Source organism: Henriciella marina (assembly GCF_027213945.1).
GTDB classification, from domain to species: domain Bacteria; phylum Pseudomonadota; class Alphaproteobacteria; order Caulobacterales; family Hyphomonadaceae; genus Henriciella; species Henriciella marina_A.
Genome location: NZ_JAPWGW010000004.1, coordinates 336812 through 393856, shown reverse-complemented (window position 1 = coordinate 393856; position 57045 = coordinate 336812). Strand labels below are relative to the sequence as shown.

Sequence of the window (57045 nt, the reverse complement as noted above, 5' to 3'; positions counted from 1 at the left end):
AGGGCGAGCGGGATGGAAGCGGCAGACGTATTCCCATGCTTCGCAACAGTAGATATGACCTTTTCCTCGTCGAGGCCAAGTCTCTTGGCAACGCCGTTGAGGATACGCTGGTTGGCCTGGTGCGGCACAAACCAGTCAATGTCTTCAATCGTGTAACCAGTGTCAGTGAGAACCGACTCGACCGCGCTGGAAATATTCGCGATGGCGTGGCGGAAAACCTGATTTCCCTGCATGCGCACGTGACCGATTGTGCCGGTTGAGGATACCCCGCCATCTACGTAGAGAAGGTCTTTCTTCGAGCCGTCAGTGCGCACATGGTGAGCGATAACGCCTTCATCTTCAGCGCCCGTACCAGTCTGCAGGACAACGGCCCCTGCCCCGTCACCAAACAGCACGCAGGTCGAACGGTCCGACCAGTCAAGGATGCGGGTAAACGTCTCCGCGCCTATAACGAGCGCCGTCTTGAAAAGGTTCTGACGCAGCATCGAGTCTGCCGTAGCCAGCGCAAACAGAAACCCGGAACAGACGGCCTGAACGTCAAAAGCCGCGCCCTGCCTTATGCCAAGCTTGTCCTGGACCGTTGTAGCCGTTGCCGGAAATGTCTGGTCCGGCGTCGTCGTCGCCAGCACAATGAGGTCGACCTGGCTGGCATCGATACCAGCATTGGCTAGCGCTTCCCTTGCGGCGCCTGTTGCCAGATCTGATGTGAGTTCGCCGTCAGCGGCGATATAGCGTTGCTGGATCCCGGTCCGCTCGCGAATCCACTCATCAGACGTGTCGACCATCTTCGACAGATCGGCATTGGTAAGGATGCGCTTGGGCAGATACGAACCCGATCCGCGAATAAAGCTACGCTGCATGCTCATTTGCTGACCGATTCTGCTGCAATGTCCTGACGTCCCACACGGGTCAGCCCCGTGGCAACTTCCTGCATGTAGTTGCTGCGTGCCAGATTCGCGGCGAGACCGACAGCCGTCGCGAAGCCTTCTGCGTCCGTACCCCCATGACTCTTAACGACCACGCCGTTGAGGCCGAGCAGTACGCCGCCATTCACACTGGATGGATTCATCTTGGTGCTCAGGTCCATGAGGCCCTGTTTCGCAAGTAACGCACCAACTTTTGAGAGCAGACTCGATGTGAGTGCCTGACGCACATAGGTCGACACGAGCCGTGCCGTGCCCTCCGCGGTCTTCAACGCGACGTTACCGGTAAAACCATCTGTGACAACAACATCGACCTCGCCCATGGAAATGTCGTTGCCTTCCACGAAACCTTTGAATTCGATGCCAAGATCGCGCGTTCGGAGAATCTCGCTCGCGAGCTTGACGGCGTCGGGGCCCTTTTCATCTTCAGCCCCAATATTGAGCAGACCGACCGTCGGATTTTCGATGCCGAAAACTGCGCGGGCATACGATTCGCCCATAACAGCGAACTCAACAAGTTGCTCAGCGTCCGCATCGAGGTTTGCGCCGACATCCAGCACGACGGCGCGCCCTTTGAGCGTTGGCCAGACGGCCGTCATTGCGGGTCTATGAACACCTTCCATCTTGCGAAGGGCAAGCATGGACATCGCCATCAGGGCGCCGGTATTGCCGGCAGAGACGCCCGCGGCGGCGCGTCCATCTTTAACGGCTTCAACCGTGCTCCACATGCTGGTGCCCTTCGCCTTGCGCAATGCAGAGGACGGTTTGGCGTTCATGCTGACAATTTCGGGCTGGTCGCAGATATCACAGATGCCGCTCAGACCGCGCGAAGCAAGTCCCGCGTCGAGCTCACTCTGACGACCATGGAGGAGGAATCGAACGTCCTGCGCTCCTGCGCTGAAAAGCTTGAGCCCGTCCAGCACCACTTCTGGTGCCGAATCGCCGCCCATCGCGTCGATTGAAAGGGTGAGGTCACTCATTGGATAAAACAGGTCCAATCTTGAATTGGCCGGACAGTACGCACGTGGCCAGATCAGTGCAACTCACTGAACGCAACTGGCGATGAAATCAAAAAGGCTACCAGTCAAGCAGCCCTGACAGCAGCGAATCGTCAGATCGGGCCTCCAGAGTACGGCGCACATCAATAATGTCGTCAGCCACGTTCGCCGTGCCTGTGCCGCCTGTAAGCTCATTCCTTTCCAGGATGTCGTGGATGCTAGCTTGGGGATCGGAGGTCAGGAAGGCTTCGTTCACCGCGATACCCAGACCTACAAAACGCTCACCGATCGTCCTCACCTTACGAGCGATTGAGGCGTCCCCTACCCCAGTTTCTCGAAGTCCGGCGTCGATATCGTCAAATACTCTGTCGGTTAGCCGGGAAGACAGGACGCGTCCGCGCTGCGAAATAGCCGACAGGCGCGTTGTCACAAGGCTGGTATAAATAGCGAGCGCTCCGGTTCGACCATCCATCGTGTCAGCGAATCCATCGTCTCCGAACACCTGCGGATTGCGTGCCCTTTTCAGGATGGCCGCATAGAGGTTCGAGACGGCCGCCCTGTCCGCCCGCACTGTATTGCCCGGAAGAAGTTTGCGGAGCCAATTCATATCTGCGCTCTATAACTTGCCAATCGCCTGTACCGCCATGTAAGCGATTTGAGAGTGAAAGGAATTGTTCATGGCACATCGGACCATTCTCGCTAGCCTGGCATTGGCTTGCCTTACGGCTGGCTGCATTTCGCCCATGCAGGAATATCACGGCTATGCGCCCGACGAGGTCGCGCCAAATCAGATAACGCCGGGCGTGGACACCCGATCAAGCGTTCTGGCTCAGCTTGGCTCTCCATCGACGCGTTCCATTTTCGACGACAATACCTGGATGTACATTACGACCATTCAGGAACGCTTTGCGTTCTACCGTCCGGACATCTCTACGCGTACCGTGACGGCCATCCGGTTCAGTGATGAAGACGTGGTCGAAGAAGTGCTTGAGTATGACCAGAATGACGGCCGCGTCCTGAACTACGCGTCGCGCGAAACGCCAACCCGTGGCCGCGAGCTCGGGCTTTGGGAACAGATCTTCGGCAATGTGGGGCGCTCCGTGCTGCCACAGACGAACGAAGCGACACCCGGCAATCCAACGGGCCGCCGCAACTAAAACGGGCAGTCATTTGTTCGGGCTCTCCCAGCCTACAAGTCAGACCAGATACGAAAAAGCCCCGGCCGCTCAGGACCGGGGCTTTCTTTTTGGAAGTATTCATTCGGCCTAGTGCGCAAGAACGGCCAGCATCAGAAGCGCGACGATGTTCGTGATCTTGATCATCGGGTTTACGGCCGGGCCCGCAGTATCCTTGTAAGGGTCACCGACGGTATCACCCGTCACGGCAGCCTTGTGAGCTTCAGAGCCCTTACCGCCATGATTTCCGTCTTCAATGTACTTCTTGGCGTTGTCCCAGGCGCCGCCGCCTGACGTCATCGAGATAGCCACGAAAAGACCCGTGACGATCACACCAAGCAACATGGCACCTACGGCCGCAAGTGCCGCCGAAATGCCACCGATTGGCCAGATGACCAGAAGCAGGACGATTGGAGACAGGACTGGCAGCATGGACGGTACGATCATTTCCTTGATGGCTGCGCGGGTCAGGATGTCGACCGCACGGCTATAGTCCGGTTTGACTTCGCCTTTCATGATGCCGGGCATTTCGCGGAACTGGCGGCGAACCTCTTCGACCACAGACTGGGCGGCCCGGCCAACAGCCATCATCGACATGCCGCTGAACAGGAATGGCAGAAGACCCCCGAACAGCAGGCCGACCACCACATACGGGTTGGCAATGGAGAAGTTTACCGAAGTTCCAAGAAGAACGCTGCCCTCTGCGGCATTGGTCGCAAAGTAACTGAGGTCCTCCGAATAGGCGGCGAACAGGACGAGAGCACCGAGACCAGCAGACCCGATCGCATAGCCCTTTGTCACGGCCTTGGTCGTGTTGCCAACGGCATCGAGCGCATCGGTGGTGTCACGCACTTCGCTTGGAAGGTCAGACATTTCAGCAATGCCGCCGGCATTGTCGGTTACCGGGCCGAAGGCGTCGAGCGCGACGATCATCCCGGCCAGTGCCAGCATCGTCGTCGTTGCAATCGCAATGCCGTAAAGGCCAGCGAGGTTGAAGGTCAGGATGATGCCCGCAATGATGACGATCGCGGGAAGTGCGGTCGCCTCGAGCGAGACAGCCAGACCCTGGATCACGTTGGTGCCATGACCGGATTCAGACGACTTCGCCACCGAACGCACCGGACGGTAGGCCGTGCCGGTATAGTATTCGGTGATGACGACGATCAGCGCCGTAACGACTAGGCCGGCGACACCGCAGAAGAAGATGTCGAGACCTGTAACTGTGGCGGCTTCACCGCCTTCGCCGGAAAGTAGACGAAGCGCTGCGCCAGCACCCTCAAGCTCACCAAAGCCATTCGGCAGGCCGTAATTGATCGCAATGGCAAGACCAACAAGCGAGAACACGCCGGTCGCGATCAGGCCCTTATAGAGGGCGCCCATGATGTTGGTGGAGCCCTTCCCGAGCTTCACGAACCAGGTACCCGCAATCGATGCCACGATACAGACCGCGCAGATTGCTAGAGGCAGCAGCATGATCGAACCAAGATAGCCGAGGCCACTGAAGTAGATCGCGCCGAGCACCATCGTGGCGACAATTGTAACAGCAAAGGTTTCGAACAAGTCTGCGGCCATACCGGCACAGTCACCTACATTGTCGCCGACATTGTCAGCAATGGTTGCTGCGTTGCGCGGGTCATCCTCAGGGATCCCGGCTTCCACCTTGCCAACCATATCACCGCCAACGTCAGCGCCCTTGGTAAAGATGCCGCCGCCCAGGCGGGCAAAGATCGAGATGAGAGACGCGCCGAAGCCCAGGGCAACGAGACCATCAATGACGGCACGGTCGCTATCAGCGTAGCCGACGACCCCGGTTAGCAGGCCATAATAACCTACGACCCCCAGCAGGGCGAGGCCGACGACGAGAAGCCCCGTCACCGCGCCAGATTTGAACGCCATGTCGAGGCCGCCCTGCAGGCTCTTGCTAGCGGCCTGAGTGGTGCGGACGTTTGCCTGGACCGACACTTTCATTCCGATGAAGCCGGCGGCGCCTGAAAGGACGGCACCGATAATGAAGCCGACAGGGACTTCCCAACTTCTGAAGGCTATGAAAAGAACGACAATTACCCCGACACCGACCATAGCAATCGTGGTGTACTGGCGCTTTAGATAGGCGTTCGCGCCTTCCTGAATTGCGCCTGCAATTTCCCTCATTCTCTCTGTGCCAGCATCGGCGCTCATAATTGAGCGCGACTGTAGCCAGCCATACAGCACTGCGGCGAAGCCCGCCGCGAGTGCGATCCAGTACCATAGGGTCATTAGTGCCCTTCCTCCCTTTTTGTGGCTGAGCTGTATTCTGTATGAATCAGCCCTGCTCGTTGTGTGGATTCAGGACTGCCAAACCGCGGGGCGATTAGCAAGAAACTTCGATTGGGTCGAATTCGCGTCTGGCTCGCTAGTGGCGGTAGCCAGTACGAGTTGGCAGCGCGACGTCTTCACCGTTGAAGGTCAGTTTGACGCCGTGGCCCTCTCCTACTGTCCCGATGGCGGTGACACTGACACCCAGCGTTGCCGCCGTGGCGAGAAGACGGTGCTCATCCTCTGCGGCGGCGGTGAAGAGCGTCTGGTAGTCATCGCCTGCTGTTGCGAGCATCAGAGCACTCTCAGTGTCGGGAACCTGTTCTGCGAAGGGGACATTGCTCAAGTCCAACTGGATACTGACACCGCTTTCCCCTGCGATATGGCCGCTATCGGAGATAAGACCGTCCGACACATCGATGGAGGCGGTCGCAAATGCGGCGATCAAGCCGGCGATGGCTGCGGGCGGAAGTTCGGGAATGCGATAATGATCCACGTGATCGCCCTCTTTGCCGCTCTGCGCATCACTGAGGCCAAGACCGCCACGGCCGATAACGCCGGTTACGTACACTGTATCCCCAACGATGGCCCCGCTTCTCTGGATGACGCTTTCAGTCAAACATACGCCTGTGAGTGTAAGACTGAGAGTGAGCGGACCAGGTGTTCTAACCGTATCCCCGCCAATCAGCGCAATAGTCCAGGCATCAAGGTCGGTTTTTAGCCCTTCGCAAAGCGACGCGAAGTCGGACTCTGTAAAGCTCTTTGGCATCGCAATGGACAGGAGCGCATCGCGAGGTACACCGCCTTTGCAGAGAATGTCAGAGATATTCACCCGCAGGAGCTTCTGCGCCACCGACGAAAGCGGGTCGGTGTTAAGGAAGTGGACGCCCTCAACCAATGTATCGAGCGTCGCGATGAGGGATGAACCTGCAGGGCGCAGGACGCCCACATCGTTTCTCAGACGGTCTGCGCCCGGCGATTTGGCGAGGGGACGCAGATAGCGATCGATCCAGTCGAACTCGTTCATCCAGGCCCTACTCTCCGGGGCGAATATCCTTGCCAATATTGTCGAGCACAGCGTTCACGAAATTTGCTTCCGTCTTTTCGAAGAAGTCGTGGGCGAGCGACACATACTCATCGATAATAACAGGCCGGGAAAGCTCCGGGTGGGTGATAAATTCTGCGGTTGCCGCGCGCAGGATGGCGCGAGTGGTTGAATCAAGGCGGGAAAGCTTCCAGCCCTTGTTGAGGCGTTTCAAGATGGCTTTGTCGATTTCAGACTGATGCTCAACAGTTGCGCGAAGTACGTCCTTGAAGAGATCCGGGTCCGCCTCTTCAACAGGTTCCTCGTCAGGGCCAAAGCCGAGCCTGTCCTCCATGAATTCACGGATGACCGCGCGAGCGCCCCGCCCAGTTTGCTCCATCTGGTAGAGTGCCTGCACGGCAGCAAGGCGCGCCCCTGCCCTGCGGGCACGGATCACTTCGAAGGGGAGTTTCTGGGCATCGCTCATCCCACGAACTTCTTGCGGAGCTTCAACATTTCGAGACAGGCAACCGCTGCGTCACGGCCCTTGTTCTTGCGTTTTCGATCAGCGCGCGCCAGCGCCTGTTCTTCATTCTCGACGGTGAGGATGCCGTAACCAATTGCGAGACGACGTTCGACAGCAAGCGTCATCAGGCCACGCGCGCTTTCACCGCAAACATAGTCATAATGGCTCGTTTCACCGCGAATTACACAGCCAAGAGCGATAAAGCCGTCATAGCGACCGCTATCAGCAGCCATCGCGATTATGCCGGGCACTTCGAATGCGCCAGGAACCTCGATCGTTTCAAGTGTGACGTCTTCGTCTGCGAGGGCTTCAGCAACGCCTGCTTCAAGCTCCAAAGAAATGTGTTCGTAGTAGCGCGAAGTCGCGATCAGGATGCGGTGGGCCATCAGCTGTTTCCATCGTTGAGGGTTCGCCAGCCTTCGATCTGCATGCCATAGCCCTCAAGGCCAGCCACGCGCGTCGGCTTGGTATCAGAAAGAAAGATCATCTTGCGGACACCAAGTTCACGCAGGATCTGTGCGCCGACGCCATATTCGCGAAGCGGCATATGCCCATCGTCGCCTTCAGACGTCTTGAGGCCAAGACGCTCGGCAATTGAATTGGGGCGCATTGTGTTCACGAAGATGACAACGCCGGGCTCTTCTGCGTTTGCTATTATCTTCATGGCGCGTTCAACGAGGTTGGCGCGCGGTCCCTTCTGACCGAGAATGTCAGAGAGGACGTCGGTGCGGTGAACGCGAACAAGGACTGTTTCATCAGGCGTGATCTTGCCGTGCACGACAGCAATATGCTCGCAATTGTCCAGCGTGTTGCGAAAGACGACAGTCTTGAAGCCATCGCCGTACTCACTGTCGAGTGGAGCCTCAACGCGGCGCTCGAGATAGCGGTCATTCTTGCGGCGCCAGGCGATAAGGTCGGCGATCGTTCCAATCTTCAGGCCGTGGAGCTGTGCGAAGGAAACCAGTTCAGGAAGCCGGGCCATCGTCCCGTCGTCATTCATGATTTCGCAAATAACGCCTGCAGGATAAAGCCCTGCCATGCGCGAAATATCGACAGCCGCTTCGGTATGACCGGCACGTACAAGCGTGCCCCCATCGCGAGCGACGAGCGGAAAGACGTGTCCCGGTGATACGATATCGTGATGGTCTTTCGTGGGATCAATCGCGACCGCCACAGTCTTCGCCCGATCTGCCGCCGAAATGCCCGTTGTCACGCCATCCTTGGCTTCGATTGAGACCGTGAATGCGGTCTGCATACTTTCACGGTTGTCGCGCGCCATCATGTCGAGGTTCAGCGTGCGAGCGCGTTCCTGCGTCATGGAAAGACAGATGAGGCCGCGACCGTACTTCGCCATGAAGTTCACAGCTTCCGGCGTCGCAAAACTCGCTGGGATGACGAGGTCGCCTTCGTTCTCGCGATCCTCGGCATCGACCAGAATGAACATGCGCCCGTTGCGTGCATCCTCAATGATCTCATCGATGGAGGAGATTGCGTAATGGAGATCGCCGCTCATGCTGTGCCCTTGGTCTCCGGTGCGTCGGCACCGATCATCCGGGCGACGTACCGCGCGAGCATGTCGACCTCAAGATTTACTTTGCTGCCCGGCTGCAATGCGCTCAAGGTCGTGACCTGCCAGGTGTGGGGAATGATCGCGACATCAAAGTCGCCATTGTCGTGGGCCTTGGCAACGGTGAGGGATACACCGCTTACAGTGACCGAACCCTTCGTGGCGAAGTAGCGGGCGATTTCTGAAGGCGGGCGGATCCTGACGCGAAAGCTCTCGCCTTCTGCATCAATAGAAACGATTTGCCCGAGACCATCGACATGCCCATAAACGAGGTGGCCGCCAAGTTCGTCGCCAAGCTTGAGCGAAAGTTCCAGATTGACGGCGGAGCCAATTGAAAGCTCGCCCAGAGTGGTGAGTGACAAAGTCTCAGGGACTGCCTCAACTTCGAACCAGCTGCCCTGCCCTTCAGTGCCAAAATCCACGACCGTGAGACACACGCCCTCATGCATGATTGACGCGCCCATGGTGATGCTCTCGGCGGGATAGCGAGAGACGATGCGTAGGCTGCGTAGACCATTGGTATCGTCGACGCTCTTAACTTGGCCGATGTCGGTGACGAGCCCAGTAAACATGGTAATTCCTCTTCCTCATCCGGCATATAGGCGTGCGATGGAGGCGTACCAATCACTTTCCTCGGGTCAATCTGACGCGCGGTCGCAGTGCGTCTAGGCAGGCGTCCAGATTTCGAGGCAGTCAGCGTCAAAGGATTCACGTGACTGCAACTCCCATCGGCTAGCCTGATCCATGTGTTCGTGCCCCAGCGCATTGACTGCCGGTATGCCATCACCACCGATGAGGATAGGTGCTCGAAACCAGGCTAGCACATTGACGAGCCCCGCGGATAGGAAACTGGCCGCAAGCGTGCCGCCCCCCTCCAGGAAGATCCGCTGAAGACCTTCAGCTTCGCAGCGACGCAATAGCTGTTTGAGGTCAAGCCGGCCGTTTACCGTCCCGACAGGCCAGGTCTCAGCGCCTGAAACCGCAAAGCCATCGCTATCGGCATGGTCGTCATGTGCGAGGATAACTCGACCGAGCCCTGCGGAATCAACGAGCCGTGAGTGCGGTGGTGTGCGCAAGCGACTGTCAGCTACGATACGGACGGGCTGTGTCGCAGGCGCGGGAACAGTTCGAGCAGTAAGAAGAGGATCGTCGGCGAGAACGGTGCCGACACCAACGAGCACCGCATCATGGCGCGCTCGCATCTCATGAACGCGCGCACGCGATTTACTGTTCGTGATCCACTGACTGACGCCGTTCGACAGCGCAATACGGCCATCGAGCGAAGTTGCGAGTTTCAGCGTGACTGAGACATTGCTGCTCACTCGTCTGAACCAGATTCATCCAGCGAGGAAGAGTCGATGAATTTCGCAAAATCCGTCGGGTCGCGAAAATCCTTATAGACGCTGGCATAGCGAACATAGCCGACAGGATCGACGGTTTTCAGAGCGTCCATCACCAGCTCGCCTATGTCTTCCGACCGGACCTCGGTCTCGCCGCTGCTCTCTAGCTTGCGGACAATGCCCGAGACGAGCTGCTCTACACTCTCATCGCCGACGGCACGCTTGCGCAGCGCGATGGTAACTGATTTGGCGACCTTCTCGCGGTCGAACAATGCGCGCTTGCCATCTCGTTTCACGACAATGATCTCGCGAAGCTGCACGCGCTCAAATGTTGTGAATCGACCGCCGCAGACTTCGCACGCACGGCGTCGGCGGACTGCCGTATTGTCCTCAGCCGGACGCGAGTCTTTCACGGCAGTGTTTTCAGCGGTGCAGAAAGGGCACTTCACCTTCTGTCTATCCCAGCGTGTGATAGATCGGGAAGCGTGCGGTCAGCGCTTTCACATCTTCGGCGATGCGGGCTTCAGCCGCAGACGGGTCGCCGCTGGCCACAGCATCTACGATTTCGCCGATCCATTCGCCGATCTGACGGAATTCAGCCTCGCCGAAGCCGCGTGTCGTGCCTGCGGGCGAGCCAACGCGGATGCCACTGGTGATGGCCGGTTTCTCAGGGTCAAATGGAACGCCGTTCTTGTTGCAGGTGATGTAGGCACGCCCAAGGGCCGCCTCGGCGTCTTTGCCTGTTACTTTCTTCGGACGAAGATCGATCAGCGCCACGTGCGTATCGGTACCGTCGGAGACGAGGTCCAGACCGGATGCCTTTGCCGCGTCTGACATGGCACGTGCATTCTTTACGACCTGAGAAGCATAACTGCGGAAATCATCGGTTAGCGCTTCACCGAATGCGACCGCCTTGGCAGCGATCACATGCATGAGTGGTCCACCCTGAATGCCCGGGAACACGGCGGAGTTTACTCTTTTCGCAATAGTCTCGTCATTGGTGAGAACCATACCGCCGCGGGGCCCGCGAAGCGTCTTGTGGGTTGTAGTAGTCGCAACATGGCAATGATCGAGCGGATTCGGGTGCGCGCCGCCTGCGACGAGGCCTGCAAAGTGCGCCATATCGACCAGGAACCACGCGCCAACTTCATCAGCGATTTCGCGGAACTTCGCAAAATCGATCTGGCGCGGATAGGCAGAGCCACCCGCAATGATAAGCTTTGGTTGGTGCTCTTTCGCAAGCGCGCGGACCTCATCAAAGTCGATGAGGTGAGTGTCCTCCCGAACGCCGTACTGTACGGCGTTGAACCATTTGCCCGACTGGTTCGGTTTCGCGCCATGAGTAAGGTGACCGCCCGCATCGAGGCTCATACCAAGGATGGTGTCGCCCGGCTTGATCAACGCCTGAAAGACGGCCTGGTTGGCCTGGCTGCCTGAGTTCGGCTGGACGTTCGCATAGGCGCAATTGAAGAGCTTCGTCGCGCGTTCAATCGCAAGGTTTTCTGCAAGATCGACAAACTGGCAACCGCCATAATAGCGTTTGCCTGGATATCCTTCAGCGTACTTGTTCGTGAGCACTGACCCTTGCGCATCGAGGACGGCCTTCGACACAATATTTTCAGAAGCGATCAGCTCGATTTCGTGCTGCTGACGATCAAGCTCCTTCGCAATCGCATCAGCAAGTTCCTTGTCAGTGTCGTTCACACCAGCCGAAAAAAAATGCGTGCGGTCAAAATTTGCCGAAGAAGACGTGTCGGGCATGATCAATTCCTCATCTGAGTTTCGAACTGTCTAAGAGGCAAGAGGCCCCGGAGCAAGACAGCACCGTGTGCGACGAATGCGGCAATGCCCGCGATCATCCCTGCGGAATATCACGGGCAGTTTTACTGTATGCTGGCGCTTTGGCCGAGACTGTGATCAAGCGGCTTCTTCAAGCCCGAGTTGTTTCCAGACGGCGAGAATCGCTGCGACCAGCTCATCCATCATCACTTCGTCATGCACTGGCCCTGGCGTGAAACGAAGGCGCTCTGTGCCGCGTGGTACTGTCGGATAGTTGATTGGCTGAACATAGATGCCGAAGTCGAAAAGCAGCGTGTCAGAAAGCGCCTTGCACTTTTCCGGGTCGCCAACCAGCAGCGGCACAATGTGGGTCACGCTATCCATGACTGGCAGGCCAGCTTGCCGGAACTTTTCCTTCAGGAGCACTGCCTTGGCCTGGTGATCGGCGCGAAGGGCGCGGCCATCATCGGTGCGCAGCTTGCGAACACTGGCGAGTGCTCCAGCTGCCATCACCGGACAGGTCGAGGTCGTGAAGATAAAGCCAGAGGCCATTGAACGGATGGCATCGATGATGGTGTCGTGCGCAGCGATATAGCCGCCCATGACGCCATAAGCCTTGCCGAGCGTGCCTTCGATGATGTCGATGCGATCCATCAACTGCTCGCGCTGCGCCACGCCCGCACCTTCCTCGCCATACATGCCAACAGCATGAACTTCGTCGAGATAGGTCAGTGCATTGAATTCATCTGCAAGGTCACAAAGCTCTTTCAGCGGGCCGACATCGCCGTCCATGGAATAGACGCTTTCGAAGGCAATAAGCTTTGGACGCTCTGGATCGTCATTCTCCATGAGGGCGCGCAGGTGCTCAATGTCATTGTGCCGGAAAATACGGCGATCCGCGCCCGAGCGGCGAATGCCTTCTATCATGGAGGCGTGGTTGAGAGCGTCAGAATAGATGATGAGTCCCGGCAGGATCTTGCCGAGCGTGGACAGGGTCGCGTCATTTGCCACGTAGCCCGAGGTGAACAGAAGCGCGCCGGTCTTGCCGTGGAGGTCAGCCAGTTCACGCTCCAGCTCGACGTGATATCGCGTGGTGCCAGAAATGTTGCGCGTGCCACCAGAGCCAGCGCCGAAGCTGTCGATTGCTTCATGCATGGAGTTCAGGACATCGTCGTCCTGTCCCATGCCGAGATAGTCATTCGAGCACCAGACGGTAATCTCGCGCTCGCCATCTTCAAACTTGGCGGTTGCCTTTGGAAAATTGCCGCGATGACGCTGAAGGTCGACGAAGACGCGGTAACGGCCCTCATCGCGAATATCAGTCAGCGCATCTTCGAACGCCTTGAGATGTTTCATCGGCTTTTCACCTTTCCCGTACTTGGGGCTCGTGAATGGGTTTCCGGCTATATGGCAAAGCCAACAGCCGGTATCCATAGGTGTTTTCCTCTATACCGCTTTTGTCGCAGCAGCGGAAATTCAGGTGTCGTAGCCCGGCGACTGGCGGTCCAGCTTGCGCTTCATGGCCGGCCAGACGAGCTTCTCCGTCAGCGAACCCATGCCAGAACTGTGGCCGGTCATGCCGCCCTGCCCAGCCACCTTGCCCTGCAGGTCATCGTCACATTCGAGCACGCCGTCACGGCCTGCTGAAAGGGCCATGACTTGCATCGAACAGGCACGCTCAAGGAAAAACATGCGGGTAAAGGTCATCGCCGCGGTTTCGCCGCAGGTCAGCGTGCCGTGGTTGCGTAGAAGCATGGAATGTTTATCCGGACCAAGATCTGCGACGAGGCGTTCCCGCTCGTCCAGATCGAGCGCCACGCCTTCATAGTCGTGATAGGCGACGTCGGCACGGACGATCATCGCAGTCTGCGAGATTGGAAGCAGGCCTTCCTTCTGAGAGGAGACCGCGACGCCTTGGTCGGTATGCAGGTGCATCACCACATTCGCATCATAGCGATTCGCGTGAATGGCGGAGTGAATGGTGAAACCTGCCGGATTGATGAAGTATGGCGTGTCCATGACGATATTGCCTTCAAGGTCGACCTTGACCAATGAGCTGGCGGTGATTTCGTCGAAGAGCATGCCGTATGGATTAATTAGGAAGTGATGCTCAGGACCCGGGACGCGGTGTGAGATGTGGGTGAAGATCATATCGTCCCAGCCGTGCAGCGCTGTTAGGCGGTAGAGCATCGCGCAATCCACGCGCGCCTGCCATTCCTCTGCGGAAACGGCGCTCTTCACATCAATTGATTTCATATCGTCCGGCATATTCGTCCTCCAAGTCTTTAAGGGAACATACAGCAATTGCCCCGATTTGCACTATCCCCCTACGCAAGCTTGACCTTCGCTCCAAGCGCAGCGACACCACGCAAATGAGCATCAAGATCTCTTTCACCGCGTCGCAGAGGCCAGAAGCGCAGGAAGCCCTGCAACGTCTGAGCCGTCAGTACGGCCAGTACTCCGAAGAGGAAGCCGAGGTCATCGTGGCGCTCGGTGGCGACGGGTCGATGCTAAACGCGATGCGGCGGCGCTTCGATGACCGCAAACCGGTCTATGGCATGAACCGCGGCACGGTCGGTTTCCTGATGAATGATTATGTCGAGGACAAGCTGGTCGAAAGGCTCAACAGGGCCGAAAAAGCCATGTTGGTACCGCTGCGCATGGTCGCAACTGATGTGCATGGAGAACACTTCGAGCGCCTCGCCATCAATGAGGTATCGCTTTTCCGGGAGACGGCACAGAGCGCCAAATTGCGCATTCGGGTCGATGGCAATGAGCGCATGAGCGAGCTGACCTGTGACGGCATCATGGTCGCGACACCTGCAGGCTCAACCGCCTACAATCTCTCTGCGCACGGCCCTATTCTGCCTATCGGGGCAAACCTGTTGGCGTTGACCCCGGTCAGCGCGTTCCGGCCACGTCGCTGGCGCGGCGCCCTTTTGCGCCACGACGCGCGTGTAGAATTCGAGATCGTCGAACCAAACCGGCGCCCCGTATCCGCTGCGGCGGACAATCAGGAAGTGCGCGACATTGCGAAGGTCATAGTGACTGAAGACCGCAGCAAGCCGCTCACTATGCTGTTCGATCCGGGACACGCCCTGGATGAGCGTATCCTTCGCGAACAGTTTTCCTTCTAGCGTCAGACGCCCTGGAAGCCTTCGACCTCGCGGCGCTGCTTCTCACCTTGGTCGAGGCCGAGCAGGAGCAACACTGAGGATGCGACGAACACCGACGAATACGTACCGATGATCACACCGAAGATGAGGGCGAAGCTCATCCCGCTGAGCACCGTACCACCGAAGAGATAGATGCTGAACAGCGCCAGAAGCGTGGTGCCGGATGTCAGCAAGGTACGCGACAGCGTCTGGTTGACGGCAAGGTCGATCACCTTGTCCGGCTCCATCTTTTTGTACTTACGCGCTTCCTCACGGACGCGGTCGAAGACGATCACGGTGTCGTTCATTGAGTAACCGACGATGGTCAGGAGCGCGGCGATGGTCGACAAATTGAACTCGAACTGGGTTAGCGAGAACATGCCCATCGTGATGATGACATCGTGGAAAAGCGCAGCGACGGCACCAAGCGCATACTTCCATTGGAAGCGCACCGATATGTAGGCCATCATCAACGCAAGCGCCACGGCCAGCGCCATCAAACCGCTGCGCAGAAGTTCACCGGAGACCTTCGGCCCGACTGCAGCACTGCTTCGGACATTTAGTCCGGGGAACGCTTCGTTCAGGGCCGCGCGCACGCGGTCATTCGCCTGCTGCTGTGCGGTATCCTGGTCCATGCCAGGTTCAGCGGGCTGAGTTGCAAAGCGGATGACGATGACTTCGATAGCCTCGACACCTGTGCCACGTGCGGCGTTGACGCCAACCTCGCCCAGGCCAAGACCGCCCATGACTTCGCGGACATCTTCTTCCTGAACACCTTCAGGCTGTTCGATCTCGATGACGGAGCCGCCAGCGAAGTCGATGCCGAAGTTCATACCCTTGGTGAAGATCAGGGCGAAGGATGCCGCGATCAGGATGGCTGAGAATAGCAGCGCCGGCAGCCTGAACGACATGAAGCGGACATTGGTGCTTTTAGGCCAGTACTGGAGAAGCATAGCGGTCCCCTAAATCGAAAGCTTGCGCGGACGCGCGAGGCGCAGCCACATCGAAGTGAACCAGCGGGTCACGACGAATGCTGTGAAGACGGATGTCACGATACCGATCGCCAGCGTCACCGCGAAGCCTTTCACGGGACCGGAGCCGAGGAGATAAAGGATCGATGCGGCGATAAAGGTCGTGATATTGGCGTCAAGAATGGTCGAGAGCGCGCGCTCATAGCCCGCGATGACGGCGGTGGTTGGAGAGCGCCCATTGCGTTGTTCTTCACGGATCCGTTCGAAGACGATGACGTTCGCGTCCACAGCCATCCCGATGGTGAGTACGATACCCGCGATACCCGGCAAAGTCAGCGTGGCGCCCAGGCCAGACAGTGCGCCAAGGATCAGCACAATGTTGGCAAGCAGTGAGCCGACTGCGAAGCTGCCGATCAGGCCGTAAGCGATGATCATGAACACGCCAACCAGAGCGAGGCCGATGAGGCTTGCGTTCGTACCTGCGGCTATGGAGTCAGCGCCAAGGCCCGGGCCGACTGTACGCTCTTCGATGAAGTTCAGCTTTGCTGGCAACTCACCGGCTTCAATGATGTCTGCAAGATCTTGAGCCTCTTCAAGCGTGAACTGGCCGGTGATCTGGACGTTTCCGCCCCAGATCGGCTCATTAATGCGCGGGGCGGACATGACAGTGCCGTCCAGCACAATTGCGAAGATCTGCCCGCGATTGTTTGCGGTAGTCTGACCAAAACGCTCGGCGCCGGTGCCGTTCAGGCGAAAGTCAACGGCCGGCGAATTGTCATCTGGGTTGCGGCCCTGGCTGGCACTTGCAATGTCGCTGCCGGTAACAACAGGCGTCCGGTTGACCAGCATAGGGCGACCAAACTCATCAACGAGCAGTTCAAAACCCGGCGGCGGGCGTGTGGCCTGGGCAGCGTTCACGGCCGACTGGTCCATGTTCGCCATATTAAAGGTCAGACGGCCCGCCTGGCTGAGGATGTTCTTGATGCGGCGCGGGTCGGCCTCACCAGGTGCTTCTATTACGATCCGCGTATCACCTTGTGGGGTGATGGAAACTTCACTGACGCCATCAGGGTCGAGGCGGCGACGAATGATTGTAATCATTGTGCCTTGCGCATCGGCGGCGAGCGCCTGCTGAGCATCTTCGCTGACGCTCACCATGATGCGCTGAGGGCCCGTCCGCTCGATTGACAGAACGCGGTCGCTACCGGTTGCGCCAATCGTTGGATTTATTCGGCGCAGACGGCGAAGCGCCTCGTCCATATCTTCCGGGTTGCGCAGCTGGATTGGAAGTGTCGTACCTTGCTGCTCCGGAACGTCCCGCTGTATGAGCGGGTCGCGGTTAAGCGCCTGGACGATATCAGTCTGCAGCGTTTCGAGGCGGTTCGCCGCGACTTCAGCCGGATCAATCTGGGTCAGCAGATAGACGCCGCCCTGAAGGTCTAGGCCAAGATTGACCTTGCTGGTCGGCAGGAAACCGGGCCACCAGGATTCCTCCGCCGCGTCCATCTGATCCTGGAATGCGGCGATATCCTGCGGCGCATTTGATTGTGGTTCGCGCGGCTCAACACCAAGGAATCCATCGGTGAATGCATTTGGAATAGCCATGACCGCGCCCCAGACGAGCACGATCAGGATCAGAGATACTTTCCAGGCCGGAAAATTCAGCATGGCCCTCTCCCCCTCAGAGCGATCAGGACGATTTGGTGTCGTTCGCGGCCGGTGCCGGATCGTTCTTGCTGCGCACGTCAGCAATCATGGAGCGCACGACCCGAACGCGTACGCCGTCTGCGAGCTCTACGGAAAGCTCTTGCTCGGTGACCTTCACAACCTTGCCGATCAGTCCGCCAGACGTAATGACTGTGTCACCGCGAACGACCGCTTCGATCATCTGACGATGCTTCTTCTGGCGCTGGTTCGCCGGGCGAATAAGCAGGAAGTAAAAGATCAGGATCAGCGGCACGAAGAAGATGAGCTGACCGATGATTCCCCCGGTGGCCCCACCTGCTTCCTGTGCTGATGCCAGTGGTGCGAGGCTCGCTGCTGTCAGGGCAGCCAGGACCAGTCTTGAATTCATCTCTGTTTCTCCGCGGATTTCAGGCTCGTCGCTATATCTGTGGAGGGCTTACATTGCAAACAAGACCAATCAATGCGCGATTGCAGTACGGGTCAAACACTGCCGTGCAACAGACGAGTGCTTCAGTTCCTCCAGCCAATCGAGCATGGACTTGCGACGCCTGTTTTCCGGCTCGCGTGACCTACGAAGTAGAAACGGGCACTCGTCGTCTCCAGCTTGGCTGAATCCGTCAAACCGGAGCCGGACGAACCCACGTAGCCCTGAAAACATTAGCGCCCAGCGGTCGATCAAAATATGTATCTTTATTCGATAAGGATTTTATGATAAACGATGTGCAGTTCAGGCAGGGCAGGCCAATTAGGAACATCAACATGAAGAAGATAAAGATAGCGGCAATCGCAATCCTTTGTACGACGTCGATACCCGCAGCCTTTGCTGCAAGTTGGCAACCGTACGGGCAGCACAGCGCTGAAGCGCCTCGTTCAATCTTCGCACAGGAAAATGATGGCGTTGCGACGCTTCTTTCGTGCGACGCGAAAGGCGACCTTTCCGCAATGATTTCCTACGAGGGAGGCGACCTCACCCGAAAGATGAAGGCCAATGCCCCGTTTCGACGCACGGTAGATGTCGGCATCGTCCGGAACGGGTCCGACAGCGGCGAATCTCCGTGGACAATCATTCCCGCCGTGGACCTGATACACACCAAATCCCATGGTGACGCGGGCAAGATCTATAACGCCACGATCCTGGGCGAGGATGTCACGATGACAATCCAGCGCGAGGGGGAAGTCTCGCTGATACTCCCAGCCGTTGATGACGTATTCCGCGCTTTCGCCGCAACCTGTTCGCCGCCGGCCGGAGAATAGGTTCCGCCACGAAACGAAGGATTGGTCGAAACATGGCTGTCGGCGGCCGAAGAAAAAATCGCTCTGCGATAACTTTGGCCGCCCTGCCCTCCGATCAATTGAGATCTGGAAGCGGTTTCGGCGCTATTCTGCGGCAGCAGGATTGATGGTCACGCTCTCACCACAACCGCAAGCATCGGTCTGATTGGGATTCCGGAACACAAATTTCTCATGGAGCAGCGTAGTCTCATAGTCCACGATCGAGCCAAGCAGAAACAGAACCGCTTTTGAGTCCACGACGATTTTTACGCCCTTATCCTCTACCACCTCATCAAGGTCAGCGGGCGCATCGACATAGTCCATGACGTATTCCATGCCGGCACAGCCGCCATTTTTGACGCCAACCCGAAGATAGCCGGCACCTTTTTCCGCCATGATCTCTTCCACGCGGCACGCAGCCTCATCAGTTAGCTGCACAAGTTGGGGACGTGGTCTTCTGGCCATATCTAATAGGTGTGATCGCTTGGAGTGGGTTTCAACTACAACATGTTCAGCGCGAGACGCGCCTCATCTGACATGCGCGATGGGTCCCAAGGTGGATCGAACGTCAGGCGGACTTCGACATCCTTGACGCCTTCTACTGTGCGAGCAGCATTCTCGACCCAGCCTGGCATATCGCCCGCAACAGGACAGCCGGGCGCGGTGAGTGTCATATCGATGTCGACCTTGCGGTCATCATCAATATCGACCTTGTAGATCAGGCCAAGCTCGTAAATGTCGACCGGGATCTCCGGATCGAAGACGGACTTGAACGCCATGATCAGCTCATCGGTGAGCCGGTCAAGCTCCTCCTGCGGGATCTGCGACCCGCTGGTTTCGTCGCTAGCTCTAGGCGTTTCTGAAAGGCTCATATCGTCTGGCATTACAGGACCTTATAACAGCATTCCGCGCGCTTTGTTTAGCGCCTCGATGAACACGTCTACTTCTTGCTCTGTGTTATAGAGCGCAAAGCTTGCGCGTGCGGTTGCACTAACACCTAGGTGGGTCATCAAAGGCTGAGCGCAATGGTGGCCTGCACGTATGGCGACTCCGTAACGATCCAGAAGCTGCGCGATATCATGAGGGTGAACGCCTTCAACACTGAAGGATATTACCGGGCCCTTGCCTGGCGCGGTGCCGTGAAGACGTATGCCGTTGATCGCAGAAAGCTCAGTCGTTGCCTTCTCCAGAAGCGTGGATTCGTGGGCACGGACGGCGTCCATATCGAAGGCAGACAGCCAGTCGATCGCAGCACCGAAACCTATGGCTTGCAGGATAGGCGGCGTGCCGGCTTCGAATTTGTGCGGTGGGACGTTGTAGGTCACGCGGTCCTGTTCGACGATCTCGATCATCTCCCCGCCGCCCTGGTAGGGGCGCAAGGCTTCAAGAGCCCCAGCGCGGCCGTAGAGCGCACCGATACCGGTCGGCCCATAGATCTTGTGTCCAGTAAGGACGTAGAAGTCACAGCCGATGTCTTGAACATCGATATCGAGGTGAACACCCGACTGGCAGCCATCAATGAGAATATAGGCTCCGACAGCATGGGCAATTTCTGTAGCGCGCTTAGCGTCAACCTTCGTGCCGAGCACGTTAGACATATGTGTCAGGGACACGAGCTTCGTTTTCGGCCCGACCGCCGCTTGTAGCGCGTCCATGTCCAGTGAGCCGTCTTCGAGCACGGGGACCCATTTCAGCACGGCACCATGGCGCTCTCGAAGGAAATGCCAAGGAACGATGTTGGAATGGTGCTCCATCACCGACAGGACGATTTCGTCGCCCGGCTCGATCATGTCGACGATACCGTTCGCGACAAGATTCATCGCTTCGGTGCCACCTTTCGTGAAGATGATGTTCTCATCGCTTTCAGCGCTCAGGAACTGGCGGACCTTGCCGCGGGCCCCCTCATAAGCCTCCGTCGTCTCGTTTGCCAGCGTATGGAGGCCGCGGTGAACATTGGCATAGGCGGTCCGCGCCTGGTTCGACATGCTGTCCAGAACGGCGTCGGGGGTCTGCGCGCTCGCCGCATTGTCGAGATAGACGAGCGGGCGTCCGTTCACTTCGCGACCGAGAATTGGGAATTCCGCCCGAACGGCATTGAGATCGAAAGCCCGTGACATCAGCCGCCCCGCTGGTTGCGAAGAAAGCGGCGAGTTGCCTCTACGAGCTGGGCCCGAACGTCTTCATGCGCTTTTTCAAGTGCTTCTGCGATAAAGGCCTCAGTGAGAAGCGCGCGAGCTTCAGGCTTTGGAATGCCGCGCTGCTGCATGTAGAACAGAGCGTCTTCGTCGAGTTGACCGGATGTGTTGCCGTGTTCGCACTCGACGTCGTCGGCGTAAATTTCAAGCTCGGGCTTGGCGAAGATTTCGGCGCCGTTCTCAAGAAGAAGCGCCTGATGCTGCATCTCTGCGTCCGTGAACTGGCCAATCGTGCGCGGCACCAGAAACTTGCCCTGAAAAACGCCGCGGCCGCCATCTGCAACAGCGCCTTTGGTCAGCTGCGATGTGACGCAGGATTCAGCACCATGAGTCACATGTGTCGTAAAATCAGTATGGTAGCCAGAAGCAGCAAGATAGGCACCGTTGAGGGTCGCTTCAGCGCCCTCTCCCTTATGCTCCAGATGCGTCTCGATACGGCAAAGCTTGCCGCCAAAAGCGAGCGCGCTTTGGGTGAATGCAGCTTTGGTTTCAAGATGTGCCGTGGTGGTGATTGCCGTCACCTCTTGCTGGCTGGCTTCCTGAAGAAGTGTCCGGTTGGCGCTGGCACCTTCTGCAAGGCCGAACTCGGTTAGGAAGGAAGAAAACCCTGACCCGCCGCTATAGTGTTCGAAGATGTCGACATGGCAGGCTTCACGAACCACGAAAACCACGCGGGAAAAGGCTGCGTCATCGCCGCCATGATAGGAAAGAACCAGCGGACGATCGACCTTAGCTGACACCTCAATCATCAACATGTCTTTACCGGAATGTCCGGTCATAGAAGCCGCAAGAGCTCCCACGGGAAGCGCATCCGCTTGCGCGAAATCGTGGCCACCTGATATAAGAAATATATTGAGCCCCGCAGGTAGCTCATCCGGAATGGTCCAGGCCGTGCCGTCGAAACTCAACTTCACCGCATTGGACGGGAGCTCAATCGTCGTGTCGGCGTCAGCCGTTACCGGTGCGAGCTCAGGGACAGCTTGGCGGACGTCAGTCCACTTCCACTGCTCCATGCGCCGGTGCGGCAAGCCAGTCCGTCCGAAAGCCTCAAACGCCGCCTTCTGGGCCACTTCGGGCTTTTGACGCGCAAAACGTTCTGCCAGCTGGCGCTCGGCCTCGCTTGGGTTCTTGAGGGCGGTCGTAGTCAAGCGACCTCCCCGAGGATCCCGTCATAGCCTTCTTTCTCAAGTTGCAGCGCAAGCTCTGGCCCGCCAGACTTTACGATCCGCCCCTTGGCGAGCACATGCACGCGGTCAGGTTTGATATGATCCAGCAGGCGCTGATAGTGCGTGATGACCAGCATGCCGCGATCTTCGCTTCGAAGTGCATTCACACCGTCTGCGACCGTCTTCAGCGCATCGATGTCGAGCCCCGAATCGGTTTCGTCGAGAATGGCAAAGCGTGGCTCCATCATCATCATCTGGAAGATTTCGAGCCGCTTCTTCTCGCCGCCAGAGAAACCGACATTCACTGGTCGCTTCAGCATATCCGCGTCGATATTCAGCTTCTGACCGATTTCGCGAGCCTTCTTAATGAAGTCGGGGGCTGAGATTTCATCCTCGCCGCGCGTCTTGCGCTGGGCGTTGATCGCGGCGCGCACGAACGTCATCACCGGGACGCCTGGGATCTCTACTGGGTACTGGAAGGACAGGAACAGGCCGGCGGCTGCCCGCTCGTCAGGTTCCATGTCCAGAAGGTCGTCGCCGTTGAGCGTCGCGGTGCCGCTCGTCGCTTCGTAGCCATCGCGGCCTGTGAGCACGTAGGACAAGGTGGACTTGCCAGCACCGTTAGGACCCATGATCGCATGAACTTCGCCCGCAGGCACCTCAAGCGACAGGCCATTGAGGATGGTCTTGCGACCATCACCTTCGCCCACATCGGCGGTCAGATTATCAAGCTTCAACATGCTGCCGATGTAGAGATGTCGGACCCATTTTCAAAGCCCGTTTCGCCGCACCCGCAAGCAAATGTCAGCTTATATCGGTCAGACCGTAGAAATCATGTCCGGAAACAGCGGCATCGAGGTCGATCGGATCGAGCAGAAGCGTGCCGATATAGTGGAGGCTCTCTTCCTGACCATTCAGAATTCGCTTCAACGCTGTATTGATCGGCGTCGCAACACCTTGAGGGCCTACGAGCACAAAGCTGTCGAGCCCCGGATCGAAACCATAATGCTCGGTGAAGTAAGGATTGGCGGCCATGAACCGGTCGAAACGTTCCCACCGCCAATCGAGGTGCGAGTTTGCGCGGATAACTTCGCCAAGATAGAGACCGGCAAATGTAACCGTGTTGTCGCCGCGCCCATCTGCAATCAGCGACTCGCCTGCCCTGCCTTCAGCGGCTTGAAGCCGGTTTACGGTGTGCACGTCTTTTAGCCACTCATCGATCGTTTTCAGGCTTTCGATCGAGTAATTTAGCTTCGACCGGTCCAGACGGTTGGGCAGTAGAATGAGGCTATCGGCCTGTGGCGACATGAAGCGGTCGAGACCTGGCCCGATATCAGCAACTGATAGACTGGCCGCATAGCGCCCATCATCACGGCCGATGACTTCACCGCGAGAAAATCCGGAAAAGGAAGCTGAAGCGCCGTAGCCGTCATAGGGAATATAATAAGGGGTGGGCTTGGCCGGTGACGCGCAGGAAGCAAGCGCGAGACATCCCAAAATGAAACAAAGGCGGGCCATGAAGGTCCAATCACGTCAACCTAAAGATACTCTCCGTTCCATAACAGCAATCCGTGTGCCGACCGTTAATAAGCCTAAACCAAAATAGACAAGATATCCTTCAGGCGTCGAAATCGCGCATCAGATCGCCTTGACCGGGCTCAAGCCGATGATGCCATTGTCGATAACGGCAGCACGCTCCATCGCGAAATTTCGCTTCGAGTACACCGTCTATACGAACCGGATCATCAATACCGTCACGCGTGAAAAATGCTGTCCAATGGGCCCACCCGAACTCGCCTGAAGCCTTGATGATCTCGAAGTCGAAACTCGGGTCTTTCTGCCGGGCAAAGGTATGCACCAACCCTTCGGTCAGCGCCGCCCGCCCATGGGTCGGCGCCTCGAAAGGATTCCAATAGAACTCGACATCTTCAGCGAAGAGCTGCGAGAAGTTTCTAACGTCGAGATCAGACCAAGCCTTACCAAACGCCTGAAGCCACTCGAAGAAGAAGGTCTCAGTCAGCACCATAACTGCATGCTAGCCCACAGACCCTTCGAGGCTCACCTTGAGCAGGCTCTGGGCTTCGACAGCAAACTCCATAGGCAGGTGCTGCATTACCTCGCGTACAAAGCCGTTTACAAGCAGCGCCACTGCCTCTTCTTCGCCAAGGCCACGTTGCCGGGCATAGAACAGCTGATCCTCTGAAAGCTTGGTCGTCGTCGCCTCATGCTCAAGTTGTGCATCGGCGCGCCTATTCTCAACGTACGGGACCGTGTGCGCGCCGCAATTGCCGCCAATCAGGAGCGAGTCGCATTGCGTGAAGTTGCGGGCCTTCTCGGCCTTCTTGTTGATCGAGACGAGGCCGCGATACGTGTTATCAGACCGCCCCGCCGAGATACCTTTGGAAATGATCCGAGAGCGTGTGTTCTTGCCCAGGTGGATCATCTTCGTGCCTGTATCTGCCATCTGGCGGCCATTGGTGACAGCGATGGAATAGAACTCTCCCTGGCTGTCGTCGCCGCGCAGGATGCAGGAAGGGTACTTCCACGTCACCGCAGAGCCCGTTTCGACCTGCGTCCAGCTGATCTTTGACCGAGCACCGCGGCAGTCACCGCGTTTCGTCACGAAGTTGAAAATCCCGCCCTTGCCGTTCTCATCGCCCGGCCACCAGTTCTGGACCGTAGAGTATTTGATCTCTGCATCTTCGAGCGCGACCAGCTCAACAACGGCCGCATGAAGCTGATTCTCATCGCGCATCGGCGCGGTGCAACCTTCCAGGTACGAGACGTAGGACCCCTTGTCGGCCACGATCAGGGTGCGCTCGAACTGGCCCGTATTTTCCGCATTCATACGGAAATAGGTGCTGAGCTCCATGGGGCAGCGAACACCCTCAGGAACGTAGACAAAGGTACCATCAGAGAAGACCGCGCTGTTCAGCGTCGCGAAGAAATTGTCGGACTGCGGCACAACGGAGCCAAGATATTTACGAACAAGATCAGGGTGTTCGCGCAAGGCTTCTGAAATTGACATGAAGATCACGCCGGCTTTCTCGAGCTCTTTCCGGAACGTCGTCGCGACGGAAACACTGTCAAAAACAGCATCCACAGCTACCCGTGGCTTCTGATCGCCTCCGCGCGCTTCAGCGGCCGTTTCCGCAGCGCCTTCTACGCCGAGCAAAACCTCAGCTTCGCGTAGCGGAATGCCAAGCTTTTCGTACGTCTCAAGAATTTCCTTCGGGACGTCGTCGATGGACTCGTACTTTGCGCCCTGCTTTGGCGCGGCGTAGTAGTAGATGTCGTTATAGTCGATCTTCTCGTAATCGACTTTGGCCCAGTCGGGCTCGTCCATGGTCTGCCAGCGTTCATAGGCCTGCAGACGCCAGTCGAGCATCCAACTGGGCTCGCCCTTCTTCTCTGAAATGAAGCGGATTACCTCCTCATTTAGACCCTTGGGGGCGTATTCGGTTTCGATATCGGTCTTGAAGCCTGCGGAGTAGTTCTCGGACTCGAGCGCCTTCGCGGCAGCCACAGTGCCTTTATCGATACTATCCTTGACCCTTACATCATCGGGCATTCAAGCCGTCTCCTTCGTCTTCCTCTGGTGCAGAGCCTTCAGCCAGACGTCCGCAGTGCGGTCGAAATCTTCAGGCTCGCTCCTCCATCCAAAGCTGGTGCGGATTGCGCTTTCTGCAAGAGCGTCATCTGCGCCCATCGCTGATAGGACAAGCGATCTTTTCACCTTGCCACTCGAGCATGCAGATCCGGACGAGACAGCGATGCCAGCGAGGTCCATCGCCATGACCTGCGTTTCCGCCCTGAATCCACCATAGGCAAAATTCGAGGTGTTCGGAAGGCGCGGCGCGCCTTCACCAAACACCGTCACGCCACCTTCCGCTTTAAGCCGGACTTCCATAGCGTCTCTATGCTTCGCAAGTTTCTCGAACTTCGACAGATCGGCGATGCTCGCTTCTGCTGCCGCACCGAACCCAGTCAGTCCTGCAAGGTTTTCTGTGCCAGAACGCAATGACCGCTCCTGGCCGCCGCCGAGCAGGCTGGCTTTCAATGGTGCGCCACTTCGTAGCCAGAGCGCACCGGCACCCTGGGGGCCGCCCGCCTTATGGGCGGACAGTGCCAGGTAATCGACGCCGAGCAACGAAACGTTCAATGGAATTTTACCGAGACCTTGAACTCCGTCGCAGATTGTAAGGCCACCTGCCGCGCGAACGATGGACGCAGCTTCGGCGACAGGCTGAATTACGCCCGTTTCATTATTTGCGAGCATGAGAACAAGCACGGGCGTTCCGTTCTTGTCCGTGTCCCAGCTTGCAAGCCGATTTGACAATTCGTCAAGATCCGCCTGTCCAGTGCTGGTGACGTAGACAGTTTGCACGGCCGCACCCGAGAATCCTGCATTCTTGGCGGCCGCTTCGTGTTCGATTGCAGACACAAGCAGCGTGCACTTTTTTTCAAGCTGGCGTACGACCCCATTGAGGGCGAGCGCTATGGCCTCCGTGCCGCCAGACGTAAATATGAGATCTTGCGGGACCGCAGAAATTGCCGAAGCAACTTGCCGGCGCGCTGTTTCGAGCATTTTGCGCGCCTTGCGCCCTGGACCATGCACGCTTGACGGATTGGCGCCGATGTCCAGCGCGGCAATCATCGCCTCCCGTGCTTCCGGGCGGAGCGGTGCAGTAGCATTGTAATCTGCGTAGATCATGGTGCTGCACATAGGATAACATGGCGCGTCCTTACACAAAAACTTGCATTCTGCGGTTGCTTTCGCCTAAAGCGCCCACTTCACTTCCCAGCTATACGCGACAGAAAGAAAGAGGCGCCCAGCATGGCAGAACTCATTATTCCTGGTCCGGCAGGCCGTATCGAGGCCCGCTACACCGAACCGGCACAGGAAGGCGCGCCGATCGCTCTGGTACTTCACCCGCACCCACGCGCTGGCGGCACCATGCAGGATCCGATCACGATCCGCCTCTATCAAATGTTTGAAAAGCGCGGCTTCGGCGTTCTGCGATTCAACACGCGCGGCGTTGGCCGCTCCCAAGGTGTTTACGATCAGGGTGTCGGCGAACTTGAAGATGCCGCCTATGTTCTCGATTATATGGAGAATCTGACGGAAAACCCGCGCTTTGTCTGGTGTGCAGGTTACTCATTCGGTGCATGGATCACGCTTCAGTTGCTGATGCGTCGGCCTGAAATCGACGGCTTCCTGGCAATCGCGCCACCGTGCAATCACTACGATCTGTCCTTCCTTGCGCCCTGCCCGGCTTCGGGCCTCATCATCTCTGGCGAGAATGACAAGATTTCCGGTCCGAAGGACGTGGAGCGTTCATTGACAAAGGTTCGCGTTCAAAAAGGCGAAGTCATTGAGCGGGACACAATTGCCGGTGCCAACCACTTCTTCGTCGACAAGCACGAAGAATTGCTCGCGAAGTGTGAGGCCTATGTTGATCGCCGCCTTGTCGAAGATGAGCAGAAGATGCGTCTCGAGGCGGACACTTCGAAAAAGCGCGGCGCTGCCGCTATTGTGGATCAAACTGACGGCACCGGTGACGGTGAAGGCGACGACGATTAATCGATGATGCGCCCGCCTGTTATCGGTGCGGGCGCACTCGTCGTTCCCGGCCAGCTAATTGGCAGGCCGCGCGATGTCCGTACCGCCAGAAAAGCAAAAGCCTGCGCCTCTATGGAGTCGCCGAGCCAGCCCACATCTTCGGCGCTCTTTACCGTGCATGGGACGCGGGCGCCAAGCTCTCGCATAAGCTGAGGATTGCGCCGCCCGCCACCACATACGATGATCTGGTCAGGCCTGTCCGCAAAATTGCGAACTGCGTGCGCTACTGACTCTGCGGAGAACGCTGTCAGTGTTGCTGCGCCGTCCTCTAGGCTCATTCCGCGCGCCAGCGTTGCATCGAAGTCGAAGCGGTCGAGGCTTTTCGGTCCCGGTAAATCAAACCACGGTTTGTCCATCCAGAGGTCGATGGAGATGTTATCGACGCGGCCTGCGGCTGCGGTCCGGCCGTCTTTATCGTGTGTGCCCAGGCCATGCTGTTCCATCCATTCGTCGATGGGGCCGTTCGCAGGCCCGGTGTCGAATGCGACGAGATTTCCGTCAGCTGACCGGTAGGTGACATTCGCGACGCCTCCAAGATTCAGGACCGCGTTCGACCTCGTATCGCCGAGGTTCTGCAGCAGCGCGGCGTGAAAGGCTGGCGCGAGCGGCGCCCCCTGCCCGCCAGCCTCGACATCTGCGCTGCGGAAGTCGAACGCCAACGGTACGGCGAGCTCAGAGTGCAGGCTGTTTGCATCGAGTATCTGGAGCGTGCTCCCGCGCGCGCCATTGACCGGTGGCTTATGAAGCACCGTTTGCCCGTGCACGCCTGCGATGGCCGGTACGGGTCCATTCCAGCCTTTGATCAGTTGTTGCCAAGCATCGGAGTGGGTTCTGGTGAGGACCGCATTCGCCTCGCGGAAGGCTGCTTCTGGTTGCGGTCCGGTCCAAGCCCATTTCCGGGCGGCATCAACCGCCGCCTTAAGGATAGTGCGTTCCTCCGGGGTGTAATTGCGCTCAGCAACTGGTCCAAAGTCGAGAACGCGCTCACCATCTGTCAGGATCAGAGCAGCATCAACCGCGTCGATTGAGGTGCCGGACATGAAGCCTGCGGCCCACACTGGTTCAAAATGATCTGAAGGCTGTTCCAATTGTCGTATGACCCGTGCTAGCAGCGCCCTTCGATAATGGAGAAACCGGCATGAGCCAATACAGGTCAGACTTCCTGAGCACGCTTGAAGCCCGCGGCTTTATCAAGCAGGTCACTCATCCAGTGGAGCTGGATGCGTATTGTGCCAACGGTGTGCCTGTCGCCTATATCGGCTTCGATGCGACCGCAGATAGCCTTCACGTTGGTTCGCTTCTTCAGATCATGATGTTACGCCACCTCCAGCAAGCGGGCGGCAAGCCGATTGTCCTGATGGGCGGCGGCACCACCAAGGTTGGCGACCCCACCGATAAAGAAAAGTCCCGGCCCCTGCTCACCAACGAACAGATCGAACAGAATATCGCAGGTATAAAAAAAGCTTTCGAACCCTTCCTGACCTTCGGCGATGGGCCGACCGACGCTGTCATGGTCAATAATGACGACTGGCTGAGCAAGCTTGGCTATATTGACCTTCTGCGTGAGATAGGTGTCCACTTCACGATCAATACGATGACCAAGCAGGAAACCGTGGCTCGGCGCCTCAACAGTGAGCAGCCCTATACCTTCCTTGAATTCAATTACCTGATCATGCAGTCCTACGACTTCCTTGAACTGTTCCGCCAGCATGGCTGCCGCCTGCAGATCGGCGGATCAGACCAGTGGGGCAATATCGTTGGCGGTGTCGACCTTGTTCACAAGGCCGATGGCGGCGACGCTTATGGTCTGACAGCACATCTCATCACGACAGCGTCTGGTGGCAAGATGGGCAAGACTGCCGATGGTGCCGTCTGGCTGAACGCCGACCGGAAGTCGCCATATGAGTACTGGCAGTTCTGGCGGAATACCGAAGACGCCGATGTCGGTCGTTTCCTTCGCCTGTTCACCGACATGTCACTTGATGAAATTGCGAAGCTGGAAAGCCTCGAAGGCGCTGAGATCAATCAGGCCAAGATTTCGCTAGCGAATGCGGCCACGACCTTGCTGCACGGTGCTGACGCGGCGCAGGATGCCGAGCGCGCAGCCTCGGCTGTCTTTGGGGCGGGAAGCCGCGACGAAGCGCTTCCGACGACGGATATCGCACGCAGTGAATTGGAGGGCGGCATCCTAGTTGCAGCTGCATTCGCTTTGGCTGGGCTCTCCAAATCTAATGGCGAAGCACGCCGTCTCATCAAACAGGGCGCAGTTCGTGTAAACGACAAACTGGTCAGCGACGAGAACGCGACGCTCACCACTGCGGATCTCGGCGAGGGCGATGCAGTGAAGTTGTCCGCGGGCAAAAAACGCCACGCGCTACTGAAAGCAGTCTGATTATTCAGGAGTCGCTTTGAACGTTTAGTTCAATGGCAGAGAACTGGGACCTGAAACGGCCCTCATGCTTTTCACTTAGCCCGACAACAAGATCGGTACGGCCATCTGGCTGTACCTGTTCATCTGAAACGGCTCCATACTCGAAAAGCCAGGCCCGGGCCGCCCCCTCGCTGGGTGAAAGCCGCACAGAAAATGTCTTGAGCTCATCCTGGATTGAGTGCTGCACGAGCGCGATGAGGTCATCTATTCCCTCCCCTGTAAGCGCGGAGGTGATCACGGCTGGTGTATCGTGAAGGCCAGCGTGCGCTGATATGCGCAACGTCTCCTGAATGTCCTCAGGCAAGAGATCAATCTTGTTCCAAGCCTCAATGATTGGCGGAAGCGGCCTTTCGCTCTCTTCTTCCAGACGGCGCAGGACGGACAAGACATCCTGCTTCCGAGCCTCATCGGAGTCTTCTGAGCGGTCACGAACGTGAATCAGAAGATCAGCTTCCAACGTCTCTTCCAGGGTCGCCCTGAAGCTGTCGACAAGATGCGTGGGCAGGTCCGTGATGAAACCAACTGTATCGACGAGCGCAGCGTCGCCCAGACCTGGAAGCTCCAGTCGTCGGATAGTCGGATCCAGGGTCGCGAATGGCATGTCACGAGCAAAGACGTTTGCGCCGGTCATGCGGTTGAACAATGTCGACTTGCCAGCATTGGTATAACCGACGAGCGCAATAACCGGAAAGCCAGCATCGCGCCGTCCAGAGCGCTGAAGCCCACGCGTCCGGCGCACTTCTTCAAGGTCCGATTTTAGAGACGCGAGCTGCCGGTCCAGCATGCGCCGGTCGGCCTCAAGCTGGGTTTCGCCAGGGCCACTCAAAAACCCCTGGCCGCCGCGTTGGCGTTCCAGGTGCGTCCAGGTGCGAACGAGCCGCGAGCGTTCATAGGATAGCCGCGCAAGCTCAACCTGCAGCTTGCCTTCTTTGGTGCGGGCACGAAGACCAAAGATTTCGAGGATGAGACCGGTTCTGTCGATGACCTTGCAGCTGAGAGTCCGCTCAAGGTTGCGTTGCTGAACCGGGGTGAGGGCCGCATCAATGACGCATAATGTACACGCAGAAGCGGAAATGTCTTCTCGAAGGCGTTCGAGGATACCACCAGATAGAAGGTGAGACGCACTTGGCTTGCGGACATTTTCTGGCCGCAGAAAAGCAAGGTTGCAGCCAAGAGCTTCGACCAGACCGGAGGTTTCCGACAGCCTTTCGCGGTCGGGCCGGTCTATTGGCATAGTCCAGGGAATGATGACGCCGGCTCTGTCCGGAACCGGCGTTCTATCGATCAGTTCGCTGCTCAATCCTTGTCCGCGCTTGTTTCCTCATCAAACAGCTGCACCGGGGCACCTGGCGCAATCGTCGAGATGGCATGCTTGTAGACAAGTTGAGGTGGGCGTCCGTCCCCGCGTAGGAGAACGCAGAAATTGTCAAACCAGGTCACCACACCTTGCAGCTTTACGCCGTTCACCAGAAAAATGGTGAGTGGGGTCCGTGATTTCCTGACCGCATTGAGGAACGTGTCCTGCAGGTTCTGTTTTTTATCCGACGACATGGTCTTTATCCGTATGCTGGCGCTGTTCGCTATGCGTTTTCGCAGGCGCTATCCGGATTGCCCGTGCATTGCAAGTCCCGGCTGCCTACCGACGCCAAAATGAGATGGTCAGGAGCGGAATCAATGCGAGAACTTCCAGCCTGCCCAATATCATACCAAATATAGCCAATACTTGATAGAACGTCGCGTCTTTCAGCTGCGCCTGAGGAATTAACTGTCCTGAATTCGTCAGACTACCGAATGTTGTCGACAGCGCATCTTCAAAGCCAAGTCCGACCAGAGAAAACAGTAGCAATCCAATCGCCACGGCAATGATGTAGGCAACCAGATAGACCCAGATACCCATCAGTGTTCTATCGGACTGGATGCGCCCCCTGAATTGAAAGTGCACCAGAGATTCGCGGTATCCCATGCGCAGAAATTCCTGTCCCACCCTTCTGAAGAGGACGTAGAGGCGGGCGAGTTTCATACCGCCAGCAGCCGAAAGCGCAGCACCGCCAACCATACATGGCGCGAGTTGCACGAGAAGCGGCAAATCACGTGTGGTTTCACGCGCGACAAGTGCAATGCCGCTTGTGGACAGGCTCGAGAGGGACCAGCCAATCGCGTTGAGCCCCGTAAGACCGCAAGCGAGACCGATAGCCGTGAAGACGAAGATCGCGAGACCAAATGCTAGCGTTTCAGCATCAAACACGGCAGCGCGCCATTCGCGGTTCGCAATCTGTATCAGGAAGAAGAGGCCTAGTGTGCCCAGAACAAGACCAAGCGATAGCGCAAATGACCGTGTACCGTTCACAATGTCAGATGACGCGCTACGTGGATCGGCCAGCCCAGTTGTCAGCGCACTGACGGCGTCCAGGAATGCGGTGGCGACAGGAAGGCCTCCGACGACTTCGAGCACGAAAACGATGAGGAGGCAGACTCCAAAGTAGACACTTGTGATCCGCATCACCCGAGGCATCGAGTCGAAGAAACTCTCATCTGAATGACTGAAGAGCAGCGTCCTGTGGATGCCGGGCCCATCAAGACTGAGAGCGGCAAGCACAGTGGCCGCAAAGGTGATTGTTGCAAGTGCACCAGCCAGATGAAGAAGAGCGCGCCAGAAGAGGATTGAGTCGGGCAGCACCGTCGTCTGCGGATCGAAGACCGAGTGACCTGTCGTCGTAAGGTTGGATACTGCCTCGTGCAGCGCTGCGACCGCACTTTCATTCGGAAGCCCCATCAGGAAGGGGGGGGCGCAGGCAATCCCTGCAAAAACCCAGAAGAACACCATGAAGGCGAGACCGTCAGATGGCTGCGCCCGTCGTTGTGGTCGATCAATCATGACGATAGTCGCGGCGCAGACGGTTAGCAGAAGTGTTCCGGTTGTCAGGAAGACACGGAACTGGGCCCACTCCCCTGCGAGGACAGCAAACACCGCTGATAGAATCATCGCCATCACGAGGCCGAAACCACTAAATGCGAGCATTCGGATGATGGCGGGATAATTCATGCGAGCCGTTTGTTCTCTGTAGCCTTTTTGGGCCGATGCTAGAAGAAGTCGGCGCTGACGCGGAAGAACTGTTCTACCTTGCTGGTCATGGACCCTTCATAGAAGAGTAGCGCATGGTCGTTCGCCCTGACGGTGACATCGCTTGAAGCAAATATGACTTCGCCATCACGCAAGACGGCAGCGGCCGTGATGCCTTTGGGAAGGTCGTCATAGCCAAGTGACTTGCCAATCAGAGGCGACGTATCAAGTGTGACGCCTTCCGCGATCTCTGCGGCGCCGTCTTCCAGTGATTGGAGAGCCAGGATGCGACCCCGGCGCATCTTCATAAGGACGCGCGAGACTGTCAGTGCCCGCGGGTCGAGCACGGCATCAAGTTTCATCTCTCGTGCAAGTCCCGCAAGTTCAGGTGCATTCACCAGTGCGAGCGCCCGTTTCGCTCCCATTTGCTTTGCGAGCTTGGAGATGAGGATGTTGGTCTTGTCGTCATGCGTTGTTGCGATGACGAGATCCGCGGTTGGCGCGTCGGATTCCTCAAGGATGTAGCGAGTCAGGCCATCGCCGTGGATTACGATCGTTCGTGACAGCTCCGCCGCTGCGCGTTCGGCGCGCTCGATCTCAGACTCAATAACGCGGACCCGGACGCCAGTCTGCTTTTCCAGCCCCTTGGCGACATAAAGGCCGACATTGCCACCGCCGACGATGACGACGCGGCGCATTTCTGGCTCAGGCCTGTTGAAGATACTGTTCAGCCTGTGACTATGTGACTTCAGAACAGCGACATAGGCGGTATCGCCCGTCTTTAACTGGTCGTTCCCGCGCGGCGCGAAAACGTGCCCTGCCCTGTTGATGCCGACGATACGGGCACTCAAGCTCGGGAAGAGTCCTTGAATCTGATCAAGCGCAGTATCGAGCACTGGACTGTCATCCAGAACCTCAATGGCAACGAGCTGAACGTCGCCGCGACCGAAGTTTACGCTCATGATTGCGCCCGGCGTGCTGAACCGCTGAAGGATTGCGTCTCCGACCTCGATTTCCGGAGAGATGACCAGGTCAATGCCAAGCCCTTCACGAGAGAAGAGCTGGCGATAGCCGAACTGAAGATACTGCTGGGCTCGTATGCGTGCGATCTTGTTCGGAATATTGAACAGCGTATCGGCCACCTGACAGATGACCATGTTGATTTCGTCCGAATAGGTGACGGCGATGATCATGTCACAATCATTGCCGCCTGCAGCTTCCAGCACCTCCGGATGCCCCGCATGGCCAACGACGCCGCGAACATCGAGCTCGGTCTGCACAACATCGATCAGCTTCGTATCCTGATCGATCATCACGATGTCGTGGTTCTCAATAGCGAGACGCCGCGCAATGCCCTGGCCGACCCGCCCGGCTCCGCAGATGATAACGCGCATGGCTAGATGTCCGTCCGTGAAGCTGACGCATTCACACCAAGTGCTTTAAGCTTTCTGTGAAGGGCTGAGCGCTCCATGCCGATGAACTCGGCCGTCCGTGAGATATTGCCGTCAAAACGGGTGATCTGTAGCGACAGATACTCCCGTTCAAATTGCTCCCTTGCATCGCGCAGGGACAGACCGACCAGATCGGCAGAAGCAGTCGGGCTGGCGCCCTTGGATAGTCCACTTCTTTCCTGTGGCAATTCATCGACCGAGACCGGTCGTTTGGCGTCGTGCGGCGACAGGATAAGGATGCGCTCTACGAGGTTCTTGAGCTGTCTCACATTCCCGGGCCAGTCCATGGACTGAAGTACGGCGATGGCCTCAGCAGAAAACGTCCGTGCATTGAGACCAGAGCTGTCTGCAATCCGGCCCGTGAAATGATCGATCAGAGCGGGAATATCGTCACGTCTTTCAGCGAGCGACGGTACTCTGATAGGCACCACGCTCAGTCTGTAGAAAAGATCCTCGCGAAAGCGCTGCGCGTCGATTTCTTCTTTAAGATCCTTTGTCGACGCCGACATGACGCGCACGTCGACGTGGACGTCGGATTTTCCACCAACCCTTTGAAAACGTTGCTCTGTCAGTACGCGCAGGATCTTGTTTTGCGTGCCCAGCGGCATGTCCGCGACTTCGTCCAGCAGCAGTGTGCCAGTATGGGCTTTCTCGAAGAAGCCAATCCGCCGTGGACGTCCGTCATGATCCTCTTCGCCGAACAGCTCCTGCTCCATAAGGTCAGGCGCGACATTTGCTGCGTTCACCACGACGAACGGGCCGTTCTGCCTGTTGGATTGCGCATGGATCAGGCGGGCAGCGAGCTCTTTGCCCGCGCCGGCAGGTCCGGTCACCAAGACTCGTGAATTGGTCGGGCCGACCTTGTCGATAGAGGCGCGAAGCGTTGCTGCAGCCTGGCTCGACCCGATCCAGTCGTCGCTGCTGACAACCATGTTTCGAAGCGAAGCGTTTTCGCGCTTCAATGAGGTCGACTCAATTGCGCGCGCCACAAGGTGAAGCAGACGGTCTGACTTGAAAGGTTTTTCGATGAAGTCATAGGCACCACGCCGAATGGCAGCGACGGCCGTCTCGATATTGCCGTGGCCGCTGATCACGATGACGGGGATCAGCGGATCAATGGATTTGATGAATTTCAACACGGACAGGCCGTCCATGTCGCTGCCCTGCAGCCAGACGTCGAGAATGATGAGGCCCGGTGCACGTTTGCGCACTTCCTCAAGCGCCTTCGCAGCTGTAGCCGCGCTGCGCACTGCGTAACCTTCATCTTCAAGAACGCCGGAGATCAGGTCCCTGATATCGGGTTCGTCATCGACAACAAGAATGTCCGTGGTCATGAGAGAGCCTCCGTGGTCTCTGGTTCGGCGAATTCGTCGAGATTGGCCTGTTTTGGCAATGTGATCCTCACCTTCGCGCCGCTGCGAGTCTCGTCGCGCTCCTGCAGCTGGATCGCTCCGCCATGATCGACAATGATCCGGTTCACGATAGCAAGTCCAAGGCCAGTACCTTTTTCTCGCGTGGTCACATAGGGCTCGAGCAGGCGCTCACGGGCCTCTTCCGGAAAACCTGGCCCGTTATCTTCAATGATTATGGTGATTAAGTCTTCGGTATCCTCAGTCCTGATCTCGATTGCGCCCTGAGCTTCGTCAGCTTCGGGGCGACGCTCGATCGCCTCGGCAGCATTCTTGACGATATTGCCAATTGCCTGACCGAGAAGTCTCTCATCTGCAGAAATTATGAGCGGTTTGCGCACGTGATTAATTTCGACTGCAATGTCCGGACTAACCACCTGTTGCGAGAAACCGGTTTCATCGATCAATTGAGCCAGATCGAAACTCTCAAGGGTTGGCTTCGGCATTCTGGCGAAGCCCGAAAACTCCTCGACCATACGCCCGATATCACTCACCTGCCTGAGGATGGTGTCCGTACACTTATCGAACACCGTATCATCTTCCGGAATGTACTGGCTGTAGCGTCGGCGAATGCGCTCAGCAGATAGCTGGATTGGGGTGAGCGGGTTTCTAATCTCATGCGCAATCCGCCGGGCGACATCACGCCAGGCGAGCTGGCGCTGCGCCGTAACGAGGCGTGTTGCGTCATCGAATGTCAGCACGAGGCCGCCTGTTGAGTCGCGCGCCGCTTTTAGCCTGAAATGACGCGCCCCACCGGCCGTTCTCATGTCGAGCGACGCATCGATGGGGAGCCGCGTTGCCATCGCCTCTTCAACATGCGGCATAAACGCTGGAGCGATCTCTGACAGGTGGCAACCTTCAACTGGCGGCTCGGCCTCAAGAAGTTTCTGCGCTGATGGATTGGCCAGCGTAACGATGAAGCTCTCATCGATGCGGATGACGCCGGCACTTACTTCCTCGAGCAGCGTTTCGAGGAATAACCGCCTGTCCTCGGCTTCCTCACGTGCATAGATCAGTGCGGAGCGCTGCGCACCGAGCTGTTCTGTCATGACATTGAACGAACGCGTCAGCGCGCGCACTTCATCCTCGCCCTGCGGAAGTGGCACGCGGATATCAAGATCGCCGTCACGTACCGACTGGGCGGCGTTCGCGAGCCGGCCGATCGGACCGGTGATGCGGCTTGCCGCCTCCAAGGCAAGGCGGATGGCCATCAGCAGGACGAGCGCCACAATCTGTCCGTAGGCAACGAAAAACAGCGCCTGGGAGCGCGAACTCATATCGCCGGCGATACGGTACTCCTCCAGCGCCTGCTCTGCCCGCCGAAGGCGCGCAAAAGCGTCTCGATCCAGGGGCTTTGCGAGATAGAGATAAGCATTCTCCATCCCGCCCAGCTTGATAAGGGACGTGGTGAAGCCTTCCGCCTCGAAAAGTGAAAGATAGACCTCTCCAGCGTCAGCTTCATCGAACATGTCAGACGTCGGGCGCCGGTAGAGACTGTCATTGGATGCATTCTCGCCAATCGCGAGCGGTCGGCCCTCACGATCGATAACGTAACCCACCCGCATGTTCCGGATAAGTGCCTGCATGCCGAGGTAGGACGAAAAGGCCTCAGGTTCTTCCGTCAGACCTTCGAGCGCGTTGTTTATATCCGAGGCCGCAAGACGCGTATCCTCTTCAAGGGCGTCGCTATACTCATCGACGTTCTCGCGCGCGACCGTGGCCGTCTGCTCTACAAGCGTGAAAACCCGCTCGCCAAACCAGGTATCGAATCCCCGGGAGATAGCGGCCCAAAGGAAGACCGACACAACCAGCGCCGGAATGACGGCGGAGAGGCTGAAAAGCAGTAGGAAGCGGCGTGCCAGCCGATTGCCCTCTGCACCCTTCTCGAGCGTACGCGAAGCGCGATAACGCTGCACCACGATGATGCCGAGCGTAATGATGATGAGCGTGTTGGCGATGATCATCGCCTGAACGTCGCGGCTGACGGGCTCGATCGGATCCATGCCCGATACGGCAACGAACGTTACGGCCGCGGCCAGGAATGCTGCCACAAGGAAAAGCCACTGGAACAATGCCCAGCCTGATCGCGGCTTTCCTGGTGCGGTGGTGTCGACCAAACTGTACCTCGCTCGTGCGGCTGTGTTCAAACCGCAACACTGAGGCCATAAAGCAACACTTGTGCCATGGTCAATTAGTCGTCTGCGAGACCCAGCTGGTTGATCCGCGACCGAAGGGTATTCCTGTTCACACCAAGTAGCGCCGCAGTTCTGAGCTTGTTACCCGAAGTGACTGACAGGGCGAGCTTTATCAACGGTCGCTCGACCTGCTCCATGATCTTGCGATGGATGTCACTGTCGTCCGGGTCTGCCTGTAGGAGGTCAGCCATGACGTATTTGTGGAGCAGCGTCTCGACCTCCTTCTCGAAGTTGCCGGAAGACGAAATGTCTTTCAGAGCTTCTGACCGAAGCTCCCGCTCGACATCGCGCTGGGATATGACGGGGTCTGGGCTGAGTGCAGCGAGGCGCATGATGAGGTTCTCAAGCTCCCGCACATTACCTGGCCAGTCATACGCCATGATCAGATCCATAGCCGCTGGTTCGACCTGTTTGTTGGGCAGCCCCTTACGCTGGGCACGGATCAGGAAAGCTCTGACGAGCTCTGGAACATCTTCCTTGCGCTGTCTCAGTGGCGGCATGAAAACGCGGACGACATTGATCCGGTAGAACAGGTCTTCCCGGAAGCGCCCTTCTTCCACGAGCGCGCTCAGCGGCTTGCGCGTTGAGGCAATGATCCGGGCGCTGCCGGCCTCACGCATGAGTTTCACAAGCTGGGTCTGCGCCTCGGCAGGAAGGTCACCAATCTCATCCAGATACAGCGTCGCGCCCGGGTCGAAAGCAATGCCAGGGTTTTCTGGCGTCCCGAACAGATCCTGGCTGATGCGGTCAGTCGGCATAGCCGCAAGGTCTAGCGCCTTGAAAGGCCCCTTCTTGTCGCTCTGAAGCTCATGAATGGCTTGAGCGGCCAGTTCCTTACCGGTTCCCGACTCGCCCTCAATCAGCACTGTAAGGTCGGTGTTCATCACCCGAGAAATGATCCGGTAGACTTCCTGCATCGGCTCTGATCGTCCGATCAGCGGAAGGCTCTGATCGCCATTTGATTTCAAGGCTTCAGTCGCGGCGGCGTCCTTGCGCAGCGGTGCTTTCAAGGCGCGCCCTACAAGACCCGTCAGCTGATCAATATCAAAGGGCTTCGGAAGATAATCGTATACGCCGTGGCGCGCGGCGGAAGCGGCGGTCAGAATAGTGTTTTGACCACTCATCACGATCACGGGAAGGTCGGGGCGCGCCAGTCGTATAGATGGCAGAACTTCGAATATGGCGGTATCGCCAAGATAAACATCTGTGACAACGACATCGCCTTCACCATTACGCACCCAACGCTCCAGCGCATCGACGGAACTCGTGGCGCGAACCTGATAGCCGGCGCTCACGAGTGTCTGGTTGACGACAAGCCTGATACTGGCATCGTCTTCGGCGAGCAGGACGGTTTTCTGTGTCATTGGACGATATCCCGTTTCATAGGCAGGAAGACCGAGAACTTGGTCTGCCCCGGTTTGCTCTCGACTTTTATGCGCCCCTCATGGGCGGCGACCACCTCGGAGACGACGCTCAGTCCAAGACCCCGTCCGCCCGCCTTGGTGGAGCTGAACATGTCGAACATCTGGTCACGCGTTTCAGAACTGATGCCCTTGCCATTGTCTTCGATCGTAATGCGGATTGCACGCTGAAGGCGTCTCGCATTGCGTTTGCTGGAGAATGCGAACCCTGTCTCAAACGCTGTCTGAAGCGTGACTTGCCCCTGGCCAGCGGTTTCGCTTGCCGCTTCGGCTGCGTTGCGCACGATATTCTGAAAGGCTTCGTGAAGGTGATCCTCGTCGCCTAGTATTTCCGGTAGCGATGGATCGTAGGCACGCTTCAGCATGATCTTTCCACCATGCGCAGCCTCTTCTGCGATCAGGATCTTGTCCAGCAATTGATGAATATTGAAGCGGTCGCGCCGCGGCGCGGAGAATAGCTCGAACGCAGAGAGCCGACTGACCAGACGCTCTATCCGACTTGCTTCGCTCTTGATGATCTCCAGCAGCGGAATTTCGTCATCCCTGGCATTGCGCAGCAGAAGTTGGGCAGCACCCGAAATGCCCGCAAGCGGGTTCTTTACTTCGTGGCCTAGAATACGACCGAATCCCGAAATCCCTGCGGCGCTGTCAGACGGATCGCGTACCAGGGCTTCAGCAATGGCAAGAATGATTGAGCCATCCGGTCCAGGTCTGAGACGGATATCATATAGCTTACCGCGCACCGCAGATGGGCCGGCGATCGTCAGGCCATGAGAAGAGATATCGCCTTCCTCGCTCGTCACCCGGTCGAGCAGCTCAAACAAGGGCGAGTCATGATACACGAACTCACTCAGGTTGTGTCCCTGCAAGCTTGCTAGCGAGTGACCAAGGATGATCTGTGCTTCGGTGTTCGCCGATATGATATTCCGGCGGTTGTCGATCTGAAGGATAGCGACGGGAATAAGATCCGAGAGGTTGGTCTTCTCGCTCATGCTGCGACCTGCGCGCTGTCCGCAAAGAGTTCGTTGAGGAACGCGTAGAGAGGCTTCGCCTCATCAAAGCCGCAAGCGCGCGCACGCAACTTTCGCCGCACGTCCACGGTCCAACTAGTGTCGAGATGGTCTACCGCTGCCGAGATGTGTTTGCGCACGATGCGGAGGCCAAGAGCTTTGCCATAGAGAGACATGCTGTCTTCGACCTGCTCGATCAGGCTATCGAGTTTTTCTGTTTCGCTCGGCTCTTGCCAGTTATCCCTTCCTGCAAGGTGTGCTGAGACCTGACCAAGCAGCCAGGGGCGTCCCATAGCTGCGCGTCCGATCATCACGCCGTGCGCACCTGACTGCAAAAGCGCCGCGTTTGCCGTCTCGCTACTTTCGATATCTCCATTGACGATGACGGGAAGTTCGATGGCGTCGACTGTTTCGTGAACGCGTTCCCAGTCAGCTGTACCTTTGTAGAACTGACAACGCGTTCGGCCGTGTACCGTAACCATGCAGAGCCCCGCCGCTTGCGCGTACTGTCCTAGCTCGGGCGCATTCAGCATTCCATCGTCCCAGCCGAGTCGCATCTTCAGGGAAACAGGCCGACCGCCTGCCCCTTCCAGGGCGGCATCGATTATTGCCTTGGCAAGGTCCGGCTCTTTCATAAGCGCAGACCCTGACTGACCGCCGGTAACCTGCCTCGAGGGACAGCCCATATTGATGTCGATTTGATCTACGCCGGAGTCGGCGAGCAACTCCGCGCCGCGTCGCATATCTTCGGGACGGCGGGCAGCCAGTTGGACGATCCAGCGGCCCCGGCCTTCATGTCTGCATGTGCGCCGCACAACATCTGGGCGCGCGGCCGCCAGCGTCTCACCTGCAACCATCTCTGATACGACGGCCTCCGCGCCGAAGCGTACGGCCTGTCTACGAAAAGCCGCATCTGTCGACCCTGACATAGGGGCCAACCAGACGCGTTCTGCCAAAGATTGGGGCACTTGTTCCATCAGCTCAGTTTGAACACTTTTTTGCTTTGCACAATAGTTGCGCAGTAGTGGCAGCGACGCTGCAACAAATGATGTGGCCAATCTGCATCAGCGGGGGTAAGTCCCTGCTCTTATGAGTATTCATGCCATTATCGTCGCCGCGGGCTCGGGCAGCCGGACTGGTCGAAAACTGCCCAAGCAGTTTGAGTACCTTGCGGGCAAGCCAGTCTATCGCTGGTCGCTCGACACATTTCTTTCAGACAGTCGCGTAGACCGTGTCACTCTGGTGCTGCCTTCTGATCATATCGAGAGGATTGCCACCCAAACGCAGAGCGATGAACGGCTCGTTCTTGTTGCAGGTGGCGACGACCGAACCTCTTCAGTGCGCAACGCGGTCGACGCGATCTCACCTGATGCGAATGACATTATTCTGGTCCACGATGCTGCGCGACCCGGCCTGCAAACTAGAACGGTCACAGCTTTGCTAGAAGGTTTGACTATGCATGACGCTGCGGCCCCTGCCCTGCCGGTCATAGACGCTTTAAAGCGGCAAACTGACGGTACGCTGCAGACCGTCGATCGCTCAGACCTCTACCGCGTACAGACGCCCCAGGCATTCAGGGCTGGTATTCTCTCATCTGCGCTGGCTGACAAATCCGGCAGTTTCATGGATGACCTCGAAGCGGTCGAAGCGCTGGGCGCAAAAGCAGTGTTGGTCGAAGGGGACGAGCGGCTCTCCAAGATTACCTTTGCCGATGACTTTGAGAAAATGGAGGCAATGATGACGGGGCAACAGACTGAATTCAGGTTTGGTACAGGCTTCGACGTCCACGCGTTCGAGCCAGGCCCGGGCGTCACGCTTTGCGGTGTTTTCATAGAGCATCACGCGCGCCTCAAAGGGCACTCAGATGCTGACGCCGGCTGGCACGCTTTGACGGATGCAATTCTCGGCGCAGTAGCCCTTGGAGACATCGGCGATCATTTCCCTCCATCTGATGATCGCTGGAAAGACGCTGATTCCGGTGTGTTTCTAGGCCACGCAATCAAGCTCGCACGTGAAGCCGGCTGGCAACTTGCTCATTGCGATATTACGCTCATCTGTGAGACGCCAAAGATCAAGCCTCACCGCGAGACGATGAGGCGGCGGACAGCCGAAGTTACAGGGCTTGATCTCGACGCCGTCAGCATAAAGGCCACGACAACTGAGGGCATGGGCTTCACAGGGCGCCGCGAGGGAATCGCTGCACAAGCCGCCGCAACGCTTTGCAAGACCACCTAGGAGAAACAGATGTTTCCAGACCGCCTCCGCAACCTGTGCCTCCTGACGATGGATGAAGCGCGCGAGCGCCGCGTAAAGATAACGTCTGCCGAGTCCTGCACCGGTGGCCTCATTGCAGCCTTGTTCACCGAATTCTCAGGCTCATCGGACGTATTTGAGCGGGGCTTCGTCACCTATTCCAATCGGTCCAAGGAAGAAGTGCTCAACGTGCCGGGTGATCTCATCGCTGATTACGGTGCGGTCTCCGAAGCCGTAGCCAGGCTGATGGCGGAAGGCGCGCTGGAAGCCAGTCGTGCAAATCTGGCAATTGCCGTAACGGGTATTGCCGGTCCCGGTGGAGGCACGCCCATGAAACCTGTCGGCACGGTTCACATCGCCTGCGCCCGCGAGAATAAGGCCGTCCTTCACGAGGCCTGCTATTTCGGAGATATCGGACGCCACGAAGTTCGCATGGCCACAATCGAGGCTGCGCTGAACATGATACGCCAGCAGATTCCCTGAGCGCCTAGGTACGCCGCGCGCCGTACCTGCGATCAGCCTCATCAATAAATGATTTCATGATCTTGTTCACCGCAAGAGACGTGTTCGCTTTAGCGAGGAGCGCGAGAACCGGATTGCGGAACTCATAATCGATGAAGAAGTCGACCACCGTTCCTAGCTCGCCATCAGCTGACATTTTCCATCTGTTCTGGAGCTTCTTGAACGGACCGCGTGCGAGCGATACCTCAACGGTCTTGTTGGCGTCGTCAGCGGCAACATCAGTGGCAAACCGCTCGGAAAAGCCCTTGAAGCCTACATCGACTTCGCCGCGATACTTGCGAACTCCATCCTCTTCGCGTTGCCCGCTGACCTTCATGGTCCGTATCCACTTTATGAATTCCGGGTAGCGCTGAATGTCGGCGACCAGATCGTACACCTCATCGGCGCGATGCTCGATCACAAGCTGTTTGGAGAGGCGCGGCAAAGGCTGCTCCTACTGATTAGCGGCCAGTCTCGCCGCCTTCATTTTCGCGAAGTCCTCATCAGCGTGATAGCTGGATCGTGTCAGCGGAGAGGCCGACACCATGAGGAACCCCTTCGAGCGCGCAATCTCTTCGTAGGAGCGGAATTCATCAGGATGAACAAAGCGGTCTACGGCGGCGTGCTTGCGCGTTGGCTGAAGGTATTGACCGATCGTCAGAAAATCGATGCCGGCGGACCGCATGTCGTCCATTACCTGCATGACTTCTTCCTTCGTCTCACCCAAGCCGACCATGAGACCCGATTTGGTGAACTGGTTCGGATCGCGCATCTTCACGCGCTCAAGCAAGCGCAGGGAATGATAATAGCGCGCGCCGGGGCGGATCGAGAAATAGAGGCGCGGAACAGTCTCAAGATTGTGATTGAAGACGTCCGCCCGCGCATCAATGACCGCGTTCTCCCAACCATCCTTGCGAAGAAAGTCGGGTGTCAGGATCTCGATCGTAGTGCCGGGTGACGCCTCACGAATGGCGCTAATTACATTCACAAAATGCAGCGCACCACCATCTTCAAGGTCATCGCGGTCTACCGAAGTGATAACGACGTGCTGGAGCCCCATTTCCTGAACCGCCTCAGCAACGCGGCGCGGCTCATCCTCGTCAACGGGCGAAGGCTTGCCGGTCGATACGTTGCAAAACGAACAGGCGCGAGTACAGACTTCGCCCAGAATCATCATCGTTGCGTGCTTTTTTTCCCAGCACTCGCCAATGTTTGGGCATCCAGCTTCCTGACACACCGTTACGAGGCCTTTGGACCGCACGATCTCCTGCGTATCGCGGAAGCCCTGGCTCGTCGGGGCCTTCACACGTATCCAGTCGGGCTTGCGCAGCACGGGCGTATCCGGCCTGTTGCGCTTCTCCGGATGCCGGAATTTCTGCTTGCTCTCGATCAGTGTAACCATGCGGCATAGATGGACCGACGAGCCCCCGTCATCAAGCTGCAATATCGCAAGGCCGCAATGACCTGCTGCCCTGAGCGAGTTGCCTTTATCACCCTCTGTGACATTTTGTGACACTGAGTTTAAAAATCACAATGCCGAAGCTTGCCATGACATCAGTTCCAGAACCGATCCCATTCAGCCTGAAACGAACGCGGACCGACATCTTTTCCGCCTTTTTGCGGGCCCGGAAGGAGTTTGGCGGTTCAACCGTAGCCATAGTTGATGGCGATGAGCGCGAACTGACTTACACAGAGATTGCCCGGGCTGCCTTCGCGCTTGGTTCGGCGATTCGCGGCAAGACAGCGAAAAACGAAGTACTCGGCATCATGCTGCCTACTGGCGCAGGTGCCGTGATCGCTTTTCTTGCTGTCCTCGCGGCCGGTCGTATCCCGGCGATGCTTAACTTCACGGCGGGCTCGGCAAACATTCGCTCGGCCATGCGCGCGGCTGAGGTGTCTAAAATCATCACAGCTAACAAGTTCATCGAACTCGGAAGCCTCGAGCCACTTGTTGAAAGTCTGAGTAAGGACGCGGAATTCATCTATCTTGAAGACGTGCGTGAAAACCTGTCGCTTGCCGACAAGGCCAGGGGTGCCGTGGGTCCTATGCTTCCATCTCTCGTCTACCAGGGGCCAGACCATAAGAAGACCGGCGTTATCCTGTTTACCTCTGGCACGGAGGGAGAGCCTAAGGGTGTCGTCCTGAGTCACCAGAACATCATCGCCAATGTGGAACAGGTGCGCGCGCATATCGGTCTCTCGCCTGAGGCGGACTCAGTGTTCAATCCGCTGCCGACTTTCCATTGCTTTGGCCTGACAGTCGGCGCGCTGCTACCGCTCATCGCTGGCGTGAAAGCTGTATTTCACCCTACCCCACTTCAGCCGCGCGAAATTGCCAAACGTATCCGACAGACCGGTTCAACCATCCTGCTCGCGACCGACACTTTCATTTCCCAATACGCTCGTGCAGGCGAGGAAGGCGACATGAACAGCGTCCGTCTCGCTGTATGCGGTGCTGAACGCGTGCGCGATGAAACCCGCCAACTGGTTCGCCGCAAATTCCAGATCGAGATCCTCGAAGGTTATGGCGCAACGGAAGCCTCGCCAGTAGTCGCGGCAAACAGCGTTGAAATGAACAAGCCCGGCACTGTGGGCCGCCTTATGGCCGACATGAAATATGAGCTTTTGCCGGTCGAAGGCATTGAGGATGGCGGCAGGCTTCGCATTCGCGGGCCGAACATCATGCAGGGCTATATGCGGGCTGACAATCCGGGAGTGCTGGAGCCGCTAGACGAGGGCTGGCACGACACCGGGGACATCGTGGCAATCGACAAGGACCGCTGCATTCGCATCCAGGGCCGCGTAAAGCGTTTTGCGAAAATTGGCGGCGAAATGGTCTCACTGGCGGTTGTTGAGAATTGCGCCAGCGCTATCTGGCCGGATGACATGCATGCGGCGGGCGCAATTCCTGACCCGCGCAAGGGCGAACAGGTCGTGCTTCTTACGACATCAGGAGAAGCGAACCGAAGCGAGATACTGGCCTGGTCACAATCGCATGGCGTTTCGGAACTTTCCGTTCCCCGAAAGGTCTATCATGTCGATGACATACCGGTGCTTGGGACCGGCAAGATTGACTATGGCGCCGTGAACCAGCTGGTTCGCAAACTCAACGATGCCTGAGCGTCAAAGTTAGATGCGAATTTCGCCACGCGAAAATCACATTCTTGCTGTTTACAGCGCCAGATAAACAAAGGCAGGCAAGAATCCATGTTGCGTAAACTTCTCATCGCTACTTCCATCATAGCTGGAATGACGTTCAGCGCCGCTGCAGATACCGACAAAAACGTCCTCGGCTGGCTCGAACACGTGCGGATCGCCGATCTTGATATTCAGCTTGATGCCAAGCTTGATTCAGGCGCCAAGACCTCCTCCATCCACGCCGTGATTCTCAATGCGCCCTCCCGCAACGACTGGGACGACGAAGACAAGTCGCGAGACATCGTTTTCAAAGTCATCAATGAGGATGACGAAGAGCGGACGATCGAGACAGAAATCGTTCGCTGGGCTGCCATCAAGACCAAGCGTGGCGGACTGATCCATCGTCCGGTTGTTGAGCTTGAGTTCTGCCTTGGTGGCCTTCTCATCGAAGATGAGGTCACGCTCGCTGACAGGGGCAACTTCAACTACGAGACCCTGATCGGCCGCAATATGCTTGAAAAGGCAAACATCGTCGTTGACGCAAGTGAAATCTATACGAAGCGGGCACGTTGTTCTAAGTAGTCGGGCCGTTGGGGTTAAAGGGCGACTCGGAGCTGATTTTTGAAACGCACTCAATTGCTGATTATCGTGGGCGCGCTTATCGCGGCCGCGCTCGGCATCTTTTCGTACAAGGTCACGCGCCTCGGTTTTCCAGTCGTGCCGAACCTCGATTCAGATACATGGACGATTGAGGCGAAAGTTTCGTTCCGCGGGCGCGGCGACCCGGTTACCCTCCGTCTCGCCCTTCCAAACTCCGAGGGCCAGTTCACCGTTGTAGACGAGACCTTCGTTGCTTCGGGCTTTGGCGTTGAAACCGATACAACCGATACCGGTCGTCAGGCGGTTTTTGAGCGCCGTGCGCAAGATGGAAGTGCTGTTCTGTTCTATAGTGCGAAGCTGATTGCGGTTGATCAGCGCTATTCCAGTGACGCCCGCCCCACGCCTGAAGCGGTATCTGACTACCGTCGATCCGAACGCCGACGCGCGATCGAAGAAAACGCGACACCGCTTCTGGTCGCACTTGATTCGATCCTCACAGAGGCGCTTGAGAAGTCGGCGGGAGAGCGCAGCTTTATCACGCAGCTGGCCCGCCTCAGCGCCGACGAGAGTGATGACCGTATCTCCACGATTATCGAAGGCGGCCCCCCTGAAATATCGAACGCGTCCGACAGGCTTGTATTCCTGCTGAACGCAGCAGGTACGCCCGCCCGGCATGTTCAGGGCATTATCCTCGATACGGACACCCGTCAGGCCCCCCTTACCACTTGGGTAGAGTACTGGCTGGGTGAAACTTGGGTCAGTGCGAACGGCACCACTGCGGAGCCCCTGAACGATGCCCGCACCCTTCCCATCGTCTATGACAGACAACCGATTGTTGCTGGTGATGGCTTCAATCGTGTCGGCGTATCCTGGTCAGTCGCCCGGAACTTCGAAAGCCAGCTATCTCGTGCCATGGAGCGCGGCTCTGAATTTGCGCCCTGGGTGAACGCGACGTCCCTGCTCAGCCTGCCGATTGATCTTCAACTCGTTTTCCGCGTGCTTCTGCTGATCCCGCTGGGCGCTTTGATCATCGTTATTCTCAAACAGGTTATCGGCATGCCCGCCTTCGGCACGTTCATGCCCGTGCTGATTGCGCTCGCATTCCGAGAGACCCAGCTGTTTACCGGTATCGCTCTCTTTACCGGCATTGTGGCTGTCGGCCTGATGCTTCGCGCATACTTCAATCAGCTTCAATTGCTGCTGGTCCCACGTCTCGCAGCGGTCCTGATCATCGTGACATTCGTGATGATGTTCATCGCGCTTGCTGGTGAAGCAATGGGAATTCAGACCGGCCTCTCGATCTCACTCTTTCCGCTTGTGATTATCACGATGACCATTGAACGCATGTCGCTGACCTGGGAAGAAGACGGCGCGACAGAAGCAATGAAGAAAGCGCTCGGATCACTCGCAGGCGCCATACCGGCCTATTACATCCTTACCAGCGAATACATTGAACACTTTGCAATCGTATTCCCTGAGCTGCTGCTCATCGTGCTCGCTGTCGTGCTGCTGCTCGGTCGGTACACTGGTTACAAAGTGACGGAGTATTACCGCTTCAAGGTCCTGGCAAATGCAGGTGACAAGACCTCATGATCGGTTTCGGTCCGATATCGAAATTAGCCAAGTCCGGCGTGCTCGGCATGAACAGCCGGAACCTGGACTTCATCGCGGCTTATAATCCGAGGCGCTTCTACCCTCTCGTAGACGACAAGGTCATCACCAAGAAGCTTGCCATCGAAGCAGGCGTGACGGTGCCAGAACTGTACGGCGTCATACGATATGGCGGCGAGATGAACCTGCTCGGAAGGATCGCAGAAAAGCATCGTTCTTTCGTTGTGAAGCCTGCAAATGGGTCAGGCGGCGGCGGCATCATGGTGTTCAACGGCGTGGCGAAGACGGGACTGCGCCGCATGAACGGCCAGATCATGCTATGGTCCGACATCCGCTACCATTTGAACAATATGCTGAGCGGTATGTTCTCGATGGGTGACGGCTCGGATCAGGTGATGGTCGAAGAACGCCTCGTTCCACATTCGGCCTTCTCGAAGCTGGCATTTGGCGGGGTGCCTGATGTCCGCGTCATTGTGTTTCGCGGCGTGCCTGTAATGGCGATGTTGCGCCTTCCCACCGCCGAGTCGGACGGGAAGGCAAACCTTCACCAAGGCGGCATCGGTGCGGGCATCGATCTAATTACTGGCGTTACGACACGCGGCGTTCAGCATAATGACTCGGTGGATGTCCATCCCGATTTCGAAACACCAGTCCGGGACTTCCAGGTGCCGTCCTGGCCGGAGATACTCGACCTCGCCAGTCGTCTCGGACATCATATCGGCCTTGGCTATGTCGGTGTGGACATTGTCATCTGTGAGCACAAGGGACCAACTCTGCTAGAGCTGAATGCCCGTCCTGGTATTGCGATCCAGACTGCAAATCTTCGCGGCCTGAGACCGCTCCTACTACCGATCCACGAGCTTCCTTCAGTACCGGAAGATGTGAAACAGCGGATCGAAATCGCTCACGCCAACTGGAACGGTGAATCCCTGGAGCGATTTCTCGCCCCAGGTGAAGAAATGCGCCGCCACTAGACCGTGCGCGCCGCCTTGTCCTTGTCATTTTGAGCTTCAATCGCGTCGCGCGCAGCTTTCCACTCCTCATCGCCCCATTGCGTAAGCTGGGCGAAATTGCCGCCCGATGCGTTGTACATCGCCCCATCAATTGCGATCGTCTGGCCGTTCACGTACTCAGCCCCTGGCGCCATCAAGAAAACGGCAAGGTTCACCAGCTCATGCATCTCTCCAACGCGGCCCATCGGGTTTGCGGCGCCTGAATCGCGACGCTCGGCGCCCTCAGTCTCGGGCGACAGCCGTTTGGTCATCCCTTCGGTCGGGAATGGTCCGGGCGCAATCGCATTGAAACGAAGGCCGTAACGACCCCACTCAACGGCAAGGCTTTGCGTCATGGTATTTACCGCAGCCTTGGACATGGCAGACGGGACCACGAAAGGTCCCCCATTCCAGACCCAGGTTGTCAGGATGGACGTCACGTTTCCGCGCAGCTTCTGTGCGATCCAGCGTTTGCCGATATCGTGGGTCATATAGAAGCTGCCACGAAAGACGATGTTCGAGATCGCGTCGAAGCCGCGAATGGAAAGGTCTTCGGTCCTCGAGATGAAGTTGCCCGCTGCGTTGTTCACGAGGCCGGTCAACGCGCCATGCTTTGACCATATCGCATCATTCATATCCGTGATGGCTTCGGCAACGCGGATGTCGCAGGCGTGAGGCACAACCTTACCGCCATGGCTGGACATGAGCTCTTCAGCAGTATCTTCGCAGACCTTGCCGCGACGGCCACAGATGTGAACTTCGGCCCCCAGTTTCAGAAAGCCTTCTGCCATTTCCTTGCCGAGACCAGTGCCGCCGCCGGTTACAAGAACCCTCTCGCCGTCCATGAGGCCCGGCTTGAACATCAGCTTGTCTATATCCACGAATAGTCTCCCTTTATATTTTCAGGAGAGCTTAGTTCGCAAAGCTATTTTCGAAAGGGCAAACTGGCCAGGCGCCATAAAAGAAACGCCGGCACCACGATTGCCGCACCTGCAAGGAAGGGCTTCCCGAGCGTTCCGACCAGCCACAGGACAGATTGGAAAATGCCCTGTATCACGCTCCAGACTGCGCCTCTCAAATTAAGTCCGTCACTGTTCGGATCGAAATTGAGGGAGAGCAGGAATAGGCCGAGCACCACACTCACAGCAGTCAGTCCGGCAATCTGCAACAAGCCGACCGAAAACAGCCTGCGCTGAAGTGAGCGTTGAGGCTTGGGAGCCCGCCCGGCGTCCCGGACGGGATCGCCTATCTTGGTAACGACCGGCGCTTCAACCGGGTCTGTCTTCGCCATTACCTCAATGCCCCTTCGATATTGCGCTAGCTCGCAACCTTCTGGACAAGCGTGCGATGCGGATAGGGAATGGAAATACCCTGTGCATCAAACTCTGCTTTTACCTTCTTGGTCATATCGAATTTGAGGTCCCACAGATCCGTTGCCGTACACCAGAGACGGCACGTGATATCGACGGAACTATCTCCGAGATTGGTTACCTTCACGAATGGCTCAGGATCACGGAAGACACGGTCATCGGCGTCTACAAGCGTCTGGATAATGCCCAGTGCCTTGTCCATGTCGTCGTCATAATCGATTCCAAAAACGATATCACAGCGGCGCGTATCGTAGCCCGAATAATTCTTGATCACGCCATCAATCGCCTCGGTGTTCGGAATGATGATTTTTACATTGTCCAGCGTCGCGAGGATGGTCTGGAACAGGTTAATTTCCTTCACCGTACCAACCTGGTCGGCGATCTCGACGAAGTCGCCATTCTTGTAAGGGCGGAACAGCATGATCATGACGCCCGATGCGATATTACCCAGAGCGCCCTGCAGCGACAAGCCGATAGCAAGGGTGAGCGCACCAAGGACGGCGACAAAGCTGGTCGCCTGCACGCCAAACACCTGCAGCGAAGCAATAATGACCGCAGCGGTAACAAACCAGCGCACCAGAGACCCGAAGAAAGAACCGAGTGTCTCATCAACACCGGCGCGCTTGGTTGTCTGTTTTCGAACCAGGTTTGAGAGCCACCCTGCAATACGCAGCCCGATAACGAGCACAACCAGCGCGCCGAGCACTTTAAGGGCTCCGCTAACCAGTACCGGCCAATACTCAGACATAAGCGCGTTAAAATCGATATTCTCTAGCTGTTCCATGTAGACCTCGTTTTGCCACTGCCTCAGCTAGGACAAAATCCTGAAATTACAAACGCCAGCGCCGTTCCTTTGCAGAAGCTGGGTGATCATGCGCCAAAAGCTTCCGGTCAATCATGTGAACGTGCTTTTCCCCTGCCGCGAAGGCGATCCAGCCCTCAGCGAAGTGACATGTGACCGCTTCGTCCAGGATATTCAGCCCGCCCGTATAAGCGCCCATGGATGGCATTATGAGACGGTGTCCGTCGGTGATGAAGCATTTGCGACGCATGGCCCTGCTCCGGCCTGCCACGCGTGCGACAGGGTGAAGGTGTCCGGATATCTCGCCAATTTCCCCGGTTGGCTCGTGGCGGAAAACGCAGTCGCCCAAACGGAACGTTTTCGCGCCGCGCCCGCCCAGATGCGCTGGAGGATCCGGATCGTGGTTTCCTTCAACCCAGACCCAGTCTGTCCGCGCAGTGAGGGCGCGTATACGCAGGCGCTCAGAGGGGGAAAGCCGCGCTTCGGCGGATGGATCATGGAAGCTGTCTCCGAGGGAAACAACGCAGTCCGGCGCAAACTCGTCAACCAACGCTTCGACCACTTTCAGCGTCATGCTGGTGTCGTAAGGCGGCAGGAGCTGACCGCGCCTTGCGAAGCTGGATCCCTTCTCAAAGTGCAGGTCAGAAACGATGAGCGTCCTGCGCGCTTCCCACCAGAGCGCCCCCTGCGCGAGCGGGGTCATCAGCTCACCACGATGGTGCAGCTGCAGTGTATAGGCGGTGTTTCTGAGGGGTACCGACATGTACTGAAACATGCCGGGCGCCGCCCCCAAGGTCAATTTACCAAGAACCGCCCGGCTGCAGGCCACGCGCTGCTACATGTGCAGAACGCGCCCCTGCGAAGCCAGCACGCTTTCGTGCATCATCTCTGACAGGGTCGGGTGCGGGAAGACGGTGTGCATGAGGGTCTCTTCCGTCAGCTCGCCTTCTCTTGCGATGACATAGCCCTGGATCAGCTCTGTCACCTCTGCGCCAATCATGTGCGCACCGAGCAACTCACCCGTCTCGGCATCGAAGATCGTCTTCACTAGGCCTTCAGCTGCGCCAAGCGCGATTGCTTTTCCATTCCCAATGAATGGGAACTTGCCGACCTTGATCTTGTGACCAGACTCTTTCGCCTTGGCTTCAGTCATGCCAACGCTGGCAATCTGAGGGTGCGAATAGGTACAGCCAGGCACATTCCAGGCATCGAAAGCATGAGCATCCTCAGCGCCTGCTATGCCCTCAACGCACATGACGCCTTCATGGCTTGCCTTGTGAGCCAGCCAAGGCGCGCCCGTGAGGTCACCAATCGCATAGAGGCCATTGACGCCCGTGCGTCCAAAGCCATCGACTAACACGTGCGTTTTCTCGACCTTCACGCCCAGCTCTTCCAGACCCAGGCCTTCAGTATTGCCGACGATACCAATGGCGAGGATCACCCGGTCGACTTCCAGTTTCTCGGTCTTGTCGCCGGACGAGATATCTGCCGTGACCTTGCCGTTCGCCTTCTTCAGCGATTTGACCTGAGCGCCCGTGTGAAACTTGATACCCTGCTTCTCGAACTGCTTGCGTGCGAACGTCGAGATTTCCTCGTCCTCGACAGGCAGGATACGGTCGACGGCCTCAACCACCGTCACGTCGCTCCCAAGCTCGTTATAGAAGCTCGCAAACTCGATCCCGATGGCCCCTGATCCGATGACCAGCAGCTTCTTTGGCGTCTCTTTCGGCACCATGGCTTCGCGATAGGTCCAGATCAGATCGCCGTCTGGCTCCAGGCCTGCCTGCGGAATGGCGCGCGCCCGAGCCCCTGTCGCAAGAATGACGTTCTTTGCCTTGTATTCGTTTGTCTTTCCGTCCTTGCCCTTGACCGAAACGATCGGCGCGGGCTTGCCCTTCTTCAGGGTCGCCTCACCCATGATGACGTCGATCTTGTTCTTCTTCATGAGGTGGCTGACACCGGAAGACAGCTGCTTGGCGACACCGCGGGAGCGTTTGACAACCGCGTCGAGATCAAAGCCAGCCTTGTCGATCTTCAGGCCGAACTGCTCGGCGTTCGTGGCGTAGTGCAGAACCTCCGCCGACCGCAGCAGCGCCTTGGTCGGAATACAGCCCCAGTTAAGGCAGATGCCGCCGAGGCTCTCGCGCTCAACAATGGCTGTCTTCAACCCAAGCTGGCTTGCGCGAATTGCAGCAACATATCCGCCAGGGCCGGAGCCGATGACGATGAGATCATAGTCAGCCATTCTTGGCCTCCAGTTCTAAAGCAGCATGCTCTGCGGGTGTTCGACGTAGCGCTTGAATGCGGCGAGCCATTTGGCCCCCTCTGCCCCGCCAATGACGCGGTGGTCGCATGACAGCGTCACGGTCATCACCGTTGCCGGCAAGACCTCATCGGCCTCATTGACGACGGCGCGCTTCTCCCCTGCCCCGACAGACAGGATCATGCCTTCGGGCTGATTAATGATCGAGCCGAACGATTTGATACCGAACATGCCGAGATTTGAAATCGAGAACGTCCCGCCAGAATATTCCTGAGGCTTCAGCTTGCGCTCACGCGCGCGCGTGGCGAGATCCTTCATCTCTCTTGAAATCGTCGCAAGACCCTTGGTTTGCGCGTCTCGGATCACCGGCGTGATGAGGCCGCCATCAATCGCGACTGCCACCGAAATATGCGCCGACTTGTGATAGGCGATGCCCTTGTCGGTGAAGCTTGCATTGCAATCTGGCTCTGACATCAGCGCCAGGGCAGATGCCTTGATCAGCATGTCATTGACCGAAATCTTCACGCCCTCAGGTGCGGCCTCATTGATATCGGCGCGTGAAGCGAGAAGCTTGTCGAGCTTGATATCGACGTTCAGTGGGAAATGCGGGACCTGCATGAAGCTCTGGGTCAGGCGTTTTGCCACCGTCTTGCGCATGCCGTCGAGCGGTTTCAGCTCATAGCTCTCAGGATCGTAGACACGGTCGTCGAGCACCTGCGGCAGGATCAGGCCATCAGGCGCAGCTTTCGGCGTATCGGCTGGAGCGTCTGACGCCTTCTTCTCGGAAGCTACCTGTTTCTTGCTGGGTTCTGCGGCTTCGACGTCTGCCTTCACGATCCGTCCGCGCGGGCCAGAGCCTTCAAGCTTGGAGAGATCAATATCACGCAGCGCTGCAATACGGCGCGCCAACGGGCTCGCCTTTATGCGGTCCTTGCCACTTCCGACATCGGCGAGCTTTGGCGATGTGCCTTCAAGCTCCTTGCGAAGGTCCTTACCTTCGGCTTCGCGAGGCTTCTGAGCGGTCTCACCTATTGAGGTCGTGGGCTCGGCATCGCTCTTCTCGGGCTTTTCGTCGGAAACCTTTTTCTCTTTTGACTTGGAAGGCTTTTCAGCCTCCTCGATCTTGTCACCTTCAGAAGCGTCGTCGCCTTCATCTGCGCCGCCAGACGCCTCCGCTTCGGGCGCTTCCACATCGTCCGGGTCTTCGCCCTCTTCAGCGAGCACGGCGATGACCGAATTGACCTTCACGCCTTCCGTGCCGGCTTCAATGACGATCTTGGCTATGGTGCCCTCATCGACGGCTTCAACTTCCATCGTCGCCTTGTCGGTTTCAATCTCCGCGATGACGTCACCCGAAGAGATCGTATCGCCGGGCTTCACCATCCAGCGAGCCAGCGTGCCTTCCTCCATCGTCGGAGAAAGTGCGGGCATGGTAATATTGATGGCCATTAGCTCTTGCCCTTGATCGTGGTGCCCGAGAGGTCCGGCGCATGGCGCAGTCTTTCGCCAATACCGCCAAGGATCTGCTCCATGATCTCCTGAGCAGACGGACCGTCAGGATTCTGTTCGCGCAGCACGCGGGTCACATGCTTGGCGATGTCAGCCAACATGAAGCCCCACATGGGTGGTTCTTTTTCTGGGTCGCCCGAGGCACCGACTTTCAGGCTCACATGGTCCTGATTGTTCGAGATCCAGAAGCGGATCATTTCCTGCGCGAAGGCGTCCTGCTGGATGGTGCCGGGCTTAGAGAGTTCTTTGTGATCACTTGACATAACACACCTGCTTGGCCGCCTTAATAATGTCTGCGGTGCCCGGAAGGCTCATCGCCTCAAGGTTCGCAGCGTATGGAAGCGGCACATCTTTCTGATGCACGCGGGTTGGAGGCGCATCGAGGTAATCGAACGCTTCGTTCACCACTGTCGCGCAGATTTCAGCACCCACACCCATGAAGCGCCAGCCTTCCTCACACGTCACGATGCGGTTGGTTTTCTTTACGCTTTCTATGACGGTCGCCGTGTCGAGCGGACGCAGCGAACGAAGGTCGATGACCTCTGCTTCGATGCCGTCTTCAGCAAGCTTTTCGGCTGCCTGAAGCGCAAACCCAACCATGCGGGAATGGGCAACCAGCGTCACGTCCGTGCCCGGACGCCGCACGCGGGCCTTACCGATTGGCAGGACATAATCCTCTATGTCGGGAACCGGGAAGCTCTCGCCATAGAGCAACTCATGCTCAAGGAAGACGACCGGGTTCGGATCACGGATTGCCGCCTTGAGAAGACCTTTCGCATCAGCCGCATCGTAAGGCGCAACGACTTTCAGGCCGGGCACATGCGCATACCAGGACGAGTAGTCCTGGCTGTGCTGGGCAGCCACGCGAGAAGCCGCCCCGTTAGGACCGCGGAACACGATCGGGCAACCCATCTGGCCACCGGACATGTAAAGCGTCTTGGCTGCCGAGTTGATGATCTGGTCGATCGCCTGCATCGCGAAGTTGAAGGTCATGAACTCAACGACAGGCTTGAGGCCGCCAAAGGCCGCGCCGACACCGAGACCCGCAAAGCCATGCTCCGTAATCGGCGTGTCGACGACGCGCTTATCGCCAAACTCCTGTAGAAGCTCACGGGTGACCTTATAGGCGCCCTGATACTCTGCAACTTCTTCGCCCATAACGAAGACAGTCTCGTCCCGGCGCATCTCTTCTGCCATTGCATCGCGAAGCGCATCCCGCACGCTCGTGTCGACGAAGTTCGTGCCCTCAGGCACGTCCGGGTCGGTCAGTGAGTCTTCATCAGGCTTTGGCGGCGCAGAGGCCTCCTCTCCTGATGAAGCGTCGTCGCTGTCG

57 protein-coding genes (2 of these 57 only partly in view) are annotated in these 57045 nt (G+C 57.6%); 11 read left to right on the top strand and 46 right to left on the bottom strand.

Going from position 1 to position 57045, the window contains the following annotated elements:
- From O4G74_RS13925 to O4G74_RS13915, 3 genes are all read right to left on the bottom strand, one after another.
- A protein-coding gene (locus O4G74_RS13925; protein ID WP_269403202.1) for a beta-ketoacyl-ACP synthase III crosses the window boundary here: on the bottom strand, window positions 1–866 show its 5' portion. The gene continues 103 nt to the left of window position 1, outside the view; only the first 866 of its 969 coding nucleotides appear in the window; its start codon is at window positions 864–866; its stop codon lies off the left edge, out of view.
- Window positions 863–1903, bottom strand: coding sequence for a phosphate acyltransferase PlsX (gene plsX / locus O4G74_RS13920; RefSeq protein WP_269403201.1), 1041 nt, complete (start codon window positions 1901–1903; stop codon window positions 863–865). Before plsX ends, O4G74_RS13925 begins: the two co-directional genes overlap by 4 nt.
- Window positions 1904–2000: 97 nt before the next feature.
- Window positions 2001–2528 carry a ubiquinol-cytochrome C chaperone family protein gene (locus O4G74_RS13915; protein ID WP_269403200.1) on the bottom strand — a complete coding sequence of 176 codons (528 nt, stop codon included), beginning with the start codon at window positions 2526–2528 and terminating at the stop codon, window positions 2001–2003.
- A gap of 70 nt (window positions 2529–2598) precedes the next feature.
- Here O4G74_RS13915 and O4G74_RS13910 point away from each other — a divergent pair, with 70 nt between their 5' ends.
- Window positions 2599–3078: an outer membrane protein assembly factor BamE gene (locus tag O4G74_RS13910; protein WP_119378013.1), complete on the top strand. Its 480-nt coding sequence runs from the start codon at window positions 2599–2601 to the stop codon at window positions 3076–3078.
- 108 nt (window positions 3079–3186) lie between these two features.
- On the opposite strand, the gene O4G74_RS13905 is transcribed toward O4G74_RS13910, so the two are convergent.
- The 11 genes from O4G74_RS13905 to O4G74_RS13855 all read right to left on the bottom strand — a co-directional run bounded on the left by O4G74_RS13905 (window position 3187) and on the right by O4G74_RS13855 (window position 13895).
- The gene (locus O4G74_RS13905) at window positions 3187–5352 is read right to left on the bottom strand and encodes a sodium-translocating pyrophosphatase (RefSeq protein WP_269403199.1); all 2166 of its coding nucleotides are present in this window, start codon (window positions 5350–5352) and stop codon (window positions 3187–3189) included.
- A 136-nt stretch (window positions 5353–5488) separates the two neighbouring features.
- Window positions 5489–6418 (bottom strand): thiamine-phosphate kinase, encoded by a 930-nt coding sequence (thiL, locus tag O4G74_RS13900; RefSeq protein ID WP_269403198.1) that lies wholly within the window; start codon window positions 6416–6418, stop codon window positions 5489–5491.
- A gap of 7 nt (window positions 6419–6425) precedes the next feature.
- A complete protein-coding gene (gene nusB, locus O4G74_RS13895; RefSeq protein ID WP_269403197.1) occupies window positions 6426–6902 on the bottom strand; it encodes a transcription antitermination factor NusB in 477 nt (158 codons plus the stop codon).
- Window positions 6899–7327 (bottom strand): 6,7-dimethyl-8-ribityllumazine synthase, encoded by a 429-nt coding sequence (ribH, locus tag O4G74_RS13890; RefSeq protein WP_269403196.1) that lies wholly within the window; start codon window positions 7325–7327, stop codon window positions 6899–6901. The genes nusB and ribH overlap by 4 nt, the downstream gene beginning before the upstream one ends.
- Complete coding sequence (gene ribB / locus O4G74_RS13885) at window positions 7327–8454, bottom strand: 3,4-dihydroxy-2-butanone-4-phosphate synthase (RefSeq protein ID WP_269403195.1); 1128 nt, start codon at window positions 8452–8454, stop codon at window positions 7327–7329. The genes ribH and ribB overlap by 1 nt, the downstream gene beginning before the upstream one ends.
- Window positions 8451–9080 (bottom strand): riboflavin synthase, encoded by a 630-nt coding sequence (locus tag O4G74_RS13880; protein ID WP_269403194.1) that lies wholly within the window; start codon window positions 9078–9080, stop codon window positions 8451–8453. The genes ribB and O4G74_RS13880 overlap by 4 nt, the downstream gene beginning before the upstream one ends.
- Window positions 9081–9173: 93 nt before the next feature.
- The gene (locus O4G74_RS13875; RefSeq protein WP_269403193.1) at window positions 9174–9830 is read right to left on the bottom strand and encodes a RibD family protein; all 657 of its coding nucleotides are present in this window, start codon (window positions 9828–9830) and stop codon (window positions 9174–9176) included.
- Window positions 9827–10297, bottom strand: a complete 471-nt coding sequence (gene nrdR, locus O4G74_RS13870; RefSeq protein ID WP_119378021.1) for a transcriptional regulator NrdR — start codon at window positions 10295–10297, stop codon at window positions 9827–9829. Before nrdR ends, O4G74_RS13875 begins: the two co-directional genes overlap by 4 nt.
- 7 nt (window positions 10298–10304) lie before the next feature.
- The gene (gene glyA, locus O4G74_RS13865; protein WP_269403192.1) at window positions 10305–11609 is read right to left on the bottom strand and encodes a serine hydroxymethyltransferase; all 1305 of its coding nucleotides are present in this window, start codon (window positions 11607–11609) and stop codon (window positions 10305–10307) included.
- 156 nt (window positions 11610–11765) lie between these two features.
- Window positions 11766–12983: a 5-aminolevulinate synthase gene (gene hemA / locus O4G74_RS13860; RefSeq protein ID WP_269403191.1), complete on the bottom strand. Its 1218-nt coding sequence runs from the start codon at window positions 12981–12983 to the stop codon at window positions 11766–11768.
- A 120-nt stretch (window positions 12984–13103) separates the two neighbouring features.
- Complete coding sequence (locus O4G74_RS13855) at window positions 13104–13895, bottom strand: class II aldolase/adducin family protein (protein WP_269403190.1); 792 nt, start codon at window positions 13893–13895, stop codon at window positions 13104–13106.
- 104 nt (window positions 13896–13999) lie between these two features.
- Here O4G74_RS13855 and O4G74_RS13850 point away from each other — a divergent pair, with 104 nt between their 5' ends.
- On the top strand, window positions 14000–14764 hold the full coding sequence (locus O4G74_RS13850) for an NAD kinase (protein ID WP_269403189.1): 765 nt from the start codon (window positions 14000–14002) through the stop codon (window positions 14762–14764).
- Window positions 14765–14766: 2 nt separating this feature from the next.
- Here O4G74_RS13850 and secF read toward each other — a convergent pair whose 3' ends face one another.
- From secF to yajC, 3 genes are read right to left on the bottom strand one after another with little or no spacing between them, the layout of a single operon-like run.
- Window positions 14767–15735, bottom strand: a complete 969-nt coding sequence (gene secF / locus O4G74_RS13845) for a protein translocase subunit SecF (RefSeq protein WP_269403188.1) — start codon at window positions 15733–15735, stop codon at window positions 14767–14769.
- Between the two features lie 9 nt (window positions 15736–15744).
- Entirely contained in the window at window positions 15745–17421 is a 1677-nt protein-coding gene (secD, locus tag O4G74_RS13840; protein WP_269403187.1) for a protein translocase subunit SecD, read from the bottom strand.
- 22 nt (window positions 17422–17443) lie between these two features.
- Window positions 17444–17827, bottom strand: a complete 384-nt coding sequence (gene yajC / locus O4G74_RS13835) for a preprotein translocase subunit YajC (protein WP_119378028.1) — start codon at window positions 17825–17827, stop codon at window positions 17444–17446.
- 371 nt (window positions 17828–18198) lie between these two features.
- Here yajC and O4G74_RS13830 point away from each other — a divergent pair, with 371 nt between their 5' ends.
- Complete coding sequence (locus tag O4G74_RS13830) at window positions 18199–18693, top strand: hypothetical protein (protein ID WP_269403186.1); 495 nt, start codon at window positions 18199–18201, stop codon at window positions 18691–18693.
- A gap of 123 nt (window positions 18694–18816) precedes the next feature.
- Here the strand turns inward: O4G74_RS13830 and O4G74_RS13825 are convergent, their stop codons facing one another.
- From O4G74_RS13825 to O4G74_RS13785, 9 genes are all read right to left on the bottom strand, one after another.
- On the bottom strand, window positions 18817–19176 hold the full coding sequence (locus O4G74_RS13825; RefSeq protein ID WP_269403185.1) for a HesB/IscA family protein: 360 nt from the start codon (window positions 19174–19176) through the stop codon (window positions 18817–18819).
- 35 nt (window positions 19177–19211) lie between these two features.
- On the bottom strand, window positions 19212–19595 hold the full coding sequence (locus tag O4G74_RS13820) for an SUF system Fe-S cluster assembly protein (RefSeq protein ID WP_119378032.1): 384 nt from the start codon (window positions 19593–19595) through the stop codon (window positions 19212–19214).
- 9 nt (window positions 19596–19604) lie between these two features.
- Window positions 19605–20828: a cysteine desulfurase gene (locus O4G74_RS13815; RefSeq protein WP_269403184.1), complete on the bottom strand. Its 1224-nt coding sequence runs from the start codon at window positions 20826–20828 to the stop codon at window positions 19605–19607.
- Window positions 20828–22054, bottom strand: a complete 1227-nt coding sequence (gene sufD / locus O4G74_RS13810) for a Fe-S cluster assembly protein SufD (protein WP_269403183.1) — start codon at window positions 22052–22054, stop codon at window positions 20828–20830. Before sufD ends, O4G74_RS13815 begins: the two co-directional genes overlap by 1 nt.
- The gene (sufC, locus tag O4G74_RS13805) at window positions 22051–22812 is read right to left on the bottom strand and encodes a Fe-S cluster assembly ATPase SufC (RefSeq protein ID WP_269403182.1); all 762 of its coding nucleotides are present in this window, start codon (window positions 22810–22812) and stop codon (window positions 22051–22053) included. The genes sufD and sufC overlap by 4 nt, the downstream gene beginning before the upstream one ends.
- A 64-nt stretch (window positions 22813–22876) precedes the next feature.
- Window positions 22877–23590 (bottom strand): hypothetical protein, encoded by a 714-nt coding sequence (locus tag O4G74_RS13800; protein WP_119378036.1) that lies wholly within the window; start codon window positions 23588–23590, stop codon window positions 22877–22879.
- Window positions 23591–23690: 100 nt separating this feature from the next.
- On the bottom strand, window positions 23691–24098 hold the full coding sequence (locus O4G74_RS13795; RefSeq protein WP_269403181.1) for a nuclear transport factor 2 family protein: 408 nt from the start codon (window positions 24096–24098) through the stop codon (window positions 23691–23693).
- 9 nt (window positions 24099–24107) lie between these two features.
- On the bottom strand, window positions 24108–25643 hold the full coding sequence (gene sufB / locus O4G74_RS13790) for a Fe-S cluster assembly protein SufB (RefSeq protein ID WP_269403180.1): 1536 nt from the start codon (window positions 25641–25643) through the stop codon (window positions 24108–24110).
- A complete protein-coding gene (locus O4G74_RS13785) occupies window positions 25644–26786 on the bottom strand; it encodes a cysteine desulfurase family protein (RefSeq protein ID WP_269403179.1) in 1143 nt (380 codons plus the stop codon). It lies immediately after the preceding gene.
- A 123-nt stretch (window positions 26787–26909) separates the two neighbouring features.
- Here O4G74_RS13785 and O4G74_RS13780 point away from each other — a divergent pair, with 123 nt between their 5' ends.
- Entirely contained in the window at window positions 26910–27656 is a 747-nt protein-coding gene (locus tag O4G74_RS13780; protein WP_269403178.1) for an alpha/beta hydrolase, read from the top strand.
- Here O4G74_RS13780 and O4G74_RS13775 read toward each other — a convergent pair.
- Window positions 27653–28783 (bottom strand): anhydro-N-acetylmuramic acid kinase, encoded by a 1131-nt coding sequence (locus tag O4G74_RS13775; RefSeq protein ID WP_419715401.1) that lies wholly within the window; start codon window positions 28781–28783, stop codon window positions 27653–27655. The genes O4G74_RS13780 and O4G74_RS13775 overlap by 4 nt on opposite strands.
- A 50-nt stretch (window positions 28784–28833) precedes the next feature.
- On the opposite strand from O4G74_RS13775, the gene tyrS reads away from it, so the two are divergent.
- Complete coding sequence (gene tyrS / locus O4G74_RS13770; protein WP_269403177.1) at window positions 28834–30087, top strand: tyrosine--tRNA ligase; 1254 nt, start codon at window positions 28834–28836, stop codon at window positions 30085–30087.
- 4 nt (window positions 30088–30091) lie between these two features.
- On the opposite strand, the gene hflX is transcribed toward tyrS, so the two are convergent.
- The 9 genes from hflX to O4G74_RS13725 all read right to left on the bottom strand — a co-directional run bounded on the left by hflX (window position 30092) and on the right by O4G74_RS13725 (window position 41602).
- A complete protein-coding gene (hflX, locus tag O4G74_RS13765) occupies window positions 30092–31426 on the bottom strand; it encodes a GTPase HflX (protein ID WP_269403176.1) in 1335 nt (444 codons plus the stop codon).
- Complete coding sequence (hfq, locus tag O4G74_RS13760) at window positions 31423–31677, bottom strand: RNA chaperone Hfq (protein WP_018147228.1); 255 nt, start codon at window positions 31675–31677, stop codon at window positions 31423–31425. Before hfq ends, hflX begins: the two co-directional genes overlap by 4 nt.
- Before the next feature lie 85 nt (window positions 31678–31762).
- Complete coding sequence (locus tag O4G74_RS13755) at window positions 31763–33169, bottom strand: potassium transporter TrkG (protein ID WP_269403175.1); 1407 nt, start codon at window positions 33167–33169, stop codon at window positions 31763–31765.
- 38 nt (window positions 33170–33207) lie between these two features.
- Complete coding sequence (gene trkA / locus O4G74_RS13750) at window positions 33208–34581, bottom strand: Trk system potassium transporter TrkA (protein WP_269403174.1); 1374 nt, start codon at window positions 34579–34581, stop codon at window positions 33208–33210.
- Between the two features lie 2 nt (window positions 34582–34583).
- Complete coding sequence (locus O4G74_RS13745) at window positions 34584–35972, bottom strand: sigma-54-dependent transcriptional regulator (RefSeq protein WP_269403173.1); 1389 nt, start codon at window positions 35970–35972, stop codon at window positions 34584–34586.
- The gene (locus O4G74_RS13740) at window positions 35969–38164 is read right to left on the bottom strand and encodes a sensor histidine kinase NtrY-like (RefSeq protein WP_269403172.1); all 2196 of its coding nucleotides are present in this window, start codon (window positions 38162–38164) and stop codon (window positions 35969–35971) included. Before O4G74_RS13740 ends, O4G74_RS13745 begins: the two co-directional genes overlap by 4 nt.
- A gap of 74 nt (window positions 38165–38238) precedes the next feature.
- Window positions 38239–39606, bottom strand: coding sequence for a sigma-54-dependent transcriptional regulator (locus O4G74_RS13735; protein ID WP_269403171.1), 1368 nt, complete (start codon window positions 39604–39606; stop codon window positions 38239–38241).
- Window positions 39603–40655: a two-component system sensor histidine kinase NtrB gene (locus tag O4G74_RS13730; RefSeq protein WP_269403170.1), complete on the bottom strand. Its 1053-nt coding sequence runs from the start codon at window positions 40653–40655 to the stop codon at window positions 39603–39605. Before O4G74_RS13730 ends, O4G74_RS13735 begins: the two co-directional genes overlap by 4 nt.
- On the bottom strand, window positions 40652–41602 hold the full coding sequence (locus O4G74_RS13725) for a tRNA dihydrouridine synthase (RefSeq protein ID WP_269403169.1): 951 nt from the start codon (window positions 41600–41602) through the stop codon (window positions 40652–40654). Before O4G74_RS13725 ends, O4G74_RS13730 begins: the two co-directional genes overlap by 4 nt.
- 160 nt (window positions 41603–41762) lie before the next feature.
- Here O4G74_RS13725 and O4G74_RS13720 point away from each other — a divergent pair, with 160 nt between their 5' ends.
- Entirely contained in the window at window positions 41763–42908 is a 1146-nt protein-coding gene (locus O4G74_RS13720; protein WP_269403168.1) for a bifunctional 2-C-methyl-D-erythritol 4-phosphate cytidylyltransferase/2-C-methyl-D-erythritol 2,4-cyclodiphosphate synthase, read from the top strand.
- Window positions 42909–42917: 9 nt separating this feature from the next.
- Entirely contained in the window at window positions 42918–43409 is a 492-nt protein-coding gene (locus tag O4G74_RS13715; protein WP_269403167.1) for a CinA family protein, read from the top strand.
- 4 nt (window positions 43410–43413) lie between these two features.
- Here O4G74_RS13715 and O4G74_RS13710 read toward each other — a convergent pair whose 3' ends face one another.
- Both O4G74_RS13710 and lipA read right to left on the bottom strand, forming a co-directional pair.
- Window positions 43414–43872, bottom strand: coding sequence for a type II toxin-antitoxin system RatA family toxin (locus tag O4G74_RS13710; RefSeq protein WP_269403166.1), 459 nt, complete (start codon window positions 43870–43872; stop codon window positions 43414–43416).
- 9 nt (window positions 43873–43881) lie between these two features.
- On the bottom strand, window positions 43882–44829 hold the full coding sequence (gene lipA / locus O4G74_RS13705; protein WP_269403165.1) for a lipoyl synthase: 948 nt from the start codon (window positions 44827–44829) through the stop codon (window positions 43882–43884).
- A 146-nt stretch (window positions 44830–44975) separates the two neighbouring features.
- On the opposite strand from lipA, the gene O4G74_RS13700 reads away from it, so the two are divergent.
- From O4G74_RS13700 to O4G74_RS13685, 4 genes are all read left to right on the top strand, one after another.
- Window positions 44976–46547, top strand: coding sequence for an AMP-binding protein (locus tag O4G74_RS13700; RefSeq protein ID WP_269403164.1), 1572 nt, complete (start codon window positions 44976–44978; stop codon window positions 46545–46547).
- 87 nt (window positions 46548–46634) lie between these two features.
- Window positions 46635–47147, top strand: a complete 513-nt coding sequence (locus O4G74_RS13695; RefSeq protein WP_269403163.1) for an ATP-dependent zinc protease — start codon at window positions 46635–46637, stop codon at window positions 47145–47147.
- A gap of 39 nt (window positions 47148–47186) precedes the next feature.
- Window positions 47187–48758 (top strand): UUP1 family membrane protein, encoded by a 1572-nt coding sequence (locus O4G74_RS13690; protein ID WP_269403162.1) that lies wholly within the window; start codon window positions 47187–47189, stop codon window positions 48756–48758.
- Entirely contained in the window at window positions 48755–49750 is a 996-nt protein-coding gene (locus O4G74_RS13685) for an alpha-L-glutamate ligase-like protein (RefSeq protein ID WP_269403161.1), read from the top strand. The genes O4G74_RS13690 and O4G74_RS13685 overlap by 4 nt, the downstream gene beginning before the upstream one ends.
- Here O4G74_RS13685 and O4G74_RS13680 read toward each other — a convergent pair.
- From O4G74_RS13680 to O4G74_RS13645, 8 genes are all read right to left on the bottom strand, one after another.
- A complete protein-coding gene (locus O4G74_RS13680; protein WP_269403160.1) occupies window positions 49747–50649 on the bottom strand; it encodes an SDR family oxidoreductase in 903 nt (300 codons plus the stop codon). The genes O4G74_RS13685 and O4G74_RS13680 overlap by 4 nt on opposite strands.
- 44 nt (window positions 50650–50693) lie before the next feature.
- The gene (locus O4G74_RS13675) at window positions 50694–51059 is read right to left on the bottom strand and encodes a DUF6460 domain-containing protein (RefSeq protein WP_269403159.1); all 366 of its coding nucleotides are present in this window, start codon (window positions 51057–51059) and stop codon (window positions 50694–50696) included.
- A 26-nt stretch (window positions 51060–51085) separates the two neighbouring features.
- Window positions 51086–51922 carry a mechanosensitive ion channel family protein gene (locus O4G74_RS13670; RefSeq protein WP_269403158.1) on the bottom strand — a complete coding sequence of 279 codons (837 nt, stop codon included), beginning with the start codon at window positions 51920–51922 and terminating at the stop codon, window positions 51086–51088.
- A 46-nt stretch (window positions 51923–51968) separates the two neighbouring features.
- A complete protein-coding gene (gene pdeM, locus O4G74_RS13665) occupies window positions 51969–52703 on the bottom strand; it encodes a ligase-associated DNA damage response endonuclease PdeM (RefSeq protein WP_269403157.1) in 735 nt (244 codons plus the stop codon).
- 72 nt (window positions 52704–52775) lie between these two features.
- The gene (gene lpdA, locus O4G74_RS13660; protein ID WP_269403156.1) at window positions 52776–54185 is read right to left on the bottom strand and encodes a dihydrolipoyl dehydrogenase; all 1410 of its coding nucleotides are present in this window, start codon (window positions 54183–54185) and stop codon (window positions 52776–52778) included.
- Window positions 54186–54200: 15 nt separating this feature from the next.
- Window positions 54201–55652, bottom strand: a complete 1452-nt coding sequence (locus O4G74_RS13655; RefSeq protein WP_269403155.1) for a pyruvate dehydrogenase complex dihydrolipoamide acetyltransferase — start codon at window positions 55650–55652, stop codon at window positions 54201–54203.
- Complete coding sequence (locus tag O4G74_RS13650; RefSeq protein WP_269403154.1) at window positions 55652–55975, bottom strand: DUF5076 domain-containing protein; 324 nt, start codon at window positions 55973–55975, stop codon at window positions 55652–55654. Before O4G74_RS13650 ends, O4G74_RS13655 begins: the two co-directional genes overlap by 1 nt.
- Window positions 55965–57045, bottom strand: the 3' portion of a protein-coding gene (locus O4G74_RS13645; RefSeq protein ID WP_269403153.1) for a pyruvate dehydrogenase complex E1 component subunit beta. 350 nt of this gene lie beyond the right edge of the window; the window shows 1081 of its 1431 coding nt (coding positions 351–1431); its start codon lies beyond the right edge, outside the window — the gene reads right to left on this strand; the stop codon is at window positions 55965–55967. Before O4G74_RS13645 ends, O4G74_RS13650 begins: the two co-directional genes overlap by 11 nt.

Coding starts and splice junctions, on each gene's coding strand:
- secD (WP_269403187.1), bottom strand. CDS start 17,421: ATGCTGAATTTTCCGGCCTGGAAAGTATCTCTGATCCTGATCGTGCTC.
- O4G74_RS13650 (WP_269403154.1), bottom strand. CDS start 55,975: ATGTCAAGTGATCACAAAGAACTCTCTAAGCCCGGCACCATCCAGCAG.
- O4G74_RS13795 (WP_269403181.1), bottom strand. CDS start 24,098: ATGGTGCTGACTGAGACCTTCTTCTTCGAGTGGCTTCAGGCGTTTGGT.
- O4G74_RS13720 (WP_269403168.1), top strand. CDS start 41,763: ATGAGTATTCATGCCATTATCGTCGCCGCGGGCTCGGGCAGCCGGACT.
- plsX (WP_269403201.1), bottom strand. CDS start 1,903: ATGAGTGACCTCACCCTTTCAATCGACGCGATGGGCGGCGATTCGGCA.
- O4G74_RS13915 (WP_269403200.1), bottom strand. CDS start 2,528: ATGAATTGGCTCCGCAAACTTCTTCCGGGCAATACAGTGCGGGCGGAC.
- O4G74_RS13800 (WP_119378036.1), bottom strand. CDS start 23,590: ATGGCCCGCCTTTGTTTCATTTTGGGATGTCTCGCGCTTGCTTCCTGC.
- O4G74_RS13905 (WP_269403199.1), bottom strand. CDS start 5,352: ATGACCCTATGGTACTGGATCGCACTCGCGGCGGGCTTCGCCGCAGTG.
- secF (WP_269403188.1), bottom strand. CDS start 15,735: ATGCTTCTCCAGTACTGGCCTAAAAGCACCAATGTCCGCTTCATGTCG.
- glyA (WP_269403192.1), bottom strand. CDS start 11,609: ATGCCCGACACGTCTTCTTCGGCAAATTTTGACCGCACGCATTTTTTT.
- O4G74_RS13855 (WP_269403190.1), bottom strand. CDS start 13,895: ATGCCGGACGATATGAAATCAATTGATGTGAAGAGCGCCGTTTCCGCA.
- O4G74_RS13820 (WP_119378032.1), bottom strand. CDS start 19,595: ATGCCAGACGATATGAGCCTTTCAGAAACGCCTAGAGCTAGCGACGAA.
- O4G74_RS13655 (WP_269403155.1), bottom strand. CDS start 55,652: ATGGCCATCAATATTACCATGCCCGCACTTTCTCCGACGATGGAGGAA.
- lipA (WP_269403165.1), bottom strand. CDS start 44,829: ATGGTTACACTGATCGAGAGCAAGCAGAAATTCCGGCATCCGGAGAAG.
- tyrS (WP_269403177.1), top strand. CDS start 28,834: ATGAGCCAATACAGGTCAGACTTCCTGAGCACGCTTGAAGCCCGCGGC.
- O4G74_RS13850 (WP_269403189.1), top strand. CDS start 14,000: ATGAGCATCAAGATCTCTTTCACCGCGTCGCAGAGGCCAGAAGCGCAG.
- O4G74_RS13695 (WP_269403163.1), top strand. CDS start 46,635: ATGTTGCGTAAACTTCTCATCGCTACTTCCATCATAGCTGGAATGACG.
- sufC (WP_269403182.1), bottom strand. CDS start 22,812: ATGTTGAAGCTTGATAATCTGACCGCCGATGTGGGCGAAGGTGATGGT.
- O4G74_RS13685 (WP_269403161.1), top strand. CDS start 48,755: ATGATCGGTTTCGGTCCGATATCGAAATTAGCCAAGTCCGGCGTGCTC.
- yajC (WP_119378028.1), bottom strand. CDS start 17,827: ATGAATTCAAGACTGGTCCTGGCTGCCCTGACAGCAGCGAGCCTCGCA.
- O4G74_RS13670 (WP_269403158.1), bottom strand. CDS start 51,922: ATGGAACAGCTAGAGAATATCGATTTTAACGCGCTTATGTCTGAGTAT.
- O4G74_RS13700 (WP_269403164.1), top strand. CDS start 44,976: ATGACATCAGTTCCAGAACCGATCCCATTCAGCCTGAAACGAACGCGG.
- ribH (WP_269403196.1), bottom strand. CDS start 7,327: ATGGCCCACCGCATCCTGATCGCGACTTCGCGCTACTACGAACACATT.
- O4G74_RS13815 (WP_269403184.1), bottom strand. CDS start 20,828: ATGTCACGGGCTTTCGATCTCAATGCCGTTCGGGCGGAATTCCCAATT.
- O4G74_RS13830 (WP_269403186.1), top strand. CDS start 18,199: ATGAAGAAGATAAAGATAGCGGCAATCGCAATCCTTTGTACGACGTCG.
- O4G74_RS13730 (WP_269403170.1), bottom strand. CDS start 40,655: ATGAGCGAGAAGACCAACCTCTCGGATCTTATTCCCGTCGCTATCCTT.
- O4G74_RS13785 (WP_269403179.1), bottom strand. CDS start 26,786: ATGATCTACGCAGATTACAATGCTACTGCACCGCTCCGCCCGGAAGCA.
- thiL (WP_269403198.1), bottom strand. CDS start 6,418: ATGAACGAGTTCGACTGGATCGATCGCTATCTGCGTCCCCTCGCCAAA.
- hfq (WP_018147228.1), bottom strand. CDS start 31,677: ATGTCGTCGGATAAAAAACAGAACCTGCAGGACACGTTCCTCAATGCG.
- O4G74_RS13675 (WP_269403159.1), bottom strand. CDS start 51,059: ATGGCGAAGACAGACCCGGTTGAAGCGCCGGTCGTTACCAAGATAGGC.
- O4G74_RS13910 (WP_119378013.1), top strand. CDS start 2,599: ATGGCACATCGGACCATTCTCGCTAGCCTGGCATTGGCTTGCCTTACG.
- O4G74_RS13715 (WP_269403167.1), top strand. CDS start 42,918: ATGTTTCCAGACCGCCTCCGCAACCTGTGCCTCCTGACGATGGATGAA.
- O4G74_RS13880 (WP_269403194.1), bottom strand. CDS start 9,080: ATGTTTACTGGGCTCGTCACCGACATCGGCCAAGTTAAGAGCGTCGAC.
- O4G74_RS13780 (WP_269403178.1), top strand. CDS start 26,910: ATGGCAGAACTCATTATTCCTGGTCCGGCAGGCCGTATCGAGGCCCGC.
- O4G74_RS13745 (WP_269403173.1), bottom strand. CDS start 35,972: ATGACCACGGACATTCTTGTTGTCGATGACGAACCCGATATCAGGGAC.
- trkA (WP_269403174.1), bottom strand. CDS start 34,581: ATGCGCGTTATCATCTGCGGAGCCGGGCGGGTCGGCCAGGGCATTGCG.
- lpdA (WP_269403156.1), bottom strand. CDS start 54,185: ATGGCTGACTATGATCTCATCGTCATCGGCTCCGGCCCTGGCGGATAT.
- ribB (WP_269403195.1), bottom strand. CDS start 8,454: ATGAGCGGCGATCTCCATTACGCAATCTCCTCCATCGATGAGATCATT.
- O4G74_RS13825 (WP_269403185.1), bottom strand. CDS start 19,176: ATGGCCAGAAGACCACGTCCCCAACTTGTGCAGCTAACTGATGAGGCT.
- hemA (WP_269403191.1), bottom strand. CDS start 12,983: ATGAAACATCTCAAGGCGTTCGAAGATGCGCTGACTGATATTCGCGAT.
- O4G74_RS13755 (WP_269403175.1), bottom strand. CDS start 33,169: ATGAATTATCCCGCCATCATCCGAATGCTCGCATTTAGTGGTTTCGGC.
- O4G74_RS13725 (WP_269403169.1), bottom strand. CDS start 41,602: ATGTCAGGGTCGACAGATGCGGCTTTTCGTAGACAGGCCGTACGCTTC.
- sufB (WP_269403180.1), bottom strand. CDS start 25,643: ATGCCCGATGATGTAAGGGTCAAGGATAGTATCGATAAAGGCACTGTG.
- nusB (WP_269403197.1), bottom strand. CDS start 6,902: ATGAGCGATGCCCAGAAACTCCCCTTCGAAGTGATCCGTGCCCGCAGG.
- O4G74_RS13735 (WP_269403171.1), bottom strand. CDS start 39,606: ATGACACAGAAAACCGTCCTGCTCGCCGAAGACGATGCCAGTATCAGG.
- pdeM (WP_269403157.1), bottom strand. CDS start 52,703: ATGTCGGTACCCCTCAGAAACACCGCCTATACACTGCAGCTGCACCAT.